Origin of the sequence: Nocardia sp. NPDC057455 (assembly GCF_042802775.1) — a bacterium.
Classification (GTDB): Bacteria; Actinomycetota; Actinomycetes; order Mycobacteriales; family Mycobacteriaceae; genus Nocardia.
In genome coordinates this window covers 1-41,670 of sequence record NZ_JBHVDM010000058.1, presented here as the reverse complement: position 1 = coordinate 41,670, position 41,670 = coordinate 1, and the positions used below count along the sequence as shown (strand labels likewise).

The following is a 41,670-nucleotide window of genomic DNA, read 5'->3' as shown; positions in this document are numbered from 1 at the left end:
ACGTGGGACCGAACCGCGGCCGACCACCGTGCATGGAGATCTCGGCGCTACGAGCCGAACCGCTGCGCGAGGGGCCGCGCAGAGTCTCCGATCGAGATACCGACGGTATCCGAGTGAATCGTGTTTTCGCAAATCAGGGCAGCGCCCCACAGTTGGTCGGAGCGGGCTGGTTCGCGAGCCGCTCGGTCATCCACTGCTGCGACGCCACCAGTGACGGGAAGAACGCCAGCACGTGCGTGGCCCGCAGTCCGCTGATGACGCTGGGCAACTCGCCGTTCGCGTTCAGTTGAACAGGCGCGCCACCGCCGCACCACCCGGCAGCCAGTTCACGGACGGGCACGTACGGGGCACCCTCGTCGATCGGGCTCGAGGCGATGAGCACGGGTACTCCCGGGGTGAGCGTGCCGACGCGCTGATCGTTGAACGCCGCCTTCAAGACCGGGGACTGATCGATGACCGCGGTGAGCGGTTGCCCGCTGGTGGTCCACTGGGAGGTGTTCGGGAACTGCTGTGCCAGTCCGACCGGTACGGCGCACTTCTCCAGCGACTCGCGCAGGATCGCCTTGCCGGTGTCGTTGAGTTCGGCGTCGAGCACCGGGCGGGTTTCGGGATAGTTGGCGGCGATACCGTTGAGGATCCACGCGAAGGCTGGGCCGAGTGCGGCCCGGCCGTCGTTGAAGCCGATGAAGTATTCGTCGTCAACGACCGGTCCGCCGGCGTAGGCGCCCCGCACGTTCAGCTCAGGCGCGTAGCCCGGCTGCAGTTCGGCCGCGCCGGCTGAGGCCATGCCGCCCTGGGAGTATCCGTACAGAATGACGGGCGAGCCTGGATGAAGGCTGGTGCCCGGCAATTGCAGCGCCGCTCGCGCGGAGTCGAGGAGGGCGTAGGCCTGGGATTTCCGGTTGAGGTAGTCGTGCACCGCCGGCGTGCCGAGACCGTGGTAGTCGGTCACCATCACCGACATGCCGCGTGCGAGCAGTGTGTACAGCGCCAGCACGTCGTATTCGACGATTACGTCGAACGGGGGCTGATATTGAACGAATTGCGCCAGTAGTTTCGAGGGCGCACACTGATCGCCCTGCCCCTTCGTGCCGACCGCGTAGGCGATCAGCGGTCGTTCGCCCGGGCCCGTCCACGGCTGGGACGGCTCGAGATAGGTCCCCACCACGGCTGCCCGGTTGCCGTGGGTATCGCTGCTGGTGTACATGACGCGCGTGGACGTCGCGGGGACCTGTCCCGGCTGTCCGGGGACCGAAAGCGCCAGTCGCGACGATTCGGTGCGGATGATGGAGCCCAGCGCGCCCACCTCCGCCGCGGGTGGAATGTAGAACTCGTCGCCGGCCACGGTTTCTGCGGACGGTTCCGTCCATGCGTGGGGGGCAGTGACCGCCCCGGCCCCGACGACGATGAGGGTTCCCGTCAAAGCTGTGGCCAATCTGAGTATTCGGCTCCTCACGATGCGATCCTTCCTGCGATTGGGATACCCATGGCATCTAGAATCGGATACTGAGAGTATCTGTAAGGGGTAGAAATTGTCCGGGAATAGCGATGAGTGTCGGCCGCTTCGAGGGGAAGGGCGTTCGCGGCCGACCCGGGCGCAGAGCCAGGCGCGGACGCGCACCGTATTGATCGCGACCGCCAAACGGCTTTTCCTCGAGGACGGCTATCAGGCGACGACTCTGGACAAGGTTGCGAAAGTCGCGGGTTTCACCAAAGGGGCGGTGTATTCGAACTTCCGCACGAAAGACGACTTGTGTCTGGCGGTGCTCGACGAAATCCACGGTGAACGCGCGGCGGAGATCGCCGAGATCATTGCCGCACCCACGGCTGCCGCGCGTCTGATGCGGATGACGGAGTGGGCCGAACGGGTGGTTGGCGATCCCGACTGGACACAACTGGAACTGGAGTTCAGCGTCCACGCGCGACGCGACGAGCACCTCCGCGCCGCATTGGCGAGCCGGCTCGACAACATCGTGGGCATGGTCGGCGCCGCCTTGCGGGCGACGGGCGATCTCGACACTCCCATGCCGCGGGACGAAGCCGCCGTCGCGGTGCTGGCGCTCGGCGTAGGGCTGGGTTTGTTCCGCGCGATCGATCCGGGCATCCCCGTCGCAGGGATGATCTCCGCGCTGCGTGCCATCGCTGGGTCGTCCTCGAACGGCTGATCGGACGGCGGCCCGTCGCGTCCCGGCGGCGCGGCCGAATGGTTGAGAACGCTGCGGTGGTCTTGCGGTCGCCCCGAGACTGTCTAATATAAGTTCAAACTTATTCAAGGAGGATGTCATGCCACTATTGACCGATCCCGCAGCCATCGCCGGGCTCGTCACCCGCGAGGTCCGCACCGGATCTCGCCACGGCGCGCCGACCCGGATCGCTGTCGCCCGCCGCCGCTACCCGACGGATCAGGCGGATCTCTGGGAGGCGCTCACCGACATCGAGCGGATTCCGCGCTGGTTCCTGCCTGTCAGTGGTGACCTGCGCGTCGGCGGCCGCTATCAGCTCGAGGGCAACGCCAACGGTGTCGTCGAAGCGTGCGACGCGCCGGAACGGTTCGCTGTGACCTGGGAGATGGGGCCGCAGATCTCCTGGCTGACGGTTCGTCTCACCCCTGCCGACGACGGCACGGAGTTGGAGCTGGCGCATGAGGCACCGGTCGATCCGGAGTTCTGGACGCAATACGGGCCGGGGGCGGTCGGCGTCGGTTGGGATCTCGGCCTGATGGGGCTCGGGCTGCACTTGGCGAGCGGAGATCCGGTGGACCCGGCCGAGGGCATGGCCTTCCCGACCACACCCGAGGGCGTGACGTTCGTCCGGACGGCGGCGCTCGGCTGGGCGGAGGCGGCTGTCGGTGACGGGGACGACCCCGCCGCCGCGAACGCGGCCGCGCTGCGAACCATCGACTTCTACACGGTGGACCCGGGGAACGGCTCCGAGGCCTGATGGACCGTTCCCCGACGAAGATCTTCGAGGCGCTCGGCGACCCGGTCCGCCGGTTCATCCTCGAAATCGTGGCCGCCGACGAGCAACCTGCGGGTGCGCTGGTCGCCGCCGTGCAGCAGCACACGCCGATCTCTCAGCCCGGCGTCTCCCAGCACCTCAAGGTGCTTCGCGACGCCGGGCTGGTGCGAGTACGCGCCGAGGGCACGCGACGGCTGTACGCCCTCGACTCCGAGGGCATCGACGCCGCCTGGGCGTGGCTGACCGGGCTGGCCGACCCGTTGCACCGGTTCGCTCAACCGCTGGACGCGCTCGCGACGGAGATCGCCCGCGGAAAACGTGCCCGCCGCGGCGCAGGCACCGGTCGGCCCGGTGAAGAGGATTCCGGCAGCCGAGCCCGCCATGCGTGACATGCACGGACACCGGCGCCGCACGGCTCCGTCAGCAGCGGCCGAAGACGACGGCCGCGTTGTGACCGCCGAAACCGTAGGAGTTGTTCAGCGCGTATTCGATGTTCTGGGTGCGCGCGCTGCCGTGCACGATGTCGAGATCGATCTCGGGGTCCTGATTGTCGAGGTTCAACGTGGGCGGCACCACCCCGTCCCGGACGCTGAGCACGGTCAGGGCGGCTTCCACCGCACCTACCGCGCCGACCGAGTGTCCCAAAGCGGATTTGGGCGCGTAGACCGAGGCGTGGTCACCCACCGCCGCTCGGATGCCTTTGGCTTCTGCCAGGTCGCCGAACGGGGTAGCCGTGGCATGGGCATTGACATGGTCGATATCGGTGGGGCGCACGCCGGCCGTTTCGATCGCGCGGCGCATCGCTCGAATGTTCCCCGCGCCCTCCGGGTGGGGGAGCACCATGTGATAGCCGTCGGCGGTCAGGCCCGCGCCCATCAAGCGAGCCAGGGGCTTCGCTCCCCGAGCCCGCGCGTGGTCCTCGGACTCCAGCACGAACAGCGCGGCCGCTTCGCCGAACACGAAACCGTCGCGGTCCCGGTCGAATGGCCGTGACGCGGCTTCTGGCTCGTCGATCCGTGTGCTCAACGCCCGCATCATCGAGAATCCGGCCACCGCCAGCGGATTGATGCGGCCCTCCACGCCGCCCGCGACGACGATGTCGGCCTCGCCCAGGATGATCGAACGCCACGCGTGCACCAGCGCCTCGCATCCCGACGCACAGGCGGACACGGGTGTGATGACGCTGGCTCGCGCACCGAGTTCCAACCCGACCACCGCCGCGGCGCCGTTGGGCATGGCCATGGGCACCGCGAAGGGAGATACCTTGCGGTAGCCGGCATCGCGCATCAGATCGTTGGACTCGATGATCGTGTCGGCGCCGCCGAGACCGGTGCCGATGCAGACGCCGAGACGATCCAGGTCGACTTCCGGCCTGCCCACGGTGTCCCAGATCCGATTGCCCATCACATAGGCGATCTGCTGGACGTAGGACATGCGGCGCTTCTGGACGCGGCTGAGTTCATCGGTGGGATCCAGTTTGAACTGGCCGCCGATGTCGACGGGAACCTGGAAGCGCTCGAAGTCGGGATCTTGCACCTTGCCGATCCCGGTTTCCCCCGCGAGCAGTCCTTTCCAGGTCGCGTCGGTATCGGAGCCGACAGCGGTCGACATCTCGATAGCAGTCACGACCACGCTCCGGAACCCTCCGTTGCTGGTGGAGAAGTCCGCGATATCGGACATCAAACTCCTTCTTTCGGCTTGTCGGCTCGGACGCTCAAGCGAGGCTATGTGTGCGCCGGAAGGCGGGGGTAGTAGCCCGAGTGCCGATCACCGCTACGATCGGGCCATGGAAGCGGATGGGGGCGCGCATCGGGTGACTGTTGTCATTCCCGACGAAGTGGTTGTTCTGGATGCCGCGATTCCGATCGATGTGTTCGGCTCCGACCCCAACTATCGGCTCGAGGTGTGCGCGGTCGCGCCGACGGTGCCGACCTCGGTGCCGGGATTGTCCTGTGTGGCGACGGCCGGGCTCGGGGCTCTGCGTCACGCGGGCACGGTGGTGGTGCCCGGCTACGCGTCGTACGGGAAGCCGCCGCCGGAACCGGTGCTGCGAGCGCTGCGCGACGCCCATGCGCGAGGCGCGCGAATGCTGTCGATCTGCACCGGCGCTTTCGCTCTCGCCGCCGCGGGGTTGCTGGCCGGCCGGCCAGCTACGACGCATTGGCGGGCCGCGCCGTTGCTGCAGAGCCGGTATCCCGATATCGATGTCGATGCCGATCGCCTGTTCGTGGATGACGGTGACGTGCTGACCTCCGCGGGCGTGACCAGTGGGATCGACCTCTGCCTGCACGTGGTGCGCAAAGACATCGGCGCGGCGGCCGCCAACGAACGCGCCCGCGATCTGGTGGCGCCGCCGGTTCGCGAGGGCGGTCAGGCCCAGTACACCCGGCAGTTCCTCGAGCAGACCTCCTCCGGCCTGCTCTCCGAGACACGGGCGTGGATTCTGGCGAACCTCGACCACCGGCATTCGCTCGAAGATCTCGCCAAGCGGTCGAATCTCTCGCGCCGCAGCTTCATCCGGCGATTCCGGGAGGAGACGGGGACCTCCACACACGTTTGGATCACCAGCGCGCGCCTGAACCAGGCGCGGGAACTGCTCGAGACGACCGAACTCCCCATCGACCAGATCGGCTACCGTGTCGGCCTCGGGAACCCGGCCAATACCCGCGCGGTGTTCAAGCGGCAGCTCGGTGTCAGTCCGGCGCAGTACCGGCGCACGTTCACCATCGGCAACCGGTCGGTGCCGGGGACCTAGCCGGGCAGCCGCTGCGCGGGATAGCCGTGCAGTCGCGGATCGAGGTCGCCGACGACAACGGGATGGCCGACCAGTTCGAACATCGCGGCGTCGGAGTGGTGGTCGCCGAACGCCGTGCAGGACGTCAGGTCGACGGCGGTCCGCTCGGCGTAGCGCAGCAGGGCTGCGGACTTGTCGGTACCGACCATCGTCGCCAGGACCTCTCCGGTGTACTTCCCGGCCGTCGTCTCCATCGTCGTACACAGAACCGAGGTGGCGCCGACGGCTTCGGCGATCGGGCGCAGCGCCGGGGTGAAGGACCCCGATACCAGGACGATGTGAGTGCCGGTGCGTGACAGTTCGTCCAGCCGGTGCCGTACCGCCGGATTGAAGAACGCCGGGTCCGCGACGCGGCTCGTGAACCAGTCGTCGCCGACGCGCCGCACGTCGGCGACATCGCGGCCCGCCCAGTGCCGGTAGAACCACCGATGGGATTCGGCACGGCTCATTCCGGCCGCCCGGAGCGCCCGGAACTCCTCGACCAGGGTATCGGCCTCGGCGCCGCGCCCACGGCGGCGCGCGTCGAAGACGAACAAGGACAGAAAGGTGACGCATCGGACCAACGTTTCGTCGACATCCACGAAAGCCGCTGGGATAGTGCGTTTCTCGCCGCCGCGTGGCAGCGGCGGCTCACCCGTGCGGGTGGAGCCCGTAGGTTCCCCCCGTTGCCTCATGAAGCCGTGGCCTCGGCCTGAGCGGTGGAATCGGTGCGCCGCCCTTCTTTCGCTGTGTCCGGTGGCTGGTCGCCGCGAGGGGTGGCGGCACCGAACAGCTTCAGCAACGGCGCTGTCATCGCGGTGGTGATCAACGCCATCATGACCAGCAGCGAGTACAGCCGCTCGTCGATGACGCCGATCGTCAGCCCGATGTTCAGGATCACCAGCTCCGTCAATCCTCGGGTGTTCAGCAACGCAGCGAGGGCCGCGGCTTCCGCCCGGTCGGTGCGGCTGAGCCGCGCCGCCAGGTAGGTGCCGCCGAGTTTGCCCACGAGTGCGGCGAACATGATCGCGACGAATTCGCCGATGCCGGCGCGATCGATCGCACCGAGGTCGACTTGGAGGCCGGCCACCACGAAGAAGGCGGGCAGGAAGATGCTGCTCAGCAGTTGGGCCCCGCTGTCGACGGCCGCGCGCAGCCGTCGGGGGAACACGACTCCGAACAGGAATGCGCCGAAGATCAGATGCAATCCGAGCCATTCGGTGGTGGCTCCCAGCAACAGTGCGCCCGCGACGCCGAGGAAGACCATGTTGCTCGTGTTCTTCTCGGAACCGGCGCCCGCGAGCCGGTCGAGGGCCGGACGCACCGCCCACCACAACACCACGACCAGCGGGACGAACAGCAGCAACCGCCAGTGGTGATCTTGGCCGGGCCGGGCGATGCCGATGACCACCGCCAGGACACACCAGGCCAGGACGTCGTCCAGTGCGGCGCAGGTCATGGCCGATTGGCCGAGCCGGGTACCGAGTAGTTTGCGGTCGTGCAGGATCCGGGCCAGTACCGGAAAGGCCGTGACGGCCAACGCGCAACCGATGAAAAGCGCGAAGTTGAGCCGGTTGCCGCCGTCGTGCCGGGCCAGCGCCCACAGCGCGATGACGGAACCGAGCGCGAAGGGTACGAGGTAGGCCGAGAGCGCGATCGCCGTGACCGACCGCCGCCGCCCGGCGACCGATCGCAGATCCATCTCGAGACCCGCCGAGAACATGAAGATCATCACGCCGACGTTCGCGAAAGCCGTGAGATACGAACGAGTGTCGTGCGGAAAGACCATCTCGGACAAGTGTGCCCCGAGAACTGTCGGACCCGCGAGTATGCCCGCCACGATCTCACCGATCACCGCGGGCTGCCCCACCTTCTCGGCCAGCCAGCCCAGCAGACGTGCCGCGCCCACGATCAACACGAGGTCCAGCAACAAGAAGATCATTTGGTCGCTCGGCAACGTCTCGACTCCGTTCGACATTGAGGACATCGCGGGACCGGATTCGATGCTCACACGGGACATTCCGTCACACATCGACCGCAGCGCGGAACCCCCGAAACATGGACTGCCTGCACTGAGACGATATCGCATCCGCGCGGCGGACGAGCGCTCATAGTGATCTACGCCACGTCCGACGCGGCGTAGCGCCGACTGGCGCAAAGGTGTGCATCTCTGTCGCGAATGGTACTGGCTGGTCGCTCTTTTCGTTCGGAATACTTCGTGCCATGGCTTGCGCCGGTCGAGGGCGCAGCTGAGGGGAGTCGACGTTGTTCGAAGGTAAGACGGTACTCGTAACCGGTGCGGCAACCATCATCGGCGCTGAAGTCGCTCGTGTCTTCGCTGGATATTCCGCGAATGTCGTACTGGGTGACATCGATACGGACGGGGGGAAGGGGGCGGCCGCCGAGATCGGCGACCGAGCGGTCTTCGTGCCCGTCGACCTGCGCAGCGATTCGTCGATCGAGTCGTTCGTCGCGGCAGCGGTCGACCGGCACGGCCGGATCGACGCGCTGGTCAACATCGCCTGCGTCTACGGTGACGACGGGCCGGGCGGAGATGCGCGGGCAGCGTGGCTCGAGGTGCTGAACACGAATGTCGTCGGTACGGCGATGTTGTGCGAGGCGGCGCGACACGCGTTGCGCGACACCTCGGGGTCCATCGTGAACTTCACCTCTCCCAGCGGGCGAATCGCTCAGGCCGGACGACTTCGATATCCCGTCAGCAAGGCCGGGTTGTTGCAGCTGACCCGCAGTCTCGCCCTGGAGTACGCGGGCGACGGGATCCGGGTGAACAGCGTGTCGCCGGGCTGGACCTGGTCTCGGGTGATGCACGAGATCACCGAGGGGGACCGGGCCCGCACCGACGCGGTGGCATCCCGGTTCCACATGCTGGGCAGGGCGGGCGACGCGCGCGAAATCGGCGAGGTGGCCGCATTTCTCGCATCGCCCAAGGCGAGCTTCGTCACCGGCGCCGAGTGGACCGTGGACGGCGGCTATTCGGCTCTGGGGCCCGAACAGACCACTTCGGCGATCGAGCTCCTCCTGCGCGAGTCGCAGACACATTCTCTGGCATAGGAATTCAGCACATGACTGCAGCAACAATTTCGGCGACCTCCCTGCTGTCGGCGGTACGTTCGCTGACTCCCGACCTGGCCGCACGTCGCAGTGAGATCGATGCCGAGCGCAGGCTTCCGATGGATATCGTCGAGCGGCTTCGTGAGATCGGCGTCTATCGGATGGGTTTCAGCGGTGAGATCGGCGGGCCGGGTCTGACCTCGCTCGAGCAGCTGGAGGTCGTCGAGGCGTTGTCCTACGGGGACACGGCCACCGGCTGGTGCGCCATGATCGGCGCCGCTACCGGCATCTACGCCGGCTATCTCGACGAGCGGGCCATCGCGGAGCTGATGCCGACGCAGGATCTGATCACGGCGGGACTGATCTTCCCGGCCGGTCGCGCCGAGCGGGTGGCCGATGGCTACCGATTGACGGGCCGATGGAAGTTCGGCAGCGCGATCACGCACGCGGACCTGGTCATCGGCGGTGCTTTCGTGACCTCGGGCGGCCGGATGGAGGAGACCGCGGAAGGCGGGCCGCTGGTCCGGCTCTTCTACATGCGCCGCGATCAGGTCGCCGTCTTCGACACCTGGGACACCACGGGCCTGCGCGGCAGCGGAAGCAATGATTACGCGGTGGAGGATCTCTTCGTTCCCGAGCATCATTCCTTCGCGTTCGGCGAACGGAAGAGCTGTCGCGGGAAGCTGGCCGAGCCGGAGGCTCTGGCCCGCATCATGCCTGGTGTACCCCTGGGAACGGCTCGGGCGGCCTTGGACTACGTCCGCGGCCTCGCGGACGGGAAGACGGTGAGCGCGACCGGCCAGAAGTGGGCCGACAACTACCGTGCCCAGTACCTGCTCGGTGAGTGCGAGATGGAGTACATCGTCGCGCGCGGGGCGGTCGTCAACACGGTGGCGGAACTGTGGGACGCGTTGGAGAACAACCGTTTCGCCGATCTGCCCGCCGACCTCAGGATCGCGACCGCGCTGGCCAGGACCAACGCCTTCCGCGCAGCGCAGCGCATCGTCACCCGTCTGTGCGAGCTCGTCGGCACCGATTCGATCTACCGGCCGAATCCGCTCGACATCTGGTTGCGTGACACGAACACGATGGCACGGCACATCATCGCCCACGACCAGGTGATCCAGTCCACGGGCGCCTTCGTGCTCGGCGGCAGACCGGAATTTCCCTTCGTCGTCGGATTGGGCTGATCGTGATGGACCTCGACAAGCGCAAACGGCTGCCGTCGTTGACCGGGCTGCGGTTCTTCGCGGCGTTCTCGGTCTTCGTCTTCCACGTGATGCTGCCCAACTCGCCGATACCGCCCTACAAGCCGGTGAACCTTTTCTCCGATCCGGATATCGCGTACGACGCGGCATGGTTGGTCGGCAAAGCCGGATTCCTCGGGGTGTCGTTCTTCTTCATACTGAGCGGCTTCGTGCTGACCTGGTCGTGGAAACCGGGCGCGAGCAAGCTGCAGTTCATTCGTCGGCGAATGGTCAAGATCTTTCCCAACCATCTGACGCTCTGGGTGGCATCGATGGTGTTGTTCGCGGCGGCGATAACACCGTGGAAGTCGTGGCTGCCGAATCTTTTCCTGCTGCATGCCTGGTTTCCGCAGAATTATATCAACGCGGGCGTCAATACACCGTCGTGGACCTTGTCCTGTGAGCTCCTCTTCTATGTTCTGTTTCCGTTCCTGATCCCGGCCGTGCTGCGTATAGACGTGAAATATCTGTGGTACGGCGCGGCGGCGATGGTGGCCGGCATCTGCGTGATCGTCCTGTTGACCGCATTCGTCATCCCGGGTTCCGAGAAGTCGGAACTCACGCCCATTCCGGTACTGCAGCTGTGGTTCGGATATCTCTTCCCGCCGACGCGTCTGTTCGAATTCTTCTTAGGCGTGTTCGTCGCCCGGATAGTGGCGGAGGGGCGCTGGCCGCGCATTCCGCTCTCGGCGGCGGTGGCGGCCGTCGGCGCGGGGTATGTGGTGGCGATGTACACGCCGTTCTACGTCGGCTTCGTCCTGGCGACCGCGGTGCCCCTGGCGCTGCTGATCGGCGCCGCCGCCCGGTCCGACATCGACGGCTCGTCGAAGTTCCTGTCGAGCAGGCTCATGGTCCGGCTCGGCGAGATCTCGTTCGCCTTCTACATCTGTCAAGGCGTGACGCTGTTCTACGTGCGTCGCTTGATGAACGCCGCCACGTTCAGCGCTCCGGTCGCGGTGCTGCTGATCGTCCTGTTGTTCTGCTCGACTATTTTCGCCGCGTGGCTGTTGTTCACCTTCGTGGAATCTCCGGCGATGCGCCGCTTTGCTCGGCCGAAACGACCGGCGGTTGCCGGAGAAAGAGTGGCCGGCTAGTCGCTCCTGGTGCGCGATCGACAATAACCGAAATGCCTGTTCGGAGGCGCGTGGCCATGCCACGGGCCTCCGAATTCTTTTTTGTCGCCGTGTGTCGGAATGTGGTTGCCCAGCAGTCCGTTCGGCGGTATCCTGGGAGTGTTATAAACCACAGAATCGGTTGTGAACGTGGGGGGTGTTCGATCGAATGGACTACGTGATTCAGATCTGGCTGTGAGCATCGGGGCTCGCCGATCCCGGATATCGTATCGAATCCGACGCCTGAATCCGTGTCCTGCTTCAACGTTCTGATCGCAGGCAGCTACCGACGGTTCGATCCGCGCTGATCGCGGAATTCTCGCCGTGCGGTCCGGTTGCGTGCGCTCGTTTGTGTGCTCGAAAGGTAGTGATGAGTACGACTGTCGACAACGGCTCCGAGCGTGTCCAGGAACTCGGACGACCACAGCTTTACCCGAGTCCCGCCGATGACGTCGGATCGGTTGCCACCCGGATACTTCGCCTGGTCTTCGCGCGCCGGCGCAGTGCCGACCCGAAGTCCGTGTGCGACTTGGCTCCTTGCGCGGATTGCTACGCACCGCACATGAGCAAGGTGAGCCGATACATCGAGGCCGGCGTGCCGGTCCATTTCATCATCCCCGCGTTCCCGGCGAAGTCGCGCAACCGCCGGAAGACGCTGGGGCGCTTGCCCGATATGGCGGAGACTCTGGCGATCGAGTCGCTGCAAGGATTCTGTGACCAGATCTCGGCCGTCTACCGGCCGGGTGCCATCGTCACGATCTGTTCCGACGGCCATGTCTTCAGTGACACGTTGGGCATCCCGGACCCGCACGTCGATCAGTACGGCGACGAGCTCCGCCGGATCATCCGGTCGACCGGCGGCGGATCCATCGGCTTGTACGGGCTGCGCGACGCCATGCCGGAAATGTCCTGGGACGAACGCAGGCAGCGGCTGCTGAAGGAGTACTCCGACGGTATCGATGTGCTGCGCGAGGCAGTCCGGACCGAGCCCGCGGCGCGCCGGATGTTCAACGGAATACATCGGTTCATGGTCGAGGACAACGCCGTACTGCTGCCCGACCTGTCGGCCACGCAGCGGCGGAACCGATCGAAGGAGACGGCTTACGAAGTGGTGCAGCGCAGTCAAGCGTGGAGCCGTCTGATGGCGGAGATCTTCCCGGACGCGGTGCGGCTGTCGATCCATCCACAGACGAATCACTCCGAGAAGATCGGGTTCCACCTCCTGCGGACCCAGGACAGCTGGCTGACTCCGTGGCATGGCGTGGTGCTCGACGACGGAACGAATTACACGCTGGTCAAGCGGATGCATGCCGAGGAACTGGGCGCTCGCTTGGTGTGGCGCAACAGTCGCCCCAGTCATTTCGTCCTCGGACCGGCAGCAGAAACCGAATCGCAGCGAAACCGAGGAGACGCATGACGAAAAGCTTGAACGAGATACTGCTCGAGGGCGAGCCGCTGCGGCCGTTCGGCCGTCTGGTGACGTCCGATGTGCCGGGCCGGGCACTGGCCGACGTGCCGATCGAGGAACTGCTCGCACTGACGCTCGGTGCGAAGGTGGTCGTACTCCGCGGCTTCGGCCTGCTCGGCAAGCCGGAACTCGAAGACTATTGCCGTGCGGCCGGCGAGATCCTGCAATGGAACTTCGGTTCGATCCTCGATCTGGTGGTTCGGGACACGGCCGAGAACTACCTCTTCGACAAAGGTGATGTCCCGTTCCACTGGGACGGCGCGTTCGCCGAGCACGTACCGCGATTCTTTCTCTTCCAATGCGTGCGGGGCGAGGGCGTGGGCGGTGAGACCGTCTTCTGTGACAGCGTCCAGGCCTATCGGGACGCGCCGGAAGAGCTGAAAGAGCTGTGGGCCCGTACCACGATCACCTATCGGACCGACAAACTCGCGCACTACGGCGGCCTGGCCGAATGGCCGTTGCTGGGTACCCATCCGGCCACCGGCGAGACGACGATCAGATATGCCGAGCCCCTGGATCCCGCGCGCTACGCCAATCCGCTGTTCCTGACGGTCGACGGCATAACGGCCGAGGACGGCGTACGAGTGATGGAGGACCTGCGCGAGCGGCTGCACGACGCTCGCTACTGCTACGCCCACGAGTGGCGGACCGGCGACATCGTCGTGGCCGAGAACCACGCGCTGCTGCACGGCCGAAACGCGTTCACCGAATCGGTTTCCCGGCACCTCCAGCGCATTCAGATCATCTGAGCAATGGGCCATCAGAGAGGAATATCAATGGCTACACCGATCTCTCGACCAGCGACCGAGTACGACGTCGTCATCATGGGTGGTGGACCCGCGGGGTCTACGCTCGCCGCGATGCTCTGCCGCGATACCGATCTGCGCGTGGCGATCTTCGATCGCGAGGTGTTCCCCCGTGAACACATCGGCGAATCGGGCGCGCATCCCCTTGTCCCCGTTCTCCAGGCGAGCGGTGCGCTCGAGAAGGTGCTCGCGAGCGAGTGCTGGATCCAGAAGTTCGGCGGCATCTACCAGTGGGACACCGACCGGCCGTTCGTCGGCTTCTTCGAGCACGCGGACTACCTGGCCGACGGCGTGTACCGCTGGTCTGTCCACGTCAATCGGGCGGAATTCGACACCGTGCTGCTCGAGCACGCCGAATCCTGTGGCGCCCACGTCTTCCAGGGCGTGCGCGTGGTGCGTTTCCTCTCCGAGGGAGACCGGGCCACGGTAGTGCTGGAAGACGGAACCGAGATCGCGGCAGGCTATTTCGTCGATGCGTCCGGCCGGGCGAACCAGGTGGCCGCCCGCGGTTCGCAGCGCGACAAGCAATGGCTTTCGGATTACCGCAACGTGGCCGTCTGGTCGCACTACCGCAACTGCGTGCCCGCCCAGCGAGCGGCCGGTGACTGGAACGTCTTCCGTGCCGACGACTTGTCGCCGATCTACGCGGTGGCCTTCGACCACGGATGGGTTTGGTACATCCCGACGCCTCGGCTGGTCGACGGTACTCGGGAAAACGTGTGGTCGATCGGCATCGTGACCAACCCCGAGTCGATCGCTCGCGTGGATCTGCGAGATCCGGACATCTTCCTCAAGACGATCAAGTCGATCCCGGTGCTGCAGGACCTGGTGGCGAACGCGGAACCGATTCGTTCGGAAATGCTCACCGCGACAAACTATTCCCGGGTCAGCGAATGTTTCGGTTCGTACCCGGATCGCTGGATGGCGGTCGGGGACGCGTCGTACTTCGTCGACCCGCTGTTCTCCTCCGGGATGTCCTTCGCCGTCACCCAGGCATGGGCGGCCGCATTGGTGCTGCGCAAGACCTTCGACAAGGACTTGGACGAGCAATCCAAGGAAGACCTCTGGCGGGACTACGACGTCGAGTGGCGCGGGATGGCGGAAACCTGGGCACTGAGCATCGACCAGTGGTATCACGAGATCTCGCGCTCGCACCCCGACAGCCCCTACTGGAGCGCGGAAGGCAGGCGAGTGCAGGTCGACAATGCCACCGAGGGCACCTTCCAAGCGCTGCTGAACACCGCCCTGGTGCCTGACCTGCTGAACATCATGACGAAGGGCACCCGCGACCCGCGTGACCTGGCCACCGAGGGCCCCTATCTGCGGGCCTTCACCGCCGCCGACGCGGTCGAGCTGGCACCGGAGGATGTCGTGACGCTGTCCCCGGACGCACGCATCCGCACAGGTGTGGCGGCCGACATTCCCGGCTTCAAAGGGATGTCGCCGCCGTTCGAGATTCCTCGAGCAGCTCGTGAAGGGCTGGCCGCGTACTGGCGAGACCCCATCGCCAACAGCGACGCGGCGCCGTCGCCGCTGGCCGATACCGTGCCCTGTCATCGGATCCACTCCGCGTCCGATCCGGGCAACGAGGTGCGGTGCCTGGAGCGGGACGGGGGCAAGGAACTGTGGGAGACGCTGAACCGCGGTCCGGCCCGTTGGTCGGAGCTGGCGCCACAGTTGACGGTGCTGCAGGGCCGGGCTTTGAAGCGTTTGATTCGCGCCGGGTTGGTGGTGGCAGAACCGGAAGCGCCACAGCGGGTCGACTAGGCCGAAGGCATGAGGTCATTGGCTGTTCTGGCCGTCGACGACGTGATTCCGTTCGATCTCTCGGTGCCGCTGGAGATTTTCGGCCGGGCCAGGCATGAGGACGGAACCGCGGCGTACGAGGTCCAGGTCTGCGGGGTGAACTCCGACGTTCCGTCGAAGTTCTTCGAGATCTCCTGTCTCGGTGACATCGAATATCTCGAGGAGGAGGCCGGAACCATCATCGTTCCGGGAGCGATGAGTTACCGGTCGCGCCCATCGGAGCGATTGCGAAAGGCATTGGTGCGGGCCCATGAGCGGGGCGCGCGAGTGGCATCGATCTGTCTGGGTGCGTTCACCCTCGCCTCGGTCGGGTTGCTCGACGGAAGGCGGGCGACGACGCACTGGATGGCCGCCACCGAATTGTCGAGGAGCTATCCGCGGGTCCGCGTGGATCCCACGGTGCTGTATGTGGACAACGGGAGCATTTTGACCTCGGCCGGGGCGGCGGCAGGGCTGGATCTGTGTCTCCATATGGTTCGCAAGGATTGTGGGACCGCGGTGGCGGCGGATATCGCCCGGCTCTCGGTGATGCCATTGACCCGGGACGGGGGACAGGCACAGTTCATCGCGGAACGTCCGCGGTCGGAGGCCGACAGCATGTCCCTCAATCCCACCTTGGAGTGGGCGGAAACGATGCTCGGTGAGAAGATCACCGTGCTCGATCTCGCGGAGCGAGCCGGCGTCAGCAAGCGCACGCTGATCCGGCGCTTCCACGAGCAGGTCCGGATGACGCCGAACGAGTGGCTCCAGACCGTCCGGGTGCGCAAGGCCCAGGTGTTGCTCGAAACGACCATCCTCACGATGGAGTGCATCACCGATCAAACGGGATTCGCCTCCGTGGCCGCGTTCCGGAAGGTCTTCCGCAAGACCGTGGGAATCACGCCTCAGGCGTACCGGCGGGCCTTCCGCTGACCGGTCACCGGAACCGCCGTCTCTCGCCGTGGATTCGTGAGAAGAATCCGAATCCACGGTGAGAGCCACGGTCGCATAGGTGCCGGGTGGCAGGCGTGGCCGCCGTCGAGGCGGGTTCGCCGCTCGCATTTCGTCGTTGCCGGAATGTAGTTCATAGTTGGTGCTCGGGTCCCCACGACTAAGGAGATCATGGTGCCAACCGCGAATTTCGGTACGAAAAACGATCCTGGTTTCGAGCTGGAGCAGAGTCCCGATCTGATCGCGGTGCGCACGCACAGCGGTCGCGGGATCCGGCGGCAATCAGGGTCGGTGCGCACACCGCTCAGCGGTGAACTCGACGACGCGACGTTGGTGCAGGCCTATCCGGAGGCAGGAGTCGAGGTCTATCGGCTGCCCGCGGGGTCGAAGTCGGTGGAGGAACGCAAGCCGGCGCTGGATGCCGCTCCGGAGGTGCGGTTCGCCGGACATGTGCTGGTGGACCCGGTCACCGGGGAGCCGGTGCTCTATACCGAGAACATCTTCGTGAAGTTCGTCGATCACGTCGACCACGAGCATTGTCTCGCCGTTCTGGACGCGGCGAACTTGACTGTGAAGCAGGCGGTTTCGTATGCGACCAACGCCTATTTCACGGCGGCGCCCGAGGGCACCGGCCAGCAGGTCTTCGACATCGCCAACGCGCTGCTGAATCGCGACGACGTCGAGTACTGCCACCCGGAGCTGATTCGGCACCGTGCCAGGAAGACGATTTTCCCGCAGCAGTGGCATCTGAAGAAGACCACCATCGGGGGTGTCACGATCGACGCGCACGCGGCGGTGGAAGCCGCGCATGCGGTTACCCGTGGGGCGGGGGTGACGATCGCCGTGATCGATGACGGTGTCGACATCGATCATCCGGAGTTCGCCGGTGCCGCGAAGATCGTCGCGCCACGGGATGTCACGGCGAAGACCGACGACCCGCGCCCGAAGGACACCTTCGGCACCGGCCCCGACAACGGCGACAACCATGGCACCGCGTGCGCGGGCGTGGCGTGCGCCAACGGCACGGCCGGAGCATCCGGAGTGGCGCCGGAGGCCGCCCTGATGCCGATCCGGCTCGCCTCCGGGCTCGGCTCGCAGGCCGAGGCGGACGCGTTCGGGTGGGCAGCCGATCACGGCGCCGATGTCATCTCGTGCAGCTGGGGCCCCGCCGACGGCAAGTGGTTCCAGCCGAACGATCCGGCGCACAACCGGGTGGTGGCGCTGCCCGCGAGCACCAGGTTGGCGATCGAATACGCCGTCACCAGCGGACGCGGCGGCAAAGGCTGCGTGGTGCTGTTCGCGGCGGGCAACGGCAACGAATCCGTCGACAACGACGGCTACGCGAGTTACGCGAAGGTGATCGCGGTCGCTGCGTGCAACGACACCGGCAAACGCAGTGTCTACAGCGATTTCGGCAAAGCGGTGTGGTGCGCGTTCCCCAGCAGCGACTTCGGGCACCGCCCCTTCGGGCATCCCGACGCCCTCACCCCCGGGATCTGGACGGTGGATCGGCACGGGGCGAACGGCTACAACCCCGGCAGGGCGGCGGCCGGCGACGCGGCGGGCGACTACACCAACGACTTCGGTGGAACGTCCAGCGCGTGCCCGGGCGCCGCCGGGATAGTGGCACTGATGCTGTCGGTGAATCCGGGCCTGACTCGGGACGAGGTGAAGAACCTGCTGAAAGACGCCTGCGACAAGATCGATCCGCAGGGCGGCGGGTACGGGGCGGAAGGGCACAGCGACAAGTACGGATACGGCAGGCTCAACGCGCTCGCCGCCGTGCGGGCGGCTCGGTCCGCCGAGCCCGAGTCCGCCGCGGTGGTCACCGTCGCGGGAGACTGAGGCCGTGGCGGCGGACGGTGTTCAGCTGATCGTGGTGGACGCCGCGAACGTCGTCGGTTCGCGGCCCGATGGGTGGTGGCGCGATCGGCCCGGCGCTGCTCGGCGATTGCTCGAGCGGATGGCCGGGCCGCGGGCGTGGCAAGCGGAACCCGGCGAGGTGATCGTCGTGCTCGAGGGAGCGGCGAAGGCCGCGGTCGACGCGGCGGTGGATCCGGAATTCGGCGGCATGCGCGTGGTGCTCGCGGACGGCTCGGGCGATGACGCGATCGTCGGTGTGGTGGCCGCGGCGCGGGCGGAAGATAGCAGCCGTCCGATCACCGTGGTGACGGCCGACCGGGGACTGCGTGCTCGCGTGGCGGCTGTCGGGGCGGAAACGGTGGGTCCGCACTGGCTTCTCGACCGCCTCGGGGCCTGACGCGGGCTGCGCCCGGAAGTCGGTCTCGCATTGATAGACCTCCGGCGTTTCACCCATCCGTCCAGTCCGTTTTGCGGCACTCTGAGCGGTATGACCGCCTCCGACGTCGTGGGGATGCCGTTGCTCTACCTGGTCGAGATCTCCGAGCCAGGTTACTTCAATCGGCCGTGGTGGAAGATCGCGAGCACCGGCGCGCCGAGTCAGGTGCGCGCCGCGCTCAGCGAACTGGCCGTCCGGGTCGAGCGCGACGTCCAGCGCGCCGGCGGCGCGGGCCGGTGCTGGTATCGCTACGACGTGCGCTGGCCCGACGGCGCGGTGCTCGAATGTTTCCAGGGGGCGATCCGATCGGTGTTGATTCCCGGCGAGTTGCGCTGCCTGGCCGTTGCCTTGACCTCGGCGACGACCGTGGACCTGCGCTCGGCCGAGCGTCCACCGTACTGATTTCGCCGTCGCCCCCAGGCCGACGGGCAGAGCCCCGACGGTATCGGGGCTCTGCGCGTGAATCGGTGGCTCAGTCGAGCAGGGCCGGTTGTTTGGCGCCGTCCTGCTGCGTGGCGCCCTCCGAATTCGGCCGAGTCGCCGTGTGCGCGTCGGCTTGCATCGGGTCGAGGGCGGGATCGATGTCGATCGTGCGGCGTAGCGGGCGGTTGGGCAGCAGCGCCGCCGCGATGAGCGCGACGACCGTCGCGGCCGCGGCGATGAGGAAGATCCGCCCGGTCGCGTCGCCGTAGGCGGCGCGCACGATGGTCGCGATGGGCGCGGGCAGGGCGTCGAGATCCAGATTGCTGCCGCCGGAGGACTTGGTCTGGATGCCGAGCCGGGCGAAGCCCTCCGCGGACAGCTCGCCGACCCGGGTGGCCAGGACCGAACCCAGCACCGAGACTCCGATGGCGCCGCCGAAAGTGCGGAAGAAGGCGACGCTGCTCGACGCTGCGCCGATGTTGTGCACGCTCACCGTGTTCTGCACGGCCAGTACCAGGTTCTGCATCATCATGCCGACGCCGAACCCGACGACGGTGATGTACCCGCCGACCAGCCACAGGCTCGTCGCGTGGTCGATCGTCGAGAGCAAGGCGAATCCGGCGACCAGCAGCGCGGCTCCGGCGACCACGAAACCCTTCCACTTGCCACGCCGGGTGATCAGCTGGCCGGAGCCGACCGAGCCGATCAGCATGCCCGCGACGAGCGGGATGGTCAGCACGCCCGCCGCGGTGGGGGAGTAGCCGCGCGCGGTCTGGAAGTACTGGCCCAGGAAGGTGGTCGCGCCGAACATGCCGACACCGACCGCGATGGAGGCGATGATAGCCAGGCCCGTGGTGCGTTCGGTCACGATCGGCAGCGGGATGATCGGCGACTCGGCGCGGGACTCGACCCACACGGTGGCGAGCAGCAGCAGCACACCGGAAGCGACATACAGTGCCGATTCCCGCGAGATCCAGTCGTAGTAGCCGGCCTTTCCAGCGAACGACACCCAGATGAGCAGTACCGAGACGCCGCCGGTCAGCAGTGCGGCGCCGAGCCAGTCGATCGACACCCCGTCCTTGCGGTCGGTGGGAAGCCGCAGGGTCCGCTGCAAGAGCACCAGCGCGATCACGGCCAGCGGCACGCACACGAAGAAGCACCAGCGCCAGCCCAGCGGGCTGTCGACGATGACACCGCCGAGGACGGGGCCGCCGGACATCGAGACCGCCATCACGGCGCCCATGTACCCGGAGTAGCGCCCGCGTTCCCGCGGCGCGACGATGGAGCCGATGATCGCGACGACGAGTGCGGTCAGTCCGCCCATGCCGATGCCCTGGACGACACGCGCGACCAGCAGCAGGGGGACGTTGTGGGCGAATCCGGCGATCACCGAGCCGATGACGAAGATGACGATGGCCGATTGGACCAGCGCTTTCTTGTTGAACAGATCGGCGAACTTACCCCAGATCGGCGTGGAGGCCGCGTTCGCCAGCAATGCCGAGGTGATGACCCAGGCGTAAGCGGTCTGCGATCCCTGGAGATCGCCGATGATGGTGGGCAGCGCGGTGGCGACGATCGTCGTGCTGAGCAGCGCGGTGAACAGCGCCGCGAGCAGCCCGGTCATCGCTTCCAGCACTTCGCGGTGGGTCATCGCGTACGGGTCGCGTCGCGTCACCGACTCGACTGAACTAGACATCTACTTCCTGACTCTCTTTCGAAACCGGCTGGTGCGCGTGCATCGCACTGCTCTGTGCGTGCGCGGTCAGTGCGTTGCGGAGCTTTTGCACGGCGACGCACGCTCCCTCGGCGTCGTCTTCGCTCCAGTCCGCGAGAACGGTCTGCAAGCTCCGGGCCCGCGAAGCGCGGACGCGGTAGAGCAGATCGCGGCCCTCGTCTGTCACCCGGATGAGGGTGGCCCGCCCGTCGGTGGGATCGGCGTGTCTGCTGATGTAGCCCGCGCCGACGAGCTCGGTGACGTGCCTGCTCAGTGCGCTCGGGCTGATGCACAAGTCCACGGCGAGGTCCACCTGCCTGCACGGGCCTTTGGACTCGAGGGTGCCCAGCACCCCGATGCCACCCGGAAGCAAGTGCCCTTCCTCCGGATGCGCGAGCACGCTACGGATCGCCCGGCCCATCAGATAGAGCTCTTTGATCAGGCTTTGAGCCGTATCGGGTGAGACTGCCATGGCCGCTCCAGACGAGATAAGTTGCTTGCGCTATGCAACTATATAGTAATTGCTTGCGCTAAGCAACTAGTGCCCGGCGGTCTGCTCCGCCGCGCTGGGCGGGCGATCCGTGGGGGTGTAGCAGATTCGCAGCTATCGGAATGCGGAACGGCGGGCGACCACCGACCCCAGGGTGGGTCCGGGCCCACCCCGGGGTTTGCTGGACGGTCCCTGAGGTCTCTATTGCTGCGGTTACGGACGTCGGAGAGTAGTAGCCGACGCCGAAACCGATCCCTACCGAGGAACTACGAGATGCAGCCGACTTTCGTTCACCACGTAAGGCAGCAAATTATCGAATACGGGGAAACCAGGTCCTACACCTACCTGCGTGAGGACGGACGAGGGCTCAGCGAGGAAGTCGTCACCTACCTCGAACTCGACCGCGACGCCAGGGCTGTCGCGGCCTGGCTGGCGGCGCGTCCGGAATCGGCCGAGCCGGTCGTGCTGCTCTATCAGGACGGGCTGATGTTTTTGCGGGTGTTTCTCGGTTGCCTGTACGCCGGGGTCGTGGCCGTTCCCGCGCCTGTGCCGCACGATGCGGGCAGCGCCAGGCGTGTGGCGAATGTGATCGCGGATTCCGGCGCCCGATTGGTACTCACCACAGCGCATTTCCAGCCGCTCGTCGCGGCGGCTACGCCCGTGGCCGTGGTCACCACCGACGGTCGCCTCGGTGACCCCGACACGTGGCAGATGCCCGACATCGACTCCGGGACGATCGCGTTCCTGCAGTACACGTCGGGATCGACCGGCACCCCGAAAGGGGTCGTCGTGACGCACGGCAATCTCATGCACAACGAGGCCGCCATCGCCGCGGGCGGGATGAATGACGAAGGCACAGGCGTGGGTTGGCTTCCGCACTTCCACGACATGGGCCTGATCGGCATGCTGCTCGGGGCGGTGTACGCCGGTGCGAACCTGGTGCTGATGGCGCCGACGACGTTCCTCAAGCGTCCGGTGCGCTGGTTGCAGGCCATCGACAAGTACCGCGCGACGTTCACCGGCGCGCCGAATTTCGCCTACGATCTCATCGCCCGCCGGGTGACCGACGAGCAGTTGGCCGATCTCGATCTCAGCACTCTCGAGATTGCGCTCAGCGGCGCCGAGCCGGTCCGCGAGCAGACCATGACGGCGGTGCTGGAACGTTTCGCACTCGCGGGTTGGCGGCCGACGACGTTTCGGCCTGCCTACGGCCTGGCCGAGGTGACACTGCTCGCCAGTGCGGCATCGACGCCCTCGGCACCCGTCTACCTCGACGTGGGACGCGATGCTCGGCTCGTCGGCTGCGGACCCGCGGCCCGCGGTCTGGACATTCGCATCGTCTGCCCGCACACGCGGCGACAACTGGCGGAGAACACCGTCGGCGAGATCTGGATCCGCGGTGAAAGCGTCGCCGCCGGCTACTGGAATCGTCCCGACGAGACCCGCGAAACCTTCGGTGCTCACCTCGGCAGCGAGGGGCCGTTCCTGCGCACCGGTGATCTCGGCCTGCTTCGTGACGATGAACTGTTCGTCGCGGGTCGCCTCAAGGATCTGTTGATCATCAACGGCCGCAACGTCTACCCCCAGGATGTCGAGGAGCTGGTGCGTGAGCTGCATCCGGCGTTCGCCGACAGTGCAGGCGTCGCCGTATCCGTCGACGCGGGCGGCCGGGAACGACTCGTGGTGCTGCAAGGTGTCAAGACGGCGCTGCAAGGCGACGCCACGCTCGCCGAACTCACCTCGGCGATCAAGGTCGCGGTGTCGCGCGGGTTCGACGTGCCCGCGCCGAACGTCGTTCTCATTCCACCCAGGTCGGTGCACCGCACGACCAGCGGCAAGGTCCAGCGCAGCTCGATGCGGGAGGCGTTTCTCCAGGATCGCGTCGCGGGTGTCCTGCATGAGGATCTCGAACCGGCGCTGAGCCGGTCCATCACCGCCTGATCGATCGAAACCCGCCGAGGAGCCGAAACATGTTCAGCAGCACGATTACTCGTCCGATCGCCATTCAGGACTGGCTGGTGGAACGCGTGGCGGACTACACCGAACGCGCGCCCCACGAGGTGGATCCCGTCGTCCCGCTCGCCGAGCTGGGCATGGACTCCGTCTCTGCGGTGAGCTTGTGCGGCGAGATCGAGGACCGCTGGTTGCTCGAGGTCGACCCGGTGCTGGTCTTCGAGTACCCCACCATCGCCGACATCGCCACCTACATCGCCGCCGAATTCACCCTCGCCGCATGACCGACATCGCCATCGTCGGCCTCGACTGCCGATTCCCCCAAGCGCCCGATCCGGCCACGCTGTGGCGGTTGCTGATGGACGGACGAGATGCGATCTCCGAGGTTCCCGCGAGCCGCTGGAACGCCGCCGACTTCCACGACCCGGCCGGTGCGCCCGGCACGATCAACACTCGCAGCGGCGGCTTCCTCGACGACGCGGACGCGTTCGATGCCGCCTTCTTCGGCATCGCCCCGCGCGAAGCCGAGGCGATGGATCCGCAGCAGCGGTTGCTGCTGCAAGCCACCTGGCGGGCCTTCGAAGACGCCACGCTCGACCCGCGCGCCGAGGCCGGTTCGCGGACCGGGGTCTTCGTCGGGGTTATGGCCAACGAATGGGCCAACTTGCAGATGAGCGACTACGCGGCGATCACGCCGCAGCACGGCTCGGGCAACGGATACTTCATGACCGCCAACCGGCTGTCCTACCAGTTCGACCTGAAAGGACCGAGTGTCGCGGTCGATACGGCCTGCTCGTCGTCCCTGGTCGCGGTCCACCTCGCCTGCTCGGCACTGGCTTCCGGCGAATGCGATCAGGCGGTCGCCGGTGGCGTCAATCTCGTGCTCACGCCCGCCGTCGGGGTGTTCTACACGCAGGCCGGTCTCTCCGCGCCCGACGCCCGATGCAAGCCGTTCAGCGCCGACGCCGACGGGATCGTGCGCGGCGAGGGCGTCGCGGTGCTGGTGCTGCGCCGCCTGGCCGACGCGCAGGCGGCGGGCCTGCCGATCTACGCGGTGATCAAGGGTAGTGCGGTCAATTCCGACGGGCGCAGCAACGGCATCACGGCGCCGAACCGGTGGGCGCAGCAGCAAGTGATCGGCGAGGCGTGCGAGCGCGCCGGCGTACGGCCCGAACAGATGGATTTCGTCGAGGCGCACGGCACCGGCACGGTGCTCGGCGACATGATCGAGGTCAAGGCGCTGGGCCAGCTGCACGGACGAAACCGGCTGCGCCCCTGCGGGATCGGTTCTATCAAGGGCAATCTCGGCCATACCGAGGGCGCCGCGGGTGTGGCGGGCCTGATCAAGGTCGCCCTCAGCTTGCGGCACGGCGTCGTTCCCCCGTCGCGGTTCGCCGAGCAGGAGAACCCGCAGCTGCGGATGACGCAGCAGGGTCTGCGCCTGCTCACCGACCCGATGCCGCTGGAGGGTCCCGGCTACGGCGGAGTCAGCAGCTTCGGCCTCGGCGGCACGAACGCCCACGTCGTGCTGGGCAGCGCCGCTGCCACGGAAAAGACCCCGGCGTCCGGTGGGGGAGTGCTGACGGTGTCGGCGAACGACGCGGAAGGACTGCGGCGCAATGCGGCTCGGCTCGCCGATGCCTTGGCTGCCACCCCGCCGGATCATTTCGCGCAGACGTGCTGGACGAGCAACCACGTCAAATCGTCCGGCCGTGCCCGGCTCGCGATCGTCGCGCCGGATCGAGACACCGCGATCGCGCGGCTGCGTGACGGTGCGGATACCGGAGTGGTGCGACCGATGCGCGTCGGCTGGATGTTCACCGGGCAGGGTTCGCAATTCGCGGGAATGGCACGCGCGCTGGAGGCGGCCAGCCCGTTGTTCCGGCGTGCCTTGGCCGCGGTCGACCAGGCCATGGCGGACCCGCTCGGTCGCTCGGTGCGCGAATTGATGCTCGACGAGCACACCGAGATCGATCGCACCGATCTCGCGCAACCGGCGATCTTCGCGATGGAGTACGCCTTGGCGAAGTCGCTGGCCGACGTCGGCGTCCGTCCGGCCTGGGTGATCGGGCACAGCATCGGCGAATTCGCGGCCGCGGCGGTGGCCGGAGTGTTCGATCTGGACGACGCCTGCCGTCTCGTCGTCGCACGCGGCGAGCTGATGCAGCGGTTGCCCGCGGGCGGTGCGATGCTCGCCGTGCGGGCGGACGCGGCCGACGTCGCAGACATGCTCGCAGACCGGACGGAGATCGCGATCGCCGCCGTCAACGGACCGAAAGAGATCGTGTTGTCCGGCGCCGCCCGGGCGATCACCCGGATACACGAGGCGCTCGCGGCGCGCGGGGTGGGCGCCAAGGCCCTCACCGTGTCGCACGCCTTCCACAGCCCTTCGATGGAACCCATGCTGGAGCGGTTCGCCGCCATCGCCCGCGAATGTGTCTACCGGACACCGGCTCTGCCGCTGTACTCGACCGTGCGCGGTCGCCTGCTCGACGCGACCGAGACGATGGACGCCGCGTACTGGACCGAGCACGTCCGCGCCACCGTCCGCTTCGGCGAGGCCGTCGAGGCCGCGCTCGGGACCGATCCGAGCCATGTCGTCGAACTCGGGCCGCGCCGCGTCCTCGCCGCACTGGTCGGCCGGGTCCGCCCGGATCTCGCGGCGCGCTGCCTGACGCCGAGCCCGGGGCCCGGCGCCACCGGCGGCGAATTCGCCGACACCGTCGCCGCGCTGTATCGCGACGGATTCGATCCCGACTGGGACCGGCTCTACGAACCCGCGCAGCGCGTCCGCCGTCGTCTGCCCGGATACGAGTTCTCCACCGACCAGCGGTTCTGGCTGGAACCGTGCGCCGCCCCCACGCCTTCCGCTCGACCCGAGGAAACCTCCATGGACCAGTTGATCGCCCTCTTCCGTGAACAGAACGCCGTACTGGCGAGTCTCGCGGGCGTTCCGTCCTCCGGGCGCATGCCGCACCAGGCTGACGCCGCACCAGCGGAGGCGCAGCCGATCGCGACCCGGATGACCACGGATGCACCGATTGCCCCGGAAGCTGTCGCCGGCATCATTCGCGCGGAGTTCGCCAGGGTGAGTGGATTCCCGGTCGATCGGCTCCGCGATGCCCAAACCCTGGGCGACGACCTGGGTTTCGATTCGCTGATGCTCACCGACCTGATCGCCGCGCTCGTGCGCAAGCTGCCCGGAGCGATCGTCGATCCGAGCCGGTTCACGCCCACCACGACGCTGGGTGAGGTCATCGCGCACGTCGCGCATCAGGCTGCGCCCGTTGCGCAGCACGCTGCCGGGCCCATGGTTGCCCAGTCACCCGAACCCCGGCGTGCGGTCGTCGAGCCGGAATGCCGAATCTCGGATTTCGCGGAGGTGAAGGCGATCGGCGACCGGTTCTCCGGTCTCGAAGCGCTCGGGCTGTCCAATCCCTACTTCTTGATCAACGACGGCATCACGCGAGACACCTCCGTCATCGACGGTGCGCCGGTGATCAACTTCTCCAGCTACAACTACCTGGGTCTGTCCGGTCATCCGGCGGTCGCCGCCGCCGTGCAGGACGCGGTGGCGCGCTACGGCAGCTCATGCTCGGCCAGCCGGATCCTGTCCGGCGAGAAGCCGGTGCACCGCGAACTCGAGGCCGAACTCGCGGCCCTGCTCGGCACCGAGGACGCCATCGCGCTGGTCGGCGGCCACTCCACGAACGTCACGATCATCGGACACCTGGTCGGCCCGCAAGATCTGGTGATCCACGACAGCCTCGCCCACGACAGCATCATGCAGGGCTGCAAACTGTCGGGCGCGACCCGCCGGCCGTTCCCGCACAACGACCACGCCGCCCTCGACGCACTGCTCAGCGAGATCCGCCACCAGTACCGGCGGGTGCTCATCCTGATCGAGGGCGTCTACAGCCAGGACGGCGACATCCCGGACCTGCCCGCGATCATCGCGGTCAAGAAGAAGCACCAGGCGCTGCTGATGATCGACGAGGCGCACAGCGTCGGTGTGCTCGGCGCGGGCGGCGGCGGGATCGGTGAATACTTCGGCGTCGATCGCGGCGATGTCGAATTGTGGTCCGGGACGACATCCAAGGCGCTCGCCGGGTGCGGCGGGTACGTCGCGGGCAGCGCGGAGCTGATCCGCTACCTGAAATACACGACGCCGGGATTCGTCTACAGCGTCGGCATGACGCCGATGAACGCGGCCGCCTCGGCCGAGGCCATCCGGCAGTTGCGGTCCGAGGGCGAACCGCTGGAACGTTTACGCCGCAACTCCCGGCTGTTCCTGCGACTGGCCCGGGAGGCGGGGGTCGACACCGGTGACAGCCACGACACACCGATCGTCCCGTGCATCGTGGGCGACTCGGCGAAGACGCTGAAATTGTCGAACGCGCTGCTGCGCCGCGGCATCAACGTCAACCCGATCCTGTACCCCGCGGTGCCCGAGCACCTGTCGCGCCTGCGGTTCTTCCTCACCGCCTGCCATACCGATGACCAGATCCGCGAGACGATCAAGATCCTCGCCGAGGAACTGTCCCTACTCGCCGAGAGCTGACGCGCGGCTCGGCTGTCGAACAGACGGTGCGACCAGCGCGTGGCGCTCGCAACAGCTGCGTCGTGTACCGCGACGCGCACCGGACCGCTGTAGCATCAGCCCGAGGTGCCATCGCTCCAGCTCAAGTTGGTAGCGGCGACTTGCTGGGGTCGGGCGGAGGATGAGGACCGAGCACGGTGTCCGCTGCGCGGGCAGCGGTTCGGATGTCGTCGACTGGTGCCGCGCGCGTGTGATCTGCCAGGTGAGGGTTCCAGCGGCGTTTCGGCTCCTGCCGCGTGCGGCCGGTCGACTCCCGAGCCGGGAGTGCACCGTCGCGCCGAGCCGATCGATGCGGGCTACCGCGGTGGACGAGGCCGCCTGCCTCGCTGCCGACCGTAGCGACGCATCGGAGGTAGTGGACAGCCATGATTCGCTCGATCGTGCGAACCGTGCTCGCTCTGACGGTCACCTTGGGTTCGGGGTTCGCGGGCGTCCCGGCGCCCGTAGTCGCGTCGGTGCCGCTGAACGTGTTCGTGACCGGCGGTGAGATCTCCGGTCGCGCCGCCGACGGAGTCGCCGAATACCTCGGCATCCCGTTCGCCGCGCCCACCTCGGGCGAAGCGCGGTTCGGGCCGCCGCGCCCCGTACCGCCGTGGCCCGGCGTGCGCCCCGCGCGCGACCACGGGCCACAGTGCGCACAGAACGGATATCTGCCCGGCCTGCCAGCGATCGGGCAGACCAGCGAAGACTGCCTGACCATCGATGTATACGCGCCGGACCGTGCCCGTGATCGCCCGCTGCCCATCATGGTGTTCTTCTACGGGGGCGGCTATATCAACGGCTCCAACAGTGAATACGACGGTCCCATCCGAATGGTCGCCGACGGCGACGTCATCGTGGTCATCCCCAATTACCGCCTGGGACCGTTCGGGTTCATGTCGCTACCCGAACTGACCGCCGAATCCGGTGGCGCCACTGGAACGGTCGGCATCCAGGACCAGCAAGCCGCTCTGCGGTGGGTGCGCGACAACGCGCGCGGCTTCGGCGGCGATCCCGGCAATGTCACGATCTTCGGTGAGTCGGCCGGCGGCGTGAGCGTCTGCACACACTTCGCTTCACCCGGCTCCGAGGCCCTGTTCGCCAAAGCGATCATCCAAAGCGGCGCCTGCGCGCAAGCGCCGCTGGCGCCTGTCGAGCGTGGCGAGGCCTTCGCGCGCTCGCAGCGCTATGCGGAGCGCGTCGGATGCGGGGATGCCGCAACCCGGCTGGCCTGCTTGCGCGCACTGCCCGTAGCGCGACTCCTGGACGCGCCGAACGTCGAGCCCGACGGACAGACTCCCATCTGGGTGCCGAGCGTCGACGGCGTCGTCATCACGCGGACACTCGACGCGGCTCTGGTGGGGGACACGCGGAAGGTGCCGCTCATTATCGGGACCACCAGCGCCGAAGGTGCGTTGAGCGTCGCCGAAACCGACTATGCCCGCGGCCACGCCCCGGACGCGGCAAGCTACGAACGGTACGTGCGCCGAACTTTCGGCGTCGACGCCGACCGAGTCCTGGCCCGCTATCCGCTCGACCGATACCCCTCACCGGCAGCCGCCCAGGTCGCGGTGATCACCGACAGCCGGTTCGCCTGTCCCGCGCTGTTCACCAGCCGAACGGCGCGCGATGCCGGACATCCGCTGTGGCAGTACGAGGTCGATCAGGCGCCGCTCGGCGACGCCGATCCTGTTCTGCCCGGTGCCTTTCACTCCTCCGAACTCTTCTATCTGTTCACCAGATTCATGGGCGTGCCGATTCCCTGGACCGGTGCGTCCGCCGCTTTCGCCGCGCAAATGCAACGGTGGTGGACCACCTTCGCCCACACCGGTGACCCGAACGCTCCGGGTTCGCCCGAATGGCCGGCCTGGCCGGAGTCGACCGGGCACAGTTCCGACGGACCGGCTCTGATCATGCGGGCGACCGGCAGCGTCATAACGGACGATTTCGCCGCCAGGCACGACTGCGCGTTCTGGGCGGAACTGGACCGCTGAACCTGTCGCCCGCACGCGGCCATGCCGCTTGGTCCCGGCTCGGACCGATCCTCGACGGAGTCGGCGTGCGACTGCTGCTCGTCTCGCCGAGGCTGTGGTGTGGCCGGAGCAGGGCGCGGCCTATCGGCCCTCGGGCAACGAAGCGCTCGACTGTGGTCTGGGATCACAGCGCGGGGTTGCTTCGTCCGCCGCGGCCGGCGACCGCTGGTGCCGGAGCGCGACGGTGCGGAACGGGATCGGCGCGGCCGGGAACGCGCTCATACGGGAATAGGATGATGGTGTTTTCGCGGGAGGTGCGCCGGTCGGGACGTCTGCCTCGATCGGCAGGATTCACGGTGAAACGTTGCAGGTAGGAGCATACTGACGCGATGAACGAATCGGGCGACCGAATCGTGGATACGGCCGAGGGAGCGGTAGCCCGGGTGGTCGGCGCAGGCACACCCCAGACCACGGGAAGCTTCCGGTTCTGGTTCGCCGATCAGCGATGGGAGTGGTCGGACGAGGTCGCCGCGATGCATGGTTACGGGCCCGATTCGGTGGCGCCGACGACCGAGTTGCTGCTCGCGCACAAGCATCCGGAAGACCGGGATCATGTCGCCGAGGCGATCGAGAAGTCGGTCCGCAACGCCGAACCGTTCTGCAGCCGTCACCGCATCATCGACACCGCGGGAGCGCTGCACCACGTCCTCGTGCTGGGCGACACCATGACCGACAAGAACGGCACCGTCGTCGGCAGCGCGGGCTACTACGTCGACCTGACCGCCACCATCGCCGAGGAACGCCAGGATCTGCTCGACGGCACGCTGCCGAAACTGTTCCAGGCCCGCGCGGTGATCGAGCAGGCCAAAGGCGTGCTCATGCGGATCTACCGGATCAACGCCGACCAGGCGTTCCACGTGTTGCAGTGGCGTTCGCAGGAGACCAACGTCAAGTTGCGCGACCTGGCCACTCAGCTCATCGCCGAAATCGACCATCTTCCCCCGGCTCCTCCCGCCGTGCAGACCGCTTTCGATCACATGCTGCTCACGCTGCACGAGCGCATTCCGAAGTCGTGAGGTCCGCCGTCCCTAGCGGCCGCGTAGCAGGGCGCCGGCTCCGTCGCGCAGCGCGGCGACGGCGTCGACCAGGATGATCTCGGCGCCGATCACCAACGCGGCCACCGGCAGGGCTTCGTCGGCGCGGCGCATCTCACCGGCCGAGCCGTTCGTCGCCGGGCCGAGCAATGGGTTCGGAGCGGTCCCGGCCAGCACCAAGCGGTCGCCCAGGGCCGCGCGGTCGAGCAGCAGGCGCTCCACCGTGGCGGCACGCAACGCGGCCGTGGTCGCGGCGAGTCCGGTAACCGCCAGGCCATCCGGACGCGAGATCTCGGTGGCGAAGCGGTCGAGCACCCTACGGTGGCGCAGCGCCGCCACCCGGCGCAGAATCTCGCGGACTTCCGCGTCGAGCGCCTTCGGGTCCGACCCCGGCATCAGCGTGCCTGCTTCGGCCTCGACCACATCCCGCCCTTTCGCGTCGAACGCCGCTCGCAGCTCGGTACGGGCCCGTGCTTCTCCGGCGAGCACGACGACTTCCGCGTGCACGGTGTCGGCCAGCCGGTCCAGTTCGCCGGCGAACTCGCGGATGTTGCGTCGCGTGGTGTTCTCGACCCGCTCCCGGATCGTGCGATGCGCCCAGTCGTCGCGCCGGATCTCCGGCGCCGGATGGCCGACGCTGCGGAGGGTCTCCTGCGTTTCACTGCCGTGGCCGTCGAGCGCGTAGAGTTCCGAGCCCACCCGGTCTACGAGCGCCACGACATGGGGTATTTTCTCCGCCTGCACTTCGATGAGCGGCAGCAGGTAGGGCAGGGGCGACACCCGGACGATCTCGGTGTCCGGCGGGCTCGGCAAGCGCTCGTCGGCGAGCACCTCGGTTTCGTCGGCGATGAGCACTCTGCCGCAGCGCCCGCGCGGCGGCGGGTGCAGTTCGATCGCCTGGGCCAGCAGCCGCCGGATGCGCGGGCGGGCTCCGCTGCGGTCCAGCTCGGCATCGATCGAGCGCCAGCGCAGTTCGGTGCCACGTGCCGCGTCTTCGGTGTCGTGCGAGCTGTCGAAGCAGACCGAGGCGAAGGGACCGTGCTTCCGGATTATCCGGCGGAGGTCGGCCATCGGTATCACCAGGTTTCCCTAGCCGAGAACGCCCACGCCACGGGCCTACGGCAAACATCGGGCATGCACCTGTTCGGCGGGTCTCGATGCCTCGGGTGACCCCGTCGTGTGCCTTCGGCTTCGGTTCGGCGAACCATATTCGGCGGGTACCCGTGGGTCTCCAGCCGAATCAGCCGCCGCAGATCTTCGCGTGGCGCCTTCGCCGGGTGGACCGACCCATTGCGCGCGAGTGGTTTTCGCCCTTTCTGCCGACCGGCGGGTCCCACCGGGTCGCTCCTGATCGGCCGTTGTCGCCGGATCGCCGCCCGATCCGGTCTCCCCGGTCGGTTCGGCGAACGTCCGTAGACCCAGGAGTGGGCATGAGGTCCGCTATACAGCGTCGGCGAGAGCAACGCGCCGATCACACCGCCGTACGGTGGGTACGCGTGGCCACGGGAACCCGAGCGCGGGGCGGCGAGCGCGGACCCGATTCCAGGCGAGCGGGGTGGCGATTTTTCGTCGCGTGCCCTTTTTCGGTTTCGTGTAAGAAAGCCGGTCGAACGTGTATTTCGACTGTTCAGCGGGCCGAATTGTAACCAAGCGACCGCTTGGTGTCTGAATCGTGAACCGTAAAGATCGGTTTGTTACAGGTGGGCTGTGGTAAATGTGGGAGGTATCGGATCGACAGCGCGGTCGTTCCGATAAATGGGGCGAGGAACCCGCGCTGCTCGATGTTCAGCCGATTCGACGCGCTCTGTCGCGAAACCACCGGCGCGCACGAACACGAGGGCTCTCCGCAAGCATGTGCACGGCAACGTGTGCACCAGCGCAGAGGAACGTCATCGTGATCGAGAAACCCGAAGCGCCCGTCGCGGACGACGAAGAACGAGATCGGATCGTATGGCCCGACCCCAGCCCGCTGAGTGGCTGGTGGGCCGAAGTCATGGCTCATCGCCGGATCACCCGGCCACACACCTCCACCGCCGACCCGCGGCACAACTGACCGAACCGGCGGCCTCGTCCGGCCTTCCGTGACGTGCGGACGGCCGGATCCCCGCCATCCTGTGCGCGGCCCGGCCGGCGACAGACGCGGCGGAATCGCGGGCCGTGCGACGTTTTCCGGCGCTTGCGTTCGAATCACGCCTGTGGAAAGAGATTCCCGGCGCAACGAACGTGTCGGCGGTGTGAATATCTTGTTGCGATGGGGGCTCACGCACCGCAAGAATTCGCCGAGCTTTTGCGACATGCACTTCGGGCCTGCGAAATCGAAGGTCCGACCCGAGTTCCGCTGAACCGCCGGGAAGGAACACCTCGCCCCGATCGTCACCTTCCGCGAATTCCGGGCTCGATCGGCGTGCCTGCCGCAATGTTCGCGTCTCTTCCTAGCGTCGGACCGGTGGCTGCTCCATACAAGAGTCTCTGAATGCCAACGGGTTTGGAGTCTGCTTCAATGGGTGGTCACATTCGGCGGAGGACACGGGGGCGTCATGTCCGGCACCAGAGCTGTCTCCTTCCGGGGAGTCGATGTGCTCGAAGATCTGCTGCGCTGGTTGGTACGGCGGCCGCCGCGCGGCGAACGGATGCTGCCGACGGTGGGTCTGGTCGGCGATCTCACCAATGTCGAGGCATGCCTGGACATGTTCGGCGCGGCGCTCGGCTCAGCGGTGCACGTGGCCGTGGATGTCGACGCTCTCGACCCCTTGCCCGACGGCAGTTCCCTGGTCGAGGACACTACGCCGGGGCTGACCGCATTGCGCCAACTGCTCTACAACCTCTGCAAGGGTCTGTCGGCGGACCGCTTCGGGCGCCTGCGTCCGTTGCCTTTTCGGCGCTACCGGTTGGCCGAGTGGTTGATGGCTCGCAAGCTGAGTTCCGACAATGAGCTCGACGAGCTGGCGACGTTGCTGCGCCGGGACTTCGGCCGGTGGGGTGAGGAATTGCTCGGCGAAGCCGAGGCCACGGTGGGCCCGGTGCAGCGAATCGTGTTGGGACTGTTGCGCATCGTGCTGCCCACGGCGGTGTTCCGGGCACGGACCGGCGGCCGGATCCCCGGTGTGGGGCGGGAGTTCCGGTGGTTCATGCGCCAGCAGTACCTGGCGCCCGAACAGTCCAGTCAGTTCGTCGGATTCGCGCACCGCCTCACCGAGGGCGCCCGGCGCCACGAACACGCCGAGCATCTGGCCAAGCTGCTGGTGCACGCCTTTCTCGAAGACCTGCGCGTCGCCTACCACCGGCGCTGGTGGGGTATCAGCGCGGCGCGGCGCACCACCTATCCGGTCGTGATCCTGCGCGCGCTCGACGGCGAAGCCGGTCCCCGGCTGCTCGATCTGATCAACGACGTGCGCAACGAGACCGGCAAGGACGATCCGCTGCTGGTGGTGGCGGGCACCCGGACGCCACCTCCCGGCGTCACCGCGCGCCCGGCGTACCGGGTGCGGCGGTTGTACGAAATCTGGGTGGACGAGTTGCCCGTCGAGCGGCAGCGGCAGCGCCCTCGGGCCTGGCAGCTGTGGTTCAGTGTGCCCGCGACCGGCCCGAACGACGACGAGCCCGACCCGTTCCGGCGTATCGATCCCCCCGATCCGCCGTGGTGGGCGCGGCGGGCGGTGTCGGCGACCGCGCTGTTCCTGGTGGTCGTGCTGGCGATGGCGGCGGCCGGATTCGCGACATGGCGCCCGTGGCGTGCGAGCGCACCCGCATGCGCGACCGGCGCCGCCGACCAGTGGGTACGCGTCGTTCCCGGCGCGGACGGCAGCTGCGTCGGTTTCAGCGCCTACGATCCGGACGATCCCGCGGCCGGCGGACGAGGCTTCCTGTTCGCGAGCGACGAGCCGGGCAGCCGTCGTCTGGTGGAGGTGCAGCGGCGGGTGTATAAGCAGAATCTGCTGGCCGAACAGCTGGCCAGGGAGCAGCCTGCGCGGCCGCTGTTCACCCTGGTCTATTTCGGTCAGCTCGCCGGTGTTCCGGGCGATTACCCGGCGCAGAGCGAGGACATCGAGGGCTTGGCGCTGGCGCAATACAGCGCGCTGGTGTCGGTCGCGTCGTCCGACGCCCTCACACCCGACACCGTCCCGCTGATCCGGCTGCTGCTCGCGAACACCGGTCCGGCCAATCTGCAAGGTCCGCAGGTCATCGATCTGCTGACGCCGCTGATCCGCGCCGAGCCGGGCATCGTCGGGGCGATCGGGCTCGACCAGAGCCGGACCGCGACGCTGAGCATGATCAATTCGCTGACCGGCCTCGGCATTCCGATGGTGGCGCCGAGCCTGTCGGCCGACGAGATGGTGCGGTCCTCGCCGCTGTACTTCCAGATCGCCCCGCCGAACCACGCGATCGCCGAGATGATCGAGCAGTACCTGAACTCGCTTCCCGGATCGGCCGGGCGCGGAGTACGGATCTACCACCGGCGCGACCCGACCGATCTCTACACCGAGAACATGGCGGCGGACCTGCATATCCTCGGCAGGGGCGGGCGAAGGATCTGGGACGGCTCCTGGGACGTGCGCGAGGCCTTCACCGGGCCGGACAACACCGACGCGTGCGACGAGGTGCTGTTCTTCGCCGGCCGGGATTCGGAATTCCCCGACTTCCTGCAGAGCCTCAACAGAGCATGTGGCGACCAGCGGGTGCTGTTGATCGCGGACGATTCGGTCAACCGGTTCATGGCCAGCGCGGACCGGCGCAGGGCGGCCAACAGCGCGCGCCCGTTGATCTACGTGGCCAAAGCGAGCCTGGTGACCTGCCGGAACAAGGGCCAGGGATGGCGCAGCCGGGTCGAGTTCTACAACCTGGCCACCACCGTGGATCCGGACATCCCGAGCTGGAACGCGTGCGCCGAAGCCGACAAACCGCTGGGCGAGCGCGTCCAGCTGCATCCGCTGGGGGAGCGGGTCGCGCTGACCTACGACGCGGTCGGATTGTTCGTTCGCGCCGTGCAGGCGCTGGCCCCTGCCGTGTCGGGCGTGTGGACCGAGCCGATCCCGATCAGCGCGGCCGCGGTATGGGCCGCGCTGCGTGACCTACCCCGGCAACCGGCCATCGAATCCAGCAGCGGCGTGCTGGACTTCTCGGTCAGTCAGGGCGCCCACGCGGGGCGGGTGGCGCACGACAAGTGGGTCGGCATGCTCAGTGTGGAGCAGATCTGGGATCCCTCGACCACCGCCGAGCCCGTGATGATCTACGGCTGTGGCCGGGCCACCGCCGACGACACCGCACAGTGTCGTCCCTACCCGCTCGGCGGCGGCTGACCGGCCTCGGCGCGACCCGGTTCCGCGGTCGCGCTGAGCGGCTCGGCCAGTTCCTCCAGCGACCGGCCTTCGGCTCGCACGCCGTAGGCCAGTTCGACCAACCCGGCCGCGAACATGGCGAGCGCGCCGATGACGAACGCCAAGGCGGTCTTCCCGGGCTCGCCATCGGCGGTCAGCTCGGCGAACACCAACGGCCCCGCGACGCCGCCCGCGACGGTGCCGATCGCGAAGAAGAAGGCGATGGCCATGGCGCGGGTCTCCATCGGGAAGATCTCGCTGACGGTCAGGTAGGCCGCGCTGGCACCACACGACGCGACGAACAGCACGGCGGTCCAGCACGCGGTGAGGGTCGTCGCGGTCAGGTGGCCCCCCGCGAAAAGCCATGCGGTGCCGAGCAACAGCACGGCCGAACCGAGGTAACTGCCCGCGATCATCGGCTTGCGCCCGACCGTGTCGAACAGTTTGCCCAGCAGCAGCGGGCCGAGGAAGTTGCCGAAGCAGAGGACCGCGAAGTAATAGCCGACCCGGTCGTCCGGAATGCCGAAGGATCTGGACAGGATCAGCGCGTAGTTGAACGTGATGGCGTTGTAGAGGAATGCCTGTCCGATGAACAACGACAAACCGAGCACGCCGCGCCGTGGATAGCGCCGCACCATCACCGCCGCGATCTCGCGGAAGGATATGGACCGCCGCTGCCGGATCTGGATCCGCTGATCGGAGACGTCCGTCAGGGCGGTGCCCGAGTCCGTTCGGACGCGCTCCTCGATCGCGGTGACGGTGCGCTCGGCGTCGTCTTCGTGACCGTGGATGAACTGCCAGCGCGGACTCTCCGGGACGTGCCTGCGCACCAGCAGGATCACCAGTCCGAACACGGCGCCGAGCGCGAAGGTCAAGCGCCAGCCCACATTCGGCGGGAAGAGGTCGGTGTCGAGCGCGACGATGGACAGCAGCGCACCGCCGACGGCGCCGAGCCAGTAGGTGCCGTTGATGACGATGTCGATGCGCCCGCGGTACTGCTTCGGGATCAGCTCGTCGATGGCGGAATTGATCGCCGCGTACTCGCCGCCGATGCCGAACCCGGTGAGGAACCGGAAGAAGACGAACCACCACATCGAGAACGACAGCGCCGTCATCGAGGTCGCGAAAAGGTATACGGCGAGGGTGATCAAGAAGAGCTTCTTGCGGCCGAATCTGTCGGTCAGCCACCCGAAGAAGAGCGCGCCGGAGCCCGCGCCGGCGACGTACATGGCCGCGGCGAGACCGGAAACCTGTGCCGCCGTGATGTTCAGGCCACTGCCGGGTTGCGACAGCCGGGCGGCCACGCTGCCGACGACGGTCACTTCGAGCCCGTCGAGGATCCAGACGGATCCGAGTCCGATCACGATCATCCAATGCCACCGCGACCAGGGCAGACGATCCAGCCTGGCCGGGATGTCGGTCGATATGGTCCGCACGGATCACCCCTTCGGAAGACTGCCGGTCGGATACCCCGAGCCGCCCCGGCCAACCGCGCCGTGGGCTAGGCTTGGATCCTGAGTGAAACGTGTTCTAGAAAGTGGCCCGCCGATGAAGACGATCTATGCGCTGTGGGGCGTGCGTGACTTGCTCGCGGCGGATCCGGCCCTGCGACTGACAGAGGCCGCCGCGGTGCAGGCGAACATCGCGGACGCGGCGGTCGAGTCGGCCATGCTGCGCATCACGACCTTCGACGCGCCGGTGCAGGCCGTCGTCAGCGTCTGGTGGGACGGGACGCCGCGCCCGGACGTGGCGGAGCGGGCGCTGAGCGCCGTGGCCGAGCGGGTGGCGGGCTGGCACGTCGAGGAGGCGACTCCGATTCCGCCGCCGGTCACCGCCGTGCGCGAGCGGGCACCGGGGCTGGCGAACATCGCGTTTCTGCGCAAGCCGGAGAACATGGCGCAGGCCGAGTGGCTGGACCGCTGGCGCAACCACCACACCGCGATCGCCATCGAGACCCAGGCGACGTTCGGCTACGTGCAGAACGTCGTGACCGGCCCCGCCACGGCCGGTGCGCCGGACATCGCCGGGATCGTGGAGGAGTTGTTCCCGATCGAGGCGCTCACCGATCCGCACGCGTTCTACGGCAGCGGCGGCGACGCGGCGGAGCTGGCACGGCGCATCGAGCGGCTGATGACCAGCGTCGCGATTTTCGGCGGCGACCGGAACCTGGATGTCGTGCCCACCAGCCGGTATCGGCTGCGCTGAGTGGTTCAGCGGCCGGGGGAGCGTTCGGCCGATTCCCGCAGTGCGACTCGCGCGGCGCGCACGGCGGGATGGTCGCCCGCGCCGCGCCGACAGGCGAGGCGGGTTCGCCGTCGCGTCGGCAGCGCGCCGAGCGTGACACCCGGGGGACAGTCCCGCGTCCCGAATTCCGGGACGAGGGCGACGCCTTGCCCGGCGGCGACGAGCGCGAGCACGGTGCCGAAGTCGTCGGCGTGATGCCGGATTCGGGGCGTGAATCCCGCTGCCTCGCAAGCGCGTACGGTCATCGTGTGGCACAGCGTGCCGGGAGTGCTCGCGATCCAGGCACTTTCGCGCTGCGTGGCGAGCGGTGCGGCCGAACGCGCCGCGAGATAGATGATCTCCTCGAACAGCGGCTCGCTGTGCAACGCGGGATCGGCGGGGACCGGCACGTAGTCGTACTCCTGGATCAGGGCGACATCCAGCGTCTCGGCGCGCAGCGCGTCGGGCGCCAGCGCCGGATCCAATTCGGTCACCCGCAGCTCCAGGCGGGGATGCGCACTGCTCAGTGCGACGAGTGCGGGGGAGAGGATGGTGCGCACCGCCGTGGGGAACGCTCCGATGCGGAGTGTTCCGGTGAGTTCGGTGCGGGTGGTGGCCAGTTCGGCGCGGGCCTGTTCGAGCACCGCGAGAATCCGCTCGGTGTGCTGGACGAGGGCCATGGCCGCCGGGGTCAGCGTCACCCGCCGGCCGGTTCGCGCCAGCAGCGGCACACCCGCCTCCCGCTCCAGGGCGGCGAGCTGCTGCGAGACCGCCGAAGGTGTGTAGGCGAGGGCCTCCGCGACCGCGACGATCGTCTCGCGATGGGACAGTTCCCGCAGCAGGCGCAGTTTCCGGACATCGAGCATAAGTCGAGCTTATGGTCTACGACAGAAACGTGAACTGGATCTGATGCTTTGCTGCGGTCAGGCTGGTCGCCATGACACTCGCAGGCCTTTTCGTCCCCTTGATCACGCCGTTCACGGCCGATGGCGCACTCGCCGCCGACGCGCTGGAGCGGCTCGCGCGCGAGGTGCTCGACGACGGAGCGACCGGCATCGTCGCGCTCGGCACCACCGGGGAGCCCGCGACGCTGACGGCCGCGGAGCGGGCGCGAGTGGTCGCCATCTGCGCGAGTGTCTGCCGGGAACGCGAGGCGCCGTTGCTGGTCGGCGTGGGATCGAACTCGACGGCCGCTTCCGTCGAGGCGCTCGCCGGTCTCGATCCGCGCAGCACCGCGGCGCTCACCGTGGTCCCGTACTACACGCGCCCGTCCGAGGCGGGCGTGCTCGCGCATTTCCGCGAGCTCGCCGCGGCGTCCCCGGTGCCGTTGGTCGTTTACCACATCCCATATCGGACCGGGCTTTCCCTCGGCGCCGACACCTTGCTCGCGCTCGCGGATATGCCCGAGGTCATCGGCCTGAAGCACGCCGTCGGCGCCATCGACGAGGCCACCATCGCGCTGATGAGCGCGCGGCCCGCCGATTTCGCCGTGCTGGCCGGCGACGACCTGTTCGCCGCGCCGCTGCTGGCCCTCGGCGCCTCCGGTGCGATCGCGGCCTCGGCCGCCGTACACACCTCGTTGTTCGCGGCCCTGGTCGCCGCGTGGCGCACCGGTCCGGTCGAGGTGGCGCGGTCGCTCGGTCACCGGCTGGCGGTGCTGTCGGCCACGTTGTTCGCCGAACCCAATCCCACGGTGATCAAAGCCGTGCTCGCGGCGCAGGGCCGCATACCGAGTGCCGCGGTCCGGCTGCCGTTGCTGCCCGCGAGCGAGGCCGCGACTCGTGCCGCCTTGTCCGTGCTCGCCGAATTCTCGACACCAGGAAATAGGAATGACTGGTGTTGCGGCCACGAAGGTGCCACGCTTAAGCGGTGACACATCCTCCGGATACCCAGGCGGCTGGGCCCGACCCGTCGGCCGACAAACTGGACGCGGCCGTCTTCAAGGTCGCGGGCGTGGTCGTGCTCGGCGCGATCATGTCGATTCTCGACATCACCGTCGTCAGCGTCGCGATCCCGACCTTCCAACGCGAGTTCGACACGAGCTACGCCATCGCGGCGTGGACGATGACCGGCTATACGCTCGCGCTGGCCACCGTGATCCCGCTGACCGGGTGGGCGGCCGACCGCTTCGGCACCAAGCGGCTGTACATCATGGCCCTCACCTTCTTCGTGCTCGGCTCACTGCTGTGCAGCACGGCGTGGAACATCGAATCGTTGATCGCCTTCCGGGTGATCCAGGGCCTCGGCGGCGGCATGCTGATGCCGCTGGGCATGACGATCATGACCCACGCCGCCGGTCCGCAGCGAGTCGGCCGGGTGATGGCGGTGCTCGGCGTGCCGATGCTGCTCGGCCCGATCGGCGGCCCGATCCTGGGCGGCTGGCTGATCGAGCACTTCAGCTGGCACTGGATCTTCTTGATCAACCTGCCGATCGGCGTTGTCGCCTTGGCGCTCGCGGTCATCTTGCTGCCCGGCGACAAGCCGGAGCCGTCGGAGTCGTTCGACTTCATCGGCATGCTGCTGGCCTCGCCCGGCCTCGCGCTGTTCCTGTTCGGCGTCTCCTCCATCCCGGAGGAGGAGACGGTGCTCGCGGCGAAGGTGCTGATCCCGGCCGTGATCGGCGCGGTGCTGATGGCCGCGTTCGTGTTCCACGCGCTGCGCACCGAGCACCCGCTGATCGATCTGCACCTGTTCCGCAACCGGTCGCTGACCTTCGCGGTGCTCACGATGGTGCTGTTCGCTATCGCGTTCTTCGGCGCGGGCCTGCTGCTGCCGACCTACTTGCAACAGGTGCGCGGTGAGTCGGCGCTGCAAGCCGGTCTGCTGATCGCACCGCAGGGCATCGGCGCGATGCTCAGCATGCCGATCGCGGGCCGTTTCGTGGACAAGATCGGTCCGGGCAAGATCGTGCTCGTCGGTATCGTGCTGATCTCGATCGGGACGGCCTACTTCATCCAGCTCGACGCGAACAGCTCGTATCTCCCCATGATCGGCGCCCTGTTCGTGATGGGCCTCGGCATGGGCTGCACCATGATGCCGATCATGACCGCGGCGATCCAGACCCTGACCCACCAGCAGGTGGCTCGCGGGTCGACGCTGATGAATATCGTCAACCAGACCGCGGGTTCGATCGGCACGGCGACGATGTCGGTGGTGCTGACCAACCTGCTGAACAACCAGCCGCTCGCGCGTCCGGCGGTCGCGGCGAACTTCGATCCCGCCGTGGCGAGCCAGCTTCCTCCGGGGGCCGTCGACGCCGGTCTGCAGCAGGCCGCGGAAGCGTTCAGTCACACCTATGTGGTGGCGCTGGTGCTGATCGTGCTCACCTTGATCCCGGCGTCCTTCCTGCCCCGCACGAAGCCGAAGAACCCGGAGGCTCTCGACGCCGCGACGGTGGAGCACGCGAAACACGGCGCGTCACGAGATCGCCTGAAG

33 protein-coding genes are annotated in these 41,670 nt (G+C 67.5%); 24 read left to right on the top strand and 9 right to left on the bottom strand.

Annotation, left to right across the window (positions count from 1 at the left end):
• Positions 1 to 133 precede the first annotated feature (133 nt).
• A complete protein-coding gene (locus tag ACFU5M_RS22530) occupies positions 134 to 1,435 on the bottom strand; it encodes a lipase family protein (RefSeq protein WP_379052368.1) in 1,302 nt (433 codons plus the stop codon).
• Between the two features lie 190 nt (positions 1,436 to 1,625).
• On the opposite strand from ACFU5M_RS22530, the gene ACFU5M_RS22525 reads away from it, so the two are divergent.
• From ACFU5M_RS22525 to ACFU5M_RS22515, 3 genes are all read left to right on the top strand, one after another.
• Entirely contained in the window at positions 1,626 to 2,165 is a 540-nt protein-coding gene (locus ACFU5M_RS22525) for a TetR/AcrR family transcriptional regulator (protein ID WP_379052366.1), read from the top strand.
• A gap of 118 nt (positions 2,166 to 2,283) precedes the next feature.
• Positions 2,284 to 2,940 (top strand): SRPBCC family protein, encoded by a 657-nt coding sequence (locus ACFU5M_RS22520; RefSeq protein ID WP_379052364.1) that lies wholly within the window; start codon positions 2,284 to 2,286, stop codon positions 2,938 to 2,940.
• On the top strand, positions 2,940 to 3,347 hold the full coding sequence (locus tag ACFU5M_RS22515; protein ID WP_379052362.1) for an ArsR/SmtB family transcription factor: 408 nt from the start codon (positions 2,940 to 2,942) through the stop codon (positions 3,345 to 3,347). Before ACFU5M_RS22520 ends, ACFU5M_RS22515 begins: the two co-directional genes overlap by 1 nt.
• A 31-nt stretch (positions 3,348 to 3,378) precedes the next feature.
• Here ACFU5M_RS22515 and ACFU5M_RS22510 read toward each other — a convergent pair whose 3' ends face one another.
• Positions 3,379 to 4,638, bottom strand: a complete 1,260-nt coding sequence (locus ACFU5M_RS22510) for a KasA/KasB family beta-ketoacyl-ACP synthase (protein ID WP_379052360.1) — start codon at positions 4,636 to 4,638, stop codon at positions 3,379 to 3,381.
• Positions 4,639 to 4,744: 106 nt separating this feature from the next.
• Here ACFU5M_RS22510 and ACFU5M_RS22505 point away from each other — a divergent pair, with 106 nt between their 5' ends.
• Positions 4,745 to 5,713 (top strand): GlxA family transcriptional regulator, encoded by a 969-nt coding sequence (locus ACFU5M_RS22505; protein ID WP_379052359.1) that lies wholly within the window; start codon positions 4,745 to 4,747, stop codon positions 5,711 to 5,713.
• On the opposite strand, the gene ACFU5M_RS22500 is transcribed toward ACFU5M_RS22505, so the two are convergent.
• Positions 5,710 to 6,333, bottom strand: coding sequence for an HAD family hydrolase (locus ACFU5M_RS22500; RefSeq protein WP_379052358.1), 624 nt, complete (start codon positions 6,331 to 6,333; stop codon positions 5,710 to 5,712). The two genes, ACFU5M_RS22505 and ACFU5M_RS22500, sit on opposite strands and share 4 nt — an antisense overlap.
• An 89-nt stretch (positions 6,334 to 6,422) precedes the next feature.
• Positions 6,423 to 7,709, bottom strand: a complete 1,287-nt coding sequence (locus ACFU5M_RS22495; protein WP_379052357.1) for a cation:proton antiporter — start codon at positions 7,707 to 7,709, stop codon at positions 6,423 to 6,425.
• A 287-nt stretch (positions 7,710 to 7,996) separates the two neighbouring features.
• Here ACFU5M_RS22495 and ACFU5M_RS22490 point away from each other — a divergent pair, with 287 nt between their 5' ends.
• From ACFU5M_RS22490 to ACFU5M_RS22445, 10 genes are all read left to right on the top strand, one after another.
• Complete coding sequence (locus ACFU5M_RS22490) at positions 7,997 to 8,803, top strand: SDR family oxidoreductase (protein WP_379052355.1); 807 nt, start codon at positions 7,997 to 7,999, stop codon at positions 8,801 to 8,803.
• Positions 8,804 to 8,814: 11 nt separating this feature from the next.
• Positions 8,815 to 9,993 (top strand): acyl-CoA dehydrogenase family protein, encoded by a 1,179-nt coding sequence (locus tag ACFU5M_RS22485; protein ID WP_379052353.1) that lies wholly within the window; start codon positions 8,815 to 8,817, stop codon positions 9,991 to 9,993.
• Between the two features lie 5 nt (positions 9,994 to 9,998).
• Positions 9,999 to 11,144: an acyltransferase family protein gene (locus tag ACFU5M_RS22480; protein WP_379052351.1), complete on the top strand. Its 1,146-nt coding sequence runs from the start codon at positions 9,999 to 10,001 to the stop codon at positions 11,142 to 11,144.
• A gap of 580 nt (positions 11,145 to 11,724) precedes the next feature.
• Entirely contained in the window at positions 11,725 to 12,579 is an 855-nt protein-coding gene (locus tag ACFU5M_RS22475; RefSeq protein ID WP_379052350.1) for an L-tyrosine/L-tryptophan isonitrile synthase family protein, read from the top strand.
• Positions 12,576 to 13,379: a TauD/TfdA dioxygenase family protein gene (locus tag ACFU5M_RS22470; RefSeq protein WP_379052348.1), complete on the top strand. Its 804-nt coding sequence runs from the start codon at positions 12,576 to 12,578 to the stop codon at positions 13,377 to 13,379. Before ACFU5M_RS22475 ends, ACFU5M_RS22470 begins: the two co-directional genes overlap by 4 nt.
• Before the next feature lie 27 nt (positions 13,380 to 13,406).
• Positions 13,407 to 15,203 carry an NAD(P)/FAD-dependent oxidoreductase gene (locus tag ACFU5M_RS22465; protein ID WP_379052347.1) on the top strand — a complete coding sequence of 599 codons (1,797 nt, stop codon included), beginning with the start codon at positions 13,407 to 13,409 and terminating at the stop codon, positions 15,201 to 15,203.
• A gap of 9 nt (positions 15,204 to 15,212) precedes the next feature.
• Positions 15,213 to 16,154 (top strand): GlxA family transcriptional regulator, encoded by a 942-nt coding sequence (locus ACFU5M_RS22460; protein WP_379052345.1) that lies wholly within the window; start codon positions 15,213 to 15,215, stop codon positions 16,152 to 16,154.
• A gap of 192 nt (positions 16,155 to 16,346) precedes the next feature.
• Positions 16,347 to 18,017, top strand: coding sequence for a S8 family serine peptidase (locus ACFU5M_RS22455; protein ID WP_379052344.1), 1,671 nt, complete (start codon positions 16,347 to 16,349; stop codon positions 18,015 to 18,017).
• A 4-nt stretch (positions 18,018 to 18,021) separates the two neighbouring features.
• Entirely contained in the window at positions 18,022 to 18,432 is a 411-nt protein-coding gene (locus tag ACFU5M_RS22450) for a hypothetical protein (protein ID WP_379052343.1), read from the top strand.
• A gap of 90 nt (positions 18,433 to 18,522) precedes the next feature.
• Positions 18,523 to 18,873: a hypothetical protein gene (locus ACFU5M_RS22445; RefSeq protein ID WP_379052340.1), complete on the top strand. Its 351-nt coding sequence runs from the start codon at positions 18,523 to 18,525 to the stop codon at positions 18,871 to 18,873.
• A 70-nt stretch (positions 18,874 to 18,943) separates the two neighbouring features.
• On the opposite strand, the gene ACFU5M_RS22440 is transcribed toward ACFU5M_RS22445, so the two are convergent.
• Positions 18,944 to 20,590, bottom strand: coding sequence for an MDR family MFS transporter (locus ACFU5M_RS22440; RefSeq protein ID WP_379052338.1), 1,647 nt, complete (start codon positions 20,588 to 20,590; stop codon positions 18,944 to 18,946).
• Positions 20,583 to 21,080, bottom strand: coding sequence for a MarR family winged helix-turn-helix transcriptional regulator (locus tag ACFU5M_RS22435; RefSeq protein ID WP_379052336.1), 498 nt, complete (start codon positions 21,078 to 21,080; stop codon positions 20,583 to 20,585). Before ACFU5M_RS22435 ends, ACFU5M_RS22440 begins: the two co-directional genes overlap by 8 nt.
• A gap of 291 nt (positions 21,081 to 21,371) precedes the next feature.
• Between ACFU5M_RS22435 and ACFU5M_RS22430 the strand changes: the two genes are divergently transcribed.
• The 5 genes from ACFU5M_RS22430 (at position 21,372) to ACFU5M_RS22410 (ending at position 30,679) form a co-directional block, all read left to right on the top strand.
• The gene (locus ACFU5M_RS22430) at positions 21,372 to 23,039 is read left to right on the top strand and encodes a fatty acyl-AMP ligase (protein WP_379052333.1); all 1,668 of its coding nucleotides are present in this window, start codon (positions 21,372 to 21,374) and stop codon (positions 23,037 to 23,039) included.
• 29 nt (positions 23,040 to 23,068) lie between these two features.
• Entirely contained in the window at positions 23,069 to 23,335 is a 267-nt protein-coding gene (locus ACFU5M_RS22425) for an acyl carrier protein (RefSeq protein WP_379052330.1), read from the top strand.
• Positions 23,332 to 27,612, top strand: coding sequence for an aminotransferase class I/II-fold pyridoxal phosphate-dependent enzyme (locus ACFU5M_RS22420; RefSeq protein ID WP_379052327.1), 4,281 nt, complete (start codon positions 23,332 to 23,334; stop codon positions 27,610 to 27,612). Before ACFU5M_RS22425 ends, ACFU5M_RS22420 begins: the two co-directional genes overlap by 4 nt.
• 404 nt (positions 27,613 to 28,016) lie before the next feature.
• The gene (locus ACFU5M_RS22415; protein ID WP_379052324.1) at positions 28,017 to 29,624 is read left to right on the top strand and encodes a carboxylesterase/lipase family protein; all 1,608 of its coding nucleotides are present in this window, start codon (positions 28,017 to 28,019) and stop codon (positions 29,622 to 29,624) included.
• Positions 29,625 to 29,992: 368 nt separating this feature from the next.
• A complete protein-coding gene (locus ACFU5M_RS22410) occupies positions 29,993 to 30,679 on the top strand; it encodes a PAS and ANTAR domain-containing protein (RefSeq protein ID WP_379052322.1) in 687 nt (228 codons plus the stop codon).
• Between the two features lie 12 nt (positions 30,680 to 30,691).
• On the opposite strand, the gene ACFU5M_RS22405 is transcribed toward ACFU5M_RS22410, so the two are convergent.
• Positions 30,692 to 31,768, bottom strand: a complete 1,077-nt coding sequence (locus ACFU5M_RS22405; protein ID WP_379052319.1) for a hypothetical protein — start codon at positions 31,766 to 31,768, stop codon at positions 30,692 to 30,694.
• Positions 31,769 to 32,591: 823 nt separating this feature from the next.
• Between ACFU5M_RS22405 and ACFU5M_RS22400 the strand changes: the two genes are divergently transcribed.
• A complete protein-coding gene (locus tag ACFU5M_RS22400; RefSeq protein ID WP_157106603.1) occupies positions 32,592 to 32,750 on the top strand; it encodes a hypothetical protein in 159 nt (52 codons plus the stop codon).
• 484 nt (positions 32,751 to 33,234) lie between these two features.
• Positions 33,235 to 35,994, top strand: coding sequence for a hypothetical protein (locus tag ACFU5M_RS22395; protein WP_379052317.1), 2,760 nt, complete (start codon positions 33,235 to 33,237; stop codon positions 35,992 to 35,994).
• On the opposite strand, the gene ACFU5M_RS22390 is transcribed toward ACFU5M_RS22395, so the two are convergent.
• On the bottom strand, positions 35,973 to 37,448 hold the full coding sequence (locus tag ACFU5M_RS22390) for an MFS transporter (RefSeq protein ID WP_379052315.1): 1,476 nt from the start codon (positions 37,446 to 37,448) through the stop codon (positions 35,973 to 35,975). The genes ACFU5M_RS22395 and ACFU5M_RS22390 overlap by 22 nt on opposite strands.
• A gap of 112 nt (positions 37,449 to 37,560) precedes the next feature.
• Between ACFU5M_RS22390 and ACFU5M_RS22385 the strand changes: the two genes are divergently transcribed.
• Positions 37,561 to 38,217, top strand: coding sequence for a hypothetical protein (locus tag ACFU5M_RS22385; RefSeq protein WP_379052312.1), 657 nt, complete (start codon positions 37,561 to 37,563; stop codon positions 38,215 to 38,217).
• A 5-nt stretch (positions 38,218 to 38,222) separates the two neighbouring features.
• Here the strand turns inward: ACFU5M_RS22385 and ACFU5M_RS22380 are convergent, their stop codons facing one another.
• Complete coding sequence (locus tag ACFU5M_RS22380) at positions 38,223 to 39,101, bottom strand: LysR substrate-binding domain-containing protein (RefSeq protein WP_379052310.1); 879 nt, start codon at positions 39,099 to 39,101, stop codon at positions 38,223 to 38,225.
• A gap of 71 nt (positions 39,102 to 39,172) precedes the next feature.
• Between ACFU5M_RS22380 and dapA the strand changes: the two genes are divergently transcribed.
• Positions 39,173 to 40,108 carry a 4-hydroxy-tetrahydrodipicolinate synthase gene (gene dapA, locus ACFU5M_RS22375; RefSeq protein ID WP_379052308.1) on the top strand — a complete coding sequence of 312 codons (936 nt, stop codon included), beginning with the start codon at positions 39,173 to 39,175 and terminating at the stop codon, positions 40,106 to 40,108.
• A partial coding sequence (locus ACFU5M_RS22370; protein WP_379052306.1) for a DHA2 family efflux MFS transporter permease subunit occupies positions 40,105 to 41,670 on the top strand: 1,566 nt, incomplete at its 3' end. The genes dapA and ACFU5M_RS22370, both read left to right, overlap by 4 nt.

What these genes read in the sequence shown, in the direction of transcription:
- ACFU5M_RS22520 (WP_379052364.1), top strand. Translation starts at nt 2,284, where the DNA reads ATGCCACTATTGACCGATCCCGCAGCCATCGCCGGGCTCGTCACCCGC.
- ACFU5M_RS22515 (WP_379052362.1), top strand. Translation starts at nt 2,940, where the DNA reads ATGGACCGTTCCCCGACGAAGATCTTCGAGGCGCTCGGCGACCCGGTC.
- ACFU5M_RS22510 (WP_379052360.1), bottom strand. Translation starts at nt 4,638, where the DNA reads ATGTCCGATATCGCGGACTTCTCCACCAGCAACGGAGGGTTCCGGAGC.
- ACFU5M_RS22505 (WP_379052359.1), top strand. Translation starts at nt 4,745, where the DNA reads ATGGAAGCGGATGGGGGCGCGCATCGGGTGACTGTTGTCATTCCCGAC.
- ACFU5M_RS22495 (WP_379052357.1), bottom strand. Translation starts at nt 7,709, where the DNA reads ATGTCGAACGGAGTCGAGACGTTGCCGAGCGACCAAATGATCTTCTTG.
- ACFU5M_RS22485 (WP_379052353.1), top strand. Translation starts at nt 8,815, where the DNA reads ATGACTGCAGCAACAATTTCGGCGACCTCCCTGCTGTCGGCGGTACGT.
- ACFU5M_RS22480 (WP_379052351.1), top strand. Translation starts at nt 9,999, where the DNA reads ATGGACCTCGACAAGCGCAAACGGCTGCCGTCGTTGACCGGGCTGCGG.
- ACFU5M_RS22475 (WP_379052350.1), top strand. Translation starts at nt 11,725, where the DNA reads ATGAGCAAGGTGAGCCGATACATCGAGGCCGGCGTGCCGGTCCATTTC.
- ACFU5M_RS22470 (WP_379052348.1), top strand. Translation starts at nt 12,576, where the DNA reads ATGACGAAAAGCTTGAACGAGATACTGCTCGAGGGCGAGCCGCTGCGG.
- ACFU5M_RS22465 (WP_379052347.1), top strand. Translation starts at nt 13,407, where the DNA reads ATGGCTACACCGATCTCTCGACCAGCGACCGAGTACGACGTCGTCATC.
- ACFU5M_RS22460 (WP_379052345.1), top strand. Translation starts at nt 15,213, where the DNA reads ATGAGGTCATTGGCTGTTCTGGCCGTCGACGACGTGATTCCGTTCGAT.
- ACFU5M_RS22445 (WP_379052340.1), top strand. Translation starts at nt 18,523, where the DNA reads ATGACCGCCTCCGACGTCGTGGGGATGCCGTTGCTCTACCTGGTCGAG.
- ACFU5M_RS22440 (WP_379052338.1), bottom strand. Translation starts at nt 20,590, where the DNA reads ATGTCTAGTTCAGTCGAGTCGGTGACGCGACGCGACCCGTACGCGATG.
- ACFU5M_RS22435 (WP_379052336.1), bottom strand. Translation starts at nt 21,080, where the DNA reads ATGGCAGTCTCACCCGATACGGCTCAAAGCCTGATCAAAGAGCTCTAT.
- ACFU5M_RS22430 (WP_379052333.1), top strand. Translation starts at nt 21,372, where the DNA reads ATGCAGCCGACTTTCGTTCACCACGTAAGGCAGCAAATTATCGAATAC.
- ACFU5M_RS22425 (WP_379052330.1), top strand. Translation starts at nt 23,069, where the DNA reads ATGTTCAGCAGCACGATTACTCGTCCGATCGCCATTCAGGACTGGCTG.
- ACFU5M_RS22420 (WP_379052327.1), top strand. Translation starts at nt 23,332, where the DNA reads ATGACCGACATCGCCATCGTCGGCCTCGACTGCCGATTCCCCCAAGCG.
- ACFU5M_RS22415 (WP_379052324.1), top strand. Translation starts at nt 28,017, where the DNA reads ATGATTCGCTCGATCGTGCGAACCGTGCTCGCTCTGACGGTCACCTTG.
- ACFU5M_RS22410 (WP_379052322.1), top strand. Translation starts at nt 29,993, where the DNA reads ATGAACGAATCGGGCGACCGAATCGTGGATACGGCCGAGGGAGCGGTA.
- ACFU5M_RS22405 (WP_379052319.1), bottom strand. Translation starts at nt 31,768, where the DNA reads ATGGCCGACCTCCGCCGGATAATCCGGAAGCACGGTCCCTTCGCCTCG.
- ACFU5M_RS22395 (WP_379052317.1), top strand. Translation starts at nt 33,235, where the DNA reads ATGTCCGGCACCAGAGCTGTCTCCTTCCGGGGAGTCGATGTGCTCGAA.
- ACFU5M_RS22385 (WP_379052312.1), top strand. Translation starts at nt 37,561, where the DNA reads ATGAAGACGATCTATGCGCTGTGGGGCGTGCGTGACTTGCTCGCGGCG.
- ACFU5M_RS22380 (WP_379052310.1), bottom strand. Translation starts at nt 39,101, where the DNA reads ATGCTCGATGTCCGGAAACTGCGCCTGCTGCGGGAACTGTCCCATCGC.
- dapA (WP_379052308.1), top strand. Translation starts at nt 39,173, where the DNA reads ATGACACTCGCAGGCCTTTTCGTCCCCTTGATCACGCCGTTCACGGCC.